This window comes from Candidatus Poribacteria bacterium (assembly GCA_026702755.1).
Taxonomy (GTDB): Bacteria; Poribacteria; WGA-4E; order WGA-4E; family WGA-3G; genus WGA-3G.
This window is the reverse complement of the sequence record JAPPBX010000017.1, coordinates 57672-115342: the sequence shown is the minus strand read 5'-3', so window position 1 is coordinate 115342 and position 57671 is coordinate 57672. Positions and strand designations below refer to the sequence as shown.

54 protein-coding genes (2 of these 54 cut by a window edge) are annotated in these 57671 nt (G+C 47.3%); 35 read left to right on the top strand and 19 right to left on the bottom strand.

Annotation, left to right across the window (positions count from 1 at the left end; translation table 11 throughout):
• The 4 genes from OXH39_03360 to OXH39_03345 all read right to left on the bottom strand — a co-directional run.
• Positions 1-613, bottom strand: partial view of a menaquinone biosynthesis decarboxylase gene (locus tag OXH39_03360; GenBank protein MCY3549474.1) — the start only. Its footprint begins 833 nt before the window's first position; only the first 613 of its 1446 coding nucleotides appear in the window; the start codon lies at positions 611-613; its stop codon lies off the left edge, out of view.
• Between the two features lie 61 nt (positions 614-674).
• Positions 675-2510 (bottom strand): tetratricopeptide repeat protein, encoded by a 1836-nt coding sequence (locus tag OXH39_03355; GenBank protein MCY3549473.1) that lies wholly within the window; start codon positions 2508-2510, stop codon positions 675-677.
• Positions 2511-2545: 35 nt separating this feature from the next.
• On the bottom strand, positions 2546-3214 hold the full coding sequence (locus tag OXH39_03350) for a DUF1080 domain-containing protein (GenBank protein MCY3549472.1): 669 nt from the start codon (positions 3212-3214) through the stop codon (positions 2546-2548).
• A 143-nt stretch (positions 3215-3357) separates the two neighbouring features.
• Complete coding sequence (locus OXH39_03345; GenBank protein MCY3549471.1) at positions 3358-4038, bottom strand: DUF1080 domain-containing protein; 681 nt, start codon at positions 4036-4038, stop codon at positions 3358-3360.
• Positions 4039-4386: 348 nt separating this feature from the next.
• Here OXH39_03345 and OXH39_03340 point away from each other — a divergent pair, with 348 nt between their 5' ends.
• The 18 genes from OXH39_03340 (at position 4387) to OXH39_03255 (ending at position 19896) form a co-directional block, all read left to right on the top strand.
• Positions 4387-5364 carry a BMP family ABC transporter substrate-binding protein gene (locus OXH39_03340; GenBank protein ID MCY3549470.1) on the top strand — a complete coding sequence of 326 codons (978 nt, stop codon included), beginning with the start codon at positions 4387-4389 and terminating at the stop codon, positions 5362-5364.
• A 2-nt stretch (positions 5365-5366) separates the two neighbouring features.
• The gene (locus OXH39_03335) at positions 5367-6896 is read left to right on the top strand and encodes an ABC transporter ATP-binding protein (GenBank protein MCY3549469.1); all 1530 of its coding nucleotides are present in this window, start codon (positions 5367-5369) and stop codon (positions 6894-6896) included.
• Positions 6897-6946: 50 nt separating this feature from the next.
• Positions 6947-7795, top strand: a complete 849-nt coding sequence (locus OXH39_03330; GenBank protein MCY3549468.1) for an amidohydrolase family protein — start codon at positions 6947-6949, stop codon at positions 7793-7795.
• 37 nt (positions 7796-7832) lie between these two features.
• Positions 7833-8267, top strand: coding sequence for a carboxypeptidase-like regulatory domain-containing protein (locus tag OXH39_03325; protein MCY3549467.1), 435 nt, complete (start codon positions 7833-7835; stop codon positions 8265-8267).
• Positions 8268-8502: 235 nt separating this feature from the next.
• On the top strand, positions 8503-9156 hold the full coding sequence (locus tag OXH39_03320) for a DUF1326 domain-containing protein (protein MCY3549466.1): 654 nt from the start codon (positions 8503-8505) through the stop codon (positions 9154-9156).
• A 177-nt stretch (positions 9157-9333) separates the two neighbouring features.
• Positions 9334-10188 carry a phytanoyl-CoA dioxygenase family protein gene (locus OXH39_03315; protein MCY3549465.1) on the top strand — a complete coding sequence of 285 codons (855 nt, stop codon included), beginning with the start codon at positions 9334-9336 and terminating at the stop codon, positions 10186-10188.
• A gap of 41 nt (positions 10189-10229) precedes the next feature.
• Positions 10230-11087 (top strand): phytanoyl-CoA dioxygenase family protein, encoded by an 858-nt coding sequence (locus tag OXH39_03310; protein MCY3549464.1) that lies wholly within the window; start codon positions 10230-10232, stop codon positions 11085-11087.
• Between the two features lie 227 nt (positions 11088-11314).
• On the top strand, positions 11315-13084 hold the full coding sequence (locus OXH39_03305) for a metallophosphoesterase (protein MCY3549463.1): 1770 nt from the start codon (positions 11315-11317) through the stop codon (positions 13082-13084).
• An 88-nt stretch (positions 13085-13172) separates the two neighbouring features.
• Entirely contained in the window at positions 13173-13964 is a 792-nt protein-coding gene (locus OXH39_03300; protein ID MCY3549462.1) for a phytanoyl-CoA dioxygenase family protein, read from the top strand.
• Entirely contained in the window at positions 13948-14547 is a 600-nt protein-coding gene (locus tag OXH39_03295) for an HD family phosphohydrolase (protein ID MCY3549461.1), read from the top strand. The genes OXH39_03300 and OXH39_03295 overlap by 17 nt, the downstream gene beginning before the upstream one ends.
• A gap of 146 nt (positions 14548-14693) precedes the next feature.
• Positions 14694-15371, top strand: coding sequence for an alpha/beta hydrolase (locus tag OXH39_03290; GenBank protein MCY3549460.1), 678 nt, complete (start codon positions 14694-14696; stop codon positions 15369-15371).
• A 151-nt stretch (positions 15372-15522) separates the two neighbouring features.
• Positions 15523-15738: a hypothetical protein gene (locus tag OXH39_03285; GenBank protein MCY3549459.1), complete on the top strand. Its 216-nt coding sequence runs from the start codon at positions 15523-15525 to the stop codon at positions 15736-15738.
• Positions 15735-16037 carry a hypothetical protein gene (locus OXH39_03280; protein MCY3549458.1) on the top strand — a complete coding sequence of 101 codons (303 nt, stop codon included), beginning with the start codon at positions 15735-15737 and terminating at the stop codon, positions 16035-16037. The genes OXH39_03285 and OXH39_03280 overlap by 4 nt, the downstream gene beginning before the upstream one ends.
• A gap of 194 nt (positions 16038-16231) precedes the next feature.
• Positions 16232-16918, top strand: a complete 687-nt coding sequence (locus tag OXH39_03275) for a hypothetical protein (protein ID MCY3549457.1) — start codon at positions 16232-16234, stop codon at positions 16916-16918.
• A gap of 8 nt (positions 16919-16926) precedes the next feature.
• Positions 16927-18069, top strand: a complete 1143-nt coding sequence (locus OXH39_03270) for a mandelate racemase/muconate lactonizing enzyme family protein (protein MCY3549456.1) — start codon at positions 16927-16929, stop codon at positions 18067-18069.
• A 193-nt stretch (positions 18070-18262) separates the two neighbouring features.
• A complete protein-coding gene (locus OXH39_03265; GenBank protein ID MCY3549455.1) occupies positions 18263-18793 on the top strand; it encodes a hypothetical protein in 531 nt (176 codons plus the stop codon).
• A complete protein-coding gene (locus tag OXH39_03260) occupies positions 18790-19035 on the top strand; it encodes a hypothetical protein (GenBank protein MCY3549454.1) in 246 nt (81 codons plus the stop codon). Before OXH39_03265 ends, OXH39_03260 begins: the two co-directional genes overlap by 4 nt.
• Before the next feature lie 66 nt (positions 19036-19101).
• Positions 19102-19896, top strand: a complete 795-nt coding sequence (locus OXH39_03255; protein ID MCY3549453.1) for a hypothetical protein — start codon at positions 19102-19104, stop codon at positions 19894-19896.
• 95 nt (positions 19897-19991) lie between these two features.
• On the opposite strand, the gene OXH39_03250 is transcribed toward OXH39_03255, so the two are convergent.
• The 6 genes from OXH39_03250 to kdsB all read right to left on the bottom strand — a co-directional run bounded on the left by OXH39_03250 (position 19992) and on the right by kdsB (position 26924).
• Positions 19992-21278, bottom strand: coding sequence for a TRAP transporter large permease (locus OXH39_03250; protein ID MCY3549452.1), 1287 nt, complete (start codon positions 21276-21278; stop codon positions 19992-19994).
• Entirely contained in the window at positions 21278-21835 is a 558-nt protein-coding gene (locus OXH39_03245) for a TRAP transporter small permease (protein ID MCY3549451.1), read from the bottom strand. Before OXH39_03245 ends, OXH39_03250 begins: the two co-directional genes overlap by 1 nt.
• Positions 21836-23095, bottom strand: coding sequence for a lactate racemase domain-containing protein (locus tag OXH39_03240; protein ID MCY3549450.1), 1260 nt, complete (start codon positions 23093-23095; stop codon positions 21836-21838).
• A gap of 197 nt (positions 23096-23292) precedes the next feature.
• Positions 23293-24543 (bottom strand): lactate racemase domain-containing protein, encoded by a 1251-nt coding sequence (locus OXH39_03235; GenBank protein MCY3549449.1) that lies wholly within the window; start codon positions 24541-24543, stop codon positions 23293-23295.
• Positions 24543-26174, bottom strand: coding sequence for a CTP synthase (locus OXH39_03230; GenBank protein ID MCY3549448.1), 1632 nt, complete (start codon positions 26172-26174; stop codon positions 24543-24545). Before OXH39_03230 ends, OXH39_03235 begins: the two co-directional genes overlap by 1 nt.
• A gap of 9 nt (positions 26175-26183) precedes the next feature.
• Positions 26184-26924 (bottom strand): 3-deoxy-manno-octulosonate cytidylyltransferase, encoded by a 741-nt coding sequence (gene kdsB, locus OXH39_03225; protein ID MCY3549447.1) that lies wholly within the window; start codon positions 26922-26924, stop codon positions 26184-26186.
• Between the two features lie 207 nt (positions 26925-27131).
• On the opposite strand from kdsB, the gene OXH39_03220 reads away from it, so the two are divergent.
• The 3 genes from OXH39_03220 to OXH39_03210 all read left to right on the top strand — a co-directional run bounded on the left by OXH39_03220 (position 27132) and on the right by OXH39_03210 (position 29895).
• Positions 27132-27941 carry a LamG domain-containing protein gene (locus tag OXH39_03220; protein ID MCY3549446.1) on the top strand — a complete coding sequence of 270 codons (810 nt, stop codon included), beginning with the start codon at positions 27132-27134 and terminating at the stop codon, positions 27939-27941.
• A 34-nt stretch (positions 27942-27975) separates the two neighbouring features.
• The gene (locus tag OXH39_03215) at positions 27976-28800 is read left to right on the top strand and encodes a LamG domain-containing protein (protein MCY3549445.1); all 825 of its coding nucleotides are present in this window, start codon (positions 27976-27978) and stop codon (positions 28798-28800) included.
• A 270-nt stretch (positions 28801-29070) separates the two neighbouring features.
• Positions 29071-29895, top strand: coding sequence for a LamG domain-containing protein (locus OXH39_03210; protein MCY3549444.1), 825 nt, complete (start codon positions 29071-29073; stop codon positions 29893-29895).
• A 99-nt stretch (positions 29896-29994) separates the two neighbouring features.
• Here OXH39_03210 and OXH39_03205 read toward each other — a convergent pair whose 3' ends face one another.
• Positions 29995-30285, bottom strand: coding sequence for a helix-turn-helix domain-containing protein (locus OXH39_03205; GenBank protein MCY3549443.1), 291 nt, complete (start codon positions 30283-30285; stop codon positions 29995-29997).
• 725 nt (positions 30286-31010) lie between these two features.
• Between OXH39_03205 and OXH39_03200 the strand changes: the two genes are divergently transcribed.
• The 5 genes from OXH39_03200 to OXH39_03180 all read left to right on the top strand — a co-directional run bounded on the left by OXH39_03200 (position 31011) and on the right by OXH39_03180 (position 35940).
• Positions 31011-31676 (top strand): phosphatase PAP2 family protein, encoded by a 666-nt coding sequence (locus OXH39_03200; protein MCY3549442.1) that lies wholly within the window; start codon positions 31011-31013, stop codon positions 31674-31676.
• A 164-nt stretch (positions 31677-31840) separates the two neighbouring features.
• A complete protein-coding gene (locus OXH39_03195; GenBank protein MCY3549441.1) occupies positions 31841-32611 on the top strand; it encodes a hypothetical protein in 771 nt (256 codons plus the stop codon).
• 84 nt (positions 32612-32695) lie between these two features.
• Positions 32696-33877: an ABC transporter substrate-binding protein gene (locus OXH39_03190; GenBank protein ID MCY3549440.1), complete on the top strand. Its 1182-nt coding sequence runs from the start codon at positions 32696-32698 to the stop codon at positions 33875-33877.
• 71 nt (positions 33878-33948) lie between these two features.
• Positions 33949-34899, top strand: coding sequence for a branched-chain amino acid ABC transporter permease (locus OXH39_03185; GenBank protein MCY3549439.1), 951 nt, complete (start codon positions 33949-33951; stop codon positions 34897-34899).
• A gap of 27 nt (positions 34900-34926) precedes the next feature.
• Positions 34927-35940 carry a branched-chain amino acid ABC transporter permease gene (locus OXH39_03180; GenBank protein MCY3549438.1) on the top strand — a complete coding sequence of 338 codons (1014 nt, stop codon included), beginning with the start codon at positions 34927-34929 and terminating at the stop codon, positions 35938-35940.
• A 93-nt stretch (positions 35941-36033) separates the two neighbouring features.
• Here the strand turns inward: OXH39_03180 and OXH39_03175 are convergent, their stop codons facing one another.
• The 4 genes from OXH39_03175 to OXH39_03160 form a co-directional block, all read right to left on the bottom strand.
• Positions 36034-37056 carry a VWA domain-containing protein gene (locus tag OXH39_03175; GenBank protein ID MCY3549437.1) on the bottom strand — a complete coding sequence of 341 codons (1023 nt, stop codon included), beginning with the start codon at positions 37054-37056 and terminating at the stop codon, positions 36034-36036.
• 131 nt (positions 37057-37187) lie between these two features.
• On the bottom strand, positions 37188-38180 hold the full coding sequence (locus OXH39_03170) for an endonuclease NucS (GenBank protein ID MCY3549436.1): 993 nt from the start codon (positions 38178-38180) through the stop codon (positions 37188-37190).
• A gap of 77 nt (positions 38181-38257) precedes the next feature.
• Positions 38258-39916: a glycerol-3-phosphate dehydrogenase/oxidase gene (locus tag OXH39_03165; protein MCY3549435.1), complete on the bottom strand. Its 1659-nt coding sequence runs from the start codon at positions 39914-39916 to the stop codon at positions 38258-38260.
• 9 nt (positions 39917-39925) lie between these two features.
• The gene (locus OXH39_03160) at positions 39926-41335 is read right to left on the bottom strand and encodes a DegT/DnrJ/EryC1/StrS family aminotransferase (protein ID MCY3549434.1); all 1410 of its coding nucleotides are present in this window, start codon (positions 41333-41335) and stop codon (positions 39926-39928) included.
• A gap of 121 nt (positions 41336-41456) precedes the next feature.
• On the opposite strand from OXH39_03160, the gene OXH39_03155 reads away from it, so the two are divergent.
• Positions 41457-42590: an ABC transporter permease gene (locus OXH39_03155; protein ID MCY3549433.1), complete on the top strand. Its 1134-nt coding sequence runs from the start codon at positions 41457-41459 to the stop codon at positions 42588-42590.
• A gap of 211 nt (positions 42591-42801) precedes the next feature.
• A complete protein-coding gene (locus OXH39_03150; protein MCY3549432.1) occupies positions 42802-43641 on the top strand; it encodes an ABC transporter permease in 840 nt (279 codons plus the stop codon).
• 74 nt (positions 43642-43715) lie between these two features.
• On the opposite strand, the gene OXH39_03145 is transcribed toward OXH39_03150, so the two are convergent.
• The 3 genes from OXH39_03145 to OXH39_03135 all read right to left on the bottom strand — a co-directional run bounded on the left by OXH39_03145 (position 43716) and on the right by OXH39_03135 (position 48167).
• Entirely contained in the window at positions 43716-46070 is a 2355-nt protein-coding gene (locus tag OXH39_03145) for an AAA family ATPase (protein MCY3549431.1), read from the bottom strand.
• A 140-nt stretch (positions 46071-46210) separates the two neighbouring features.
• Entirely contained in the window at positions 46211-47458 is a 1248-nt protein-coding gene (locus OXH39_03140; protein MCY3549430.1) for a polysaccharide biosynthesis/export family protein, read from the bottom strand.
• Positions 47459-47606: 148 nt separating this feature from the next.
• The gene (locus OXH39_03135) at positions 47607-48167 is read right to left on the bottom strand and encodes a hypothetical protein (GenBank protein MCY3549429.1); all 561 of its coding nucleotides are present in this window, start codon (positions 48165-48167) and stop codon (positions 47607-47609) included.
• A gap of 176 nt (positions 48168-48343) precedes the next feature.
• On the opposite strand from OXH39_03135, the gene OXH39_03130 reads away from it, so the two are divergent.
• The 7 genes from OXH39_03130 (at position 48344) to OXH39_03100 (ending at position 57101) form a co-directional block, all read left to right on the top strand.
• Complete coding sequence (locus tag OXH39_03130; GenBank protein ID MCY3549428.1) at positions 48344-49381, top strand: PfkB family carbohydrate kinase; 1038 nt, start codon at positions 48344-48346, stop codon at positions 49379-49381.
• 137 nt (positions 49382-49518) lie between these two features.
• Entirely contained in the window at positions 49519-50085 is a 567-nt protein-coding gene (gene gmhB, locus OXH39_03125) for a D-glycero-beta-D-manno-heptose 1,7-bisphosphate 7-phosphatase (protein MCY3549427.1), read from the top strand.
• Positions 50075-51400 carry a nucleotide sugar dehydrogenase gene (locus OXH39_03120; GenBank protein ID MCY3549426.1) on the top strand — a complete coding sequence of 442 codons (1326 nt, stop codon included), beginning with the start codon at positions 50075-50077 and terminating at the stop codon, positions 51398-51400. Before gmhB ends, OXH39_03120 begins: the two co-directional genes overlap by 11 nt.
• An 86-nt stretch (positions 51401-51486) precedes the next feature.
• A complete protein-coding gene (locus OXH39_03115; GenBank protein MCY3549425.1) occupies positions 51487-53079 on the top strand; it encodes an NYN domain-containing protein in 1593 nt (530 codons plus the stop codon).
• Positions 53003-54613, top strand: a complete 1611-nt coding sequence (locus OXH39_03110; protein ID MCY3549424.1) for a sialidase family protein — start codon at positions 53003-53005, stop codon at positions 54611-54613. The genes OXH39_03115 and OXH39_03110 overlap by 77 nt, the downstream gene beginning before the upstream one ends.
• Positions 54614-54676: 63 nt before the next feature.
• Positions 54677-54907, top strand: coding sequence for a hypothetical protein (locus OXH39_03105; protein ID MCY3549423.1), 231 nt, complete (start codon positions 54677-54679; stop codon positions 54905-54907).
• Between the two features lie 238 nt (positions 54908-55145).
• Complete coding sequence (locus OXH39_03100) at positions 55146-57101, top strand: alkaline phosphatase family protein (GenBank protein MCY3549422.1); 1956 nt, start codon at positions 55146-55148, stop codon at positions 57099-57101.
• Between the two features lie 99 nt (positions 57102-57200).
• Here OXH39_03100 and OXH39_03095 read toward each other — a convergent pair whose 3' ends face one another.
• Positions 57201-57671, bottom strand: the end of a protein-coding gene (locus OXH39_03095; protein ID MCY3549421.1) for a PHP domain-containing protein. 1428 nt of this gene lie beyond the right edge of the window; the window shows 471 of its 1899 coding nt (coding positions 1429-1899); its start codon lies off the right edge, out of view; it ends in the stop codon at positions 57201-57203.

Genomic DNA, 57671 nt, shown 5'->3' with positions numbered 1-57671 from the left:
CCCCTGCTTGCCGATATTCTCGATGATGTGAAGCACCATCATGGTGAATTTGCCAATGCATCGCTAAAGCGTGCGGGTTTATCTTCTGTAAACGATAAGTTCCAACATTTCGTTGACCCGTTTTGAGGCTATGCGTAAAAACTTGCGGTAAGGTAATATATTTATCCGCATCAAGGGGCCAGCATTTGATAAGCGGTAGGACATCTAAGGTCGCGTCCTCACCGGTCAGGACAACATCTTGACACGCGCCTTTTTTGACGGTTTTCGGTGGAAAGTTTGTGAGTTGGGACAGCATCCGCAAGATTTTCATTTTATCAAGGAGGGTATCAGGTGCGTCCAATTTAATCATACTCTCAATTTCGGACGCAACCTGTCCGAGATCATCAACACCAAGTGCCATCGCCATCCGCTGATAAGAACCGTAAGTGTTGATGAGAAGCGGCATCTCGCTGCCTTCGACCTTTTCAAAGAGAAGCGCGGGACCCTCTGCTTTACTCACCCTATCGGTGATTTCAGCGATTTCTAAGTCCGGTGAGACAGTCGTTTTAATCCGTTTGAGTTCGCCTGCACGATCCAAGGCTTTCACAAACTCCGCAAGGCTATCGTATGCCATATCAATCCCCTCTATTCTTTAACTCTTTGCTGTAGCAGGGACCTCCCGGTCGCAATATCCCTTACTCAGCAGCTAATTTACCAGAAATTTGTTTCAGTCCTTGTTGGTAGTTGCGATTTTTCGGCTCAAGTTCCAACGCTTTTCGGATCGCTTCTTCCGCTTGTGAGTAATCGCCACGCTGAAAGTCAATAAGTGCGAGTGTGTTGTAATAACTCGCCACGTTCGGATCCAATCGGACAGCCTCTTGTGCATAATGTCGAGCGGTTTCTAAATTCACACCTTGTTTGCCGTTGTCCCTATTTTTTCTCACAAACTTCGCGATTAACTGGGCAAGCGCATGGTATGCCTTCGGTAAACCGGATGCTAAGTAAGCCTTCTCTGCTGCATTAAAATCCGCTTTGCTCGCCTGAAGTTCACCGATAAGATAATAGGTCTCCGCTAAAAACGGGGGCTGTTCTGTCTCACTTAAATCACCCGTATCAGACACCGAAAGCGCAACCGCTTTTTCGAGTGTCGTCAATGCTGAGATTGTCAAATCCTCAATAGACAATTCATCACTACCGGCTTTCGCTTGATGCGCGTAGCATAATCCCAAATTATAGTAGACCTCAGGATCGTTCGGCTTAATATCAAGAATCGCCAGATACGTATCAATCGCTTCCGCATAGCGTTCCTGATTCAACAGAATTATCCCAATCTTCAGACGCGCCTCCAAAAATTCAGGATCCAGAGCGACGGCGTGCTGGTAATGTTCCAATGCGGATTCTAACACATTCTGCCTGAAATATGTCAAACCGAGTCCTGCGTATGCCTTCGCGAGATCTGGTTGAAGTTCTAATGCTTTCTGTTGGGCAATAACGGCTTCCGAATACCTCTCAAGCATCGTATAGGCAAGACCAAGACCGTTATAAGCAGATACCAGTTGTGGATTCATTCCGATTGCTTTTTGGTATTCCGAGATGGCTTGCTCATAACGTCCGTCTTTGAGATAGAACCTACCGATATTGGCGAGAATCTGTGCGCGTTCGGTTGTGTCTTGTGTCCGCTGTAGTGCCCCACGTAGTTGGTGAAGGGGGCTGAGCACTGATTTTCGTTTTTCAAAGAGTGCCATCTGCTCGCGTGCAGCAGATGTATCTCCAATCCGGAGATATGCTTGCGCCAGATTATAGAGTGCTTCAGCCAACGTCTCATCGTGTACATACGCGGCTTGATACGACGCAATCGCGTCAGTCCATCGTTTTTCTTGTGCGTAGAGGAGTCCTAACTGGTAGTGGGCAGATGCAAATTCTGGTGCAATAGCAATTGCTTGTAATTGATGGCGAACCGCTGCTGCATGTTCGCCACGCTTGCTATAGACATTCCCGAGTTGGTGATGAATCATCTCATCGTTTGGGTCTAACCCAATCGCCACTTTGTAAGCATCAAGTGCCTCAGCATAACGGTGCATGTTCGCGTAAGCACTCGCCAAAGCCGCGTGACTGTATGCCCAGTCAGGTTGATACGCGATTGAGCGTTCATAAGCGGTTATGGCATCCTCAAACCTTTCAAGCCCTGTATATGCCAACCCCAAACCGTAGTAAACTGTCGGAATATCCGAATCGGGTGGAGGTGTTGTGGTTCCCAAAACTCCGTTCGCTTCGACAATCGCTATTACCTGTTGATATTCAGTAATCGCTTTAGTGTATGCCTCAATTTGAAGGTACACCTTCGCAAGTTTCAAGCGAACTTCGGTCTGAGTACCATCGGCAGTCAACTGCGCTTTGTAAGCACGAATCTGCGCTGTGGGGTCCGCAGCATCTGCTTCCTGACAGAACGCGTCTGGAACCTGTGAGAGGGTAAGATGGCACCCGACGAGTGCCACCCAGGCAACTGTGTAATAGGAAAGTTTCCGTAACACTTGTTACTCTCCCAGCGGCGAAACGATATTATTACCTAAAAACGTTGCTTGAGGCGACCCCACGTGGTAGCCAATTTATCCATTGGTTCCACTGGTGTAAGATTGATGATAGCATCTCCAGAGACTTTGACATCATCAAAACTCGCGGCGGTTTCCCATGCCCAGACCCCGGCTTGACCAGCAGGGTATCCGGCACCGGTTTCATCAGCAAGTTCACCTTGGTCTTCACCGTTAATCCAGAGTTTCATCGACGTGCCTTCCACGACAACTCGCATGTCAAACCACTCGTCATTCGCAACAGTGATGTTCTTCCCTTGAAGTTCACCAATCTTATCGCGAGCGTCCCATGCGCCTTCCTTATGTCGCCAAAGCTCCGTTTTGTTATTTGGAACGTTGAGATAGTAGACATAGTATTCCATCTCGCTTTGCGCACGAAAGACAACGCCTGCCCAGTTCCCTTCATCAAGTCGAACTTTCGCTTCAACCGTGTAATCATCCCATTCAGCATCCCCGACGAGGGAGTGCTCGGCTCTACCGCCCTTAGCGAGTTTATAAATGCCGTCCTCAACACTCCAATCACCGTTAGCGACTTTCCAATCGTCCGCATCCGATTCAAACGACCAAGTCTGTTCGCCTGCAAAAGCGAAAGAGGCTACGAGTACGAGAAAACAGCAACTCACAACAGTTGAAAACAAATACTTCATATTTTCACTCCTTTTAATTATGCCCGGAGGCACGCTTTGAAAATATCCCAGTGCATCTACAGTCACAAATTAATTAAAGTCGCCTCAAAAGTCTTCGACAGGGTTTCACGCAGAAAACTTCTGAGGCTAAACCTTCCGCAAAATTAGTAAACCCGTTTGAGCCGTCCCCATGTTGTTGCGAGTTTGTTATTCGGTTCAATAGCGAGGGTGTCCTTGATATTATCACCACTAACGGTGAAATCATCAAAACTCGCCTCGGTTTCCCATGCCCACACACCGACTTGGCCGGTTTTGTAGACATCATCTTTATGTTCACCCTGAAGTTTACCATTGAGATAAATCTGAAATTCACTGCCCTCAACGACAACCTTCATATCAATCCATTCGCCGTTCTTTATTTGGACCTTCTCAACAGCTGGGATTTGGGCGACGTTGTCGCGGGCATTCCAAGCACCATCTTTGTGTCGCCAGAGTTCCGTTTTGTTATTTGGGACATTGAGATAGTAGACGTAATACTCCATCTCGCTTTCGGCGCGAAAAACGATACCCGCCCAATGGTGGTTGTCCAATCGAACCTTCGCCTCAATGGTGTAATCATCCCAGTCCTCTTCACCAACGAGAGAGTGTTCCGCTTGTCCACCCTTGTCAACGTGATAGACTCCTTTTGCGATTTCCCACTTTCCATTGGCAACTTTCCAGTCATCGTGCTTTTCTTCAAAGTCCCACAATTGGGTACCCGCGTACGTCGGTAGCGAAAGTACCAAACCGAAAAGCACAAGGAAACTTAACGCCGCTAACTTCGGCACTGTGATAGTTACTCTCATAACTCTCCTCCATTTTTGTCAATATAATTTAGACATTCGCCAATCTATTCCTCACTATTACAACAACAGCGGGAATTCTGTAAATAGAATAACGTTAAAAATCAAAAAAGTCAACGGCAATATTAAGAAACAAATTTCAGGTTTTCAGGAAGGTTGGAAAACAGGAAGACTGATAGAAACGCTGCGTGTGCCATCTTCTAAGGGAAACACCCAAGTAAAAACACCTCCAAACTTCTAACTTTCCAACAATAAATCTTGCATTTGAATCTACTATGATGTATCCTAAAGAGTGTTGAGACAGACTTCACTCTATCTATCAAAAAACAACAGAACTGAAAGGAAAACATTTTGCGTATAAAAATTTTGATTACACTTTTCATCGCATGTTTCGCTGTGATAGAGACAGCCCCTGCGGCACTGAAAGTTGGCCTTATTTATGACGTAACAGGGCGTGGTGATCTCTCATTTTGTGATGCCGCCTACGCGGGCGCGAAAAAAGCGATGGATGAATGGGGATTTAAACTCACAGAGGTTACGCCAAGCCTCAGTACAGATACCGAACTGACGCTTCGCAGACTCGCAAAACTGAAATATGATCTTATTATCGGTGTTGGCTTCCTCTTTCAGGAGCCGATGAAGCGTGTCGCAAGCGATTTTCCTAATGTCAAGTTCGCACTTATTGACGCAGTTATAGAACAGCCGAACGTTGCATCGCTCACCTACCGGGCACACGAAGGCACATTCCTTGCAGGGGTCATCTCAGCATTGAAAACAGAGACAAAACAGATCGGTTTCATCGGCGGGATGAAGGTGCCACTGGTTGAGGCGTTTGAAATAGGTTTCGGTGCCGGCATTAAAGCGACGAATCCAGAGATTGAATTCGTGGCGGATTACGTCGGTGTCACACCGCAAGCCTTCAACGACCCAGCGAAAGCCAAAGAACTCGCGCTCGCACAATACAACCGCGGGATAGATATTATCCTTGCCGCCGCGGGTGCCAGTGGGCTTGGCGTACTTGAAGCCGCAAAAACTACAAAGAAATCGATCATCTGGGTTGATTCTAACGGTAACCACCTTGCTCCCGGTTTAGTGCTTACGAGCGTCATCAAAGGTGTGGAAATATCGGTTTATGAGACGATAAAAAGTGTCCAAGAAGGGAATTTCTCCGGAGGCTTGAAAGATTATGGGCTTAAAGAGGGAGGTGTTGCGTATATCGTTGATGACGTTAACCGCGAACTTCTCTCGGACGAGATTTTGAAACAGGTTGAAGCATTTAAGGCGAAAATTATCGCGGGCGACATCCTTGTTCCGCACGAACGGCAGTAGAAATGACACACGCACCAATTATTGAGATGCGCGGCATCAGCAAGCGATTTGGACACGTACAAGCAAATGACGAAGTGGATTTCACGCTCCAACGCGGTCAGATACACGCCATCGTCGGTGAAAATGGTGCCGGTAAATCCACATTGATGAAGATTCTCTACGGACTGTATCAACCCGATGCAGGCGAGATCTTCGTCAATGACAATCGAGTGAATATTTCTTCTCCGCGGCGTGCGATGCATCTTGGTTTAGGAATGGTGCAGCAACACTTCACGCTTATCCCTGTTTTCACGGCTCTTCAAAACATCATCCTTGCTAAAGAACCCCGCAAATTCAGTGCCCTGCTTGACTATCAACAAGCAGAAGGAAGGATTACGGTACTTGCGACGCAGCTCGGTTTCGATGTGCCGCTGAACGTTCCTGTTGAATCTCTGCCGATTGGGGCACAGCAACACACCGAAATCCTGAAAGTCCTTTACCACGGCGCGGACATCCTCATCATGGATGAACCGACAGCGGTACTTGCTCCACAAGAAGTCGAAGGGCTTTTTAACTGTATGCGGAGTCTTAGAAATGAAGGAAGGAGTCTCATTATCATCACACACAAACTTGATGAAGTCATGGCAATAGCTGACACCGTCACAGTGATGAGACGTGGGCAGACTGTCGCCTCCTCCGCTATTGCCGATACTGATCCTGCAACGTTGGCGGAAATGATTCTCGGCGAACCTATTATCCCTGTCTCCGTGCCGCGGGAGCAGACTGAGAAGACAACACCGCGAATCTACTTAGAAAATGTCACGCTCTCTGGAGGTTCAGACACTACAAAGCGGCATAAATGGAAAAACACAATAAGGAATAAAGAGTCCAGCAAACGACACCTCGACGAAATTAATCTTGAGATTTTCCCTGGTGAAATTGTCGGCATCGCAGGTGTAGAAGGGAACGGACAAACAGAACTGATTCAAGTGCTGACAGGTTTACGACACATTGACAGCGGAACGCTTACGTCAAACAGCGAACGGATTGCGCATGTCCCTGCCGATAGACACCGACACGGAATTAGCCTCAATGACCGAATTGATGACAATTTTATCATTGGACATCATAAAAACAGACGTTTCTGTCGCCACGGCATACTTCGGCGCGAATCGATTCAGCGTTCTGCACTAAACGCACTCGATAAATACCAGATCCGTGCTGGGGACATCACACATCCGATACGGACACTCTCCGGTGGAAATCAGCAGAAAGTCGTTGTCGCTCGTGAATTAGAGGCGAACCCCGAAGTGATTATCGCTGCACACCCGACGCGAGGATTAGACATTCACGCAGCGGAATTCGTCCACACACGGCTTATTCACGCACGGAATCGCGCAAAAGCCGTTTTACTGGTTTCCTCCGAACTCGACGAGCTGCTCCACCTCAGCGACAGAATCGCGGTAATGTATAATGGAAAAATCGTTGGTATTGTGAAACCCGAAGAAACGAACAAGCAAGAATTAGGTGCCTTGATGCTGGGGCTGAATTAAGCCGGATTAGAAACTTCACCAGCAAAGAGGAAAAGATCTCAGGAGAAAAAATGATAATTGATTCCCACACGCACGCCTGGCCCCGGTGGCCCTATCAACCCCCTGTTCCCGATGATGAGAGTCGTGGCAAAGTCGAACAACTCCTCCACGAAATGGATCTGCACGATGTTGACCAAGCAGTGCTTATCTGTGCACGCATCGACAGAAATCCAGAAAACAACGATTACGTCGCAGCGTGTGTAAAGCGTTACCCTGAACGACTGATTCAGTTTGCTGATGTTGACTGTTCATGGACAGAAACATATCACACGCCGGGTGCCGCTGACCGTCTAAAGGAAGCCGCAGAGGCATATAACCTCAAAGGCTACACCCATTATCTCAAAGGCGATGACGACGGCAGCTGGTTCTTTTCAGACGAGGGACAACGCTTCTTTCAAACAACAGCCGAATTGGGACTCATTGCCAGCATCGCCATGGGAAGTCATCAGCATGAACCGCTCCGAAAACTCGCCGCACAGTTCTCCACAGTTCCATTTCTGTGTCATCACATGGGGGGCGCACGCGCCGGTGAAGCACACCCCTATCCGCAGCTAAAGCAAGTGCTTGCCTCGGCAGATCTACCAAATATTCATATCAAGATGTCAGGATTCGCTTATGTGTCGCAGGTCTCGTGGGATTATCCACAATCCGACACACATTGGATTGTACGCGCCCTCTATGAACATTTCGGTCCTGGTCGTCTCTGTTGGGGATCGGACTATCCGGTTGTTCGGAACTTTATGACATATCAACACGCACTTGAGGCATTCCGAACGCACTGTACATTTATCCCAGAAATAGACAAGGCAGAGATTTTAGGAGGAACACTTCACCGTCTGCTAATGAAAGCGGGGAAATAACACTTCCTGAATCTCCAACCCCAGGAGAAATATAACAATGACTCGTCTACGTTTAGCACTAATGTTCGTCGTCTATACGATTATATCTGTCGGGATTGTTTTCGCACAACAGGGAGGCACTGTCCGCGGACAGATTGTTGATACGACCGAAAGACAGAACCCGATTGAGGGTGTTGAAGTTATAATTGTTGCCCAAGACGGCACAGAATTTACAACAAAGACAGATGCGAATGGTGATTATGGAAAGTCGGGCATCCCCGCAGGTCGTTATCTCATCAGTATTTACAAAGACGGATACGGCGATCGGCTTGGCAAACCTGTTACAATCGTTAATGGCGGAGATCACTACGTCCCGCTCAAGATGACGAAAAAGAACACGATCATGGACTTTTTCCAAGGCTCTGTGCCTATGTTCTGGGTCCTGATCCTCTGCGTTGTTATTGTGATATTAATTCTCGTACGCACGAAATAGATAACAGAAAAACCCGCGTCCAACGAACACTGTAGGAGCGAGTTTCGACTCGTGACTTCTTCCATAGAATCAACAGAAAACCAAAAACTGAATACTGCTGCAAAAAAGTTGACATTTCCATACGAGTTACAGTATAATAACATCAAATAGTGTAGTAACATGTTCGCTACCGGTAACGCGAACTCGATTTGCAGGCTACACTTGGATTAAAGCATAGCGCAAGGAGGAATAGTTCATGAAAGGTATTCTTGTTTTAACAACACTCGCGCTGACCCTCATAGCGGGTTTCGCTTTTGCTACGGAAGCACCGACTGTGCAAGGCGAATATATTGAAGCCCGTTCCGCGAGTGTTTACGTTGGGGCGTGCCACTTTGGTTCCGAATTTGTGGAAGGTGGCAGAGAGGCAACCGCCGTTTGGAACATTCAGAGCGGAGGTTGGAACGATGTTTCGCTGGAGAACTTAACCGTTGTCGCTGTCATTAGTGCGAAAAATAACTTGGCAATTGACACCGAAACGCGCAAGAGCGTGTTGTATATGGATGCGAGCACCACGCCGGAACAGCGTGCTGCCCTCAAAGACATGTTAACAACGAAACGCGCGGACGTTTTAGGTAAAGTTGTTGCAACCCAAACCGCTTCTGTCGAATTCTCGAAAGAAGGGACTAAATATGACGTGAAAGTCGGAAAGGTCCTCGCACTGTCAGCGAACCGCTACCCGTGCGCCGGATGCACACAGCCACATCAGATCTGGTATAAACCCCTGACAACGATTCAGAACGCGATCGTCGGCAAATCTGAAGTCTATCGTTATAAAGACACTCACCTCCCGGTGACGTGGCAGCAAAGCAGCGCAGAGAACAACATCTTTGTCGGCGGCTTTTCAATGTAAAGTATTGATGTCTGTAGTTGCCTGTGGTAACTACAGACACTACTTACACGCTTCTTTAGTTTGCCTCGTTGATTTCCTCCTATTTTTTCTTACCGTTTTAGTCCAACAGAGTCCAATTTTTTACACTACGTCGTAATAAAATAATGCCATGAAAATATTAAATTAAGAGGAGAATGCGTGAACAAAAATAAAACATCCGAAGAACGGAAATTTAGCCTGACACCTAAAGAACGAGCCTCTTGGGACGAAAATGGATACTTTGTCCGGTACGACGTTTTTAGAAAAGAAGAGAATGATTTTTTAGCGCAAATCGCTGATGACATTGTTGATGGAAAACGTCCCTTTCCAGACTATCATATCTTTGAAAACGCTTTAGTCAGAGACGGTAAAGTCAAAGCACAAGGGATCTACGCAATGCACAATATCCAATATGTGAGTTGCAATTGTTCAGAATTCCTTGCGCGTACGCGCGATCCCCGTCTCACTGACCCGGCTGTTGACATCCTCGGCCCAGATCTCCTCGGTCTCAACAATCTCTATATTTGGAAGCCGCCAAAAATTGGTTTAGGGTTCCCGTGGCATCAAGATAAATGGTATTTTAACCATCAGTACAAAACCGGAACGACAGTCGCGACATGGACTGCGATTGATGCCGCTGATAAAGGAAATGGTTGTTTATACGTTATCCCCGGCAGCCATAAGCATGGTGTTCGTGAACACAAGGAACTTGAAGGCTCACAACAAGGAGAGTTTAAACAGGCAGAGGGTGCTCGTGATGAAGATGGCGTTGCAGTAGAAATCCCTGCTGGCGCGGTCATCTGGTTCAATAGTCAAACCCTCCATAAAAGCACGGATAACCACAGTAATCGTTTTCGACGTGCTAACATAGCGCATTATATCAGTGCAAAAACAGAATGGACACGTCCTGAGGCTGTAAATAAAAAACGACCGCCCATGTGGATTCGTGGTGAAACCTATCCAGGTATGGCGGATGAAGTTCAACGTGATGTTATACCAATTTTAGAAGAGTAGGTCGTGGTCGGAGAATATAAAATTTGTGAATGGGAGCATTGATGGACACAAACACAACATTCGAGAAACGGAAGTTTAGCCTGACATCTGAAGAACAATCCGCGTGGGAAGAAAACGGATACTTTGTCCGTTACAACGTTTTCACAGAAGAAGAAAACGACATACTACGGCAAATCGCTGATGATATTGTTGATGGAAAACGATCTTTCCCGACAGCCAATATTGATCAAAATGCATTGGTAATAGATGGAAAAGTTGCAGCATCGGGTATCCATGCAATGCACAAGATCCATCATGTGAGTTGTTATTGCCCAGAATTCCTTGCCCGTGTACGTGATCCGCGTCTAACGGATCCTATCGTTGACCTACTCGGTCCAAATCTGCTGAGTCAAGGCAATCTCTATATCTGGAAAGCACCAAAGATTGGGTTAGGTTTTCCGTGGCATCAAGATAAATGGTATTTTAACCATCAGTATAAAGCCGAAATGACGGTTGGAACGTGGACAGCTATTGATGAGGCGGACAAAGAAAACGGTTGCCTATACGTTATTCCGGGTAGTCACAAATACGGCATTCTTACGCATGAGGACCTTGAAGGCTCACAACAGAACGAATTTAAGATTGCACGCGATGCCCGGGACGAAGATGGTGTTGCTGTTGAAGTCCCACCTGGAGCAGTCGTTTGGTTCAACAACCAACTCCTCCATAAAAGCACCGACAACCACAGTCTCCGTTTCCGACGTTGTAATGTAGCACATTATATCAGCGGAAATGCAGAACGCGTACCTAAAAAGCAGGTAAAAAATATCCGTCCTGTCATGTGGGTTCGGGGGGATACATACTCAGAGAAGATGGAACCCGTCTATTGTGACGTTTTACCGATCCCAGAATCCGATTGAAAGCGAAGATGGAAGATTCAGGCGTTCCTATCAGCAAACAGGGTCTGCTTTAACAAATCGCCGGTGTAAATCGCGTTTGGCAAGACCTCACACTCCGCCCAACACCCCGGACATTTACATACCCAGTCTCGTTGTTGACGACCAGTGTTATTAATGCTATACTCTCATGGATGTAGAATATCTTCAAGAAACACAGTTCCACGACTCATAAGCACAAGGAGAATGACATGCCTAAGTCCGCACACTTACTGAAAATTGTGGTGTTACCTGCTTTATACCTCGCAATAATTGCTACAGTCACCGCTCAAACACCCAAATTTCCAGAACGGACACCGATTATTGAACGCCCGTTTTCAGATGATCCTGACAAATTCAGTTTCGCTATCATAGGTGATAAAACTGGTGGCGGCTTAGATAAGTGGCCAGTGTTCGATCGAGCAATAGATGAGATCAATATACTGAAACCCGACTTCGCCATTATGGTCGGTGACTTAATACAGGGAGGTACAAGAGATCTTGAACAACTCGCGGCAGAATGGAAAGAATTCTGGCAACATGAATCCGATTTAATCGTTCCATTTCTGCCATTACCCGGTAACCACGACATTACGAACCCAGTGATGTACGACTACTGGAAGGAACACCTCGGACGCACCTATTCAGCATTTACGTATAAAAATTGTCTCTTTATAATGCTGAATACTGAGGAGTGGCACAACTCAAGGCACGCGGAGTGGGACTGGGAGAAAGAAGGCTGGTTTGGAGAAGCACAGATAAAATACGTGGAAGATGAATTAGCACAACATCCAAATGTACGGCACACGTTCGTCTTGATGCACAGACCTATATGGTTGTACGAAAACTCGGGATGGGAGCACGTTGAAGCAGCACTCAATGACAGGGCGTACACCGTTTTTGCTGGACACTACCACAACTTGACCTTGCACACCCGAAATGACCGTCGCTACTTTGTGCTTAGCGCAACAGGGGGCGGCTTGACACCACAAGAAGCACCAGAGGCTGGGGCTTTCGATCATTACAGCATTGTAACCGTAGATGACGAAGAGGTTAACGTTGCGATTATAGAGCCGGGAAATGTCCATCCCGCTGACATCTCAACGGCAGCCATTAAAGAGAAGATAGCGAATCTACTCACCTTTAATTCTCATTTCAATATTGATAGAACTCAACCCTTTTCCAGTGGTAAACTCGAAATTGCGTTGGAAAACACGCTTGAAAAACAGTTAGAGGTTGAAATAGTTTTCCATCCAAATCAGAATTGGCAGATTTCACCACACCGATTATCATTTCAAGTTAAACCCGGACAGTTGACAAAAGGCACTGTTGGTCTTACAGTCGCATCTGATGCTTTAACACCGTTGCCTACCTATGATTACTCAATCGTGTATGGAGGCGAACAATTAACTGGTCGCAAGAATCTGTTCCATCCTATTGATAGATCGAATATGCATGTGCTCAAAGATTGGATGCTTCTCGGTCCCTTTGACCTTGGTGTAACAGAGGTGCCCACCAACGCGAACGATATTCCATCCGATTTCATCGCAGTGTCCCTCCCAGAGTCCGGGGTTGATAAAACTTACGAAGGACAAAGTGGAGAAGTCGTTTGGCAAAAACATCTCTCTGAAACGGAACGGATTAACTTAGACAGTGCTTTCGGAAACCCTGATTGGGCATTCGGCTATGGCACGACTCATATCAAAAGCCCCAATGCGCAGCGTGTATTCGCGCAGATCGGATGGGGATGCCACTTGGGCAGGCTATTTCTCAACGGAGTTGAGGTGCCTGAAGCGTCCGTTCCGGGTGCCCTTCTGTTTCGAGGATGGGCACACTTTGAGTTGTCGTTAAAGGCAGGTTGGAACACCCTAACAATCCAGTCTGGAGACTATACAGGCGGATGGGATTATCGGATGGAAATTGCGAACTCTACGAACACGTTGCAATTTAGTATGACACCTGTTGATCTCCAAAATCAATAGGTTGACCGGAGCCGCTCTCCAAAATTTGACAAAAAGGCCTTTGCACGCTATACTGACATCTAAGAGAATATCCACAAGGAAGAGGATTATGTCTCACCTTAATCCAAAAGACCATCGAAACTGGAAAACCAACGGGTACCTGAAAATCCCCGGCTTTTTCGGTACCGAAGAGGTAAAAAATCTACAGGCGTGGGTCTCTGATATCTCGAACTGGGAACCGACTCCCGATAAGTGGATGCATCATTACGAATCCACGCCAGATGGACCGAGACTCTCTCGCTCAGAAAATTTTGTGCCGTATCACACCGGTATGAAAGCCACCGTGACGCGTGGCAAAGTGTTAGATGTCGTTTCCGAGTTGATGGCAGAACCAGCAGTCCTCTACAAAGAAAAAATCAATTACAAGTACCCCGGCGGTGGTGGTTATGCTGCGCATCAGGACGCGCCCGCTTATGAGTTTATCGACTACCATATTACCTGTTTGATCTCGGTGGATTCCGCAACTCCTGAAAGTGGTTGTCTCTATTTCGCATCTGGAAGACACCAAGAAGGGGTCATCGCACTGGACGAAAAGGGATGTGTTGCTCCCGAAACCGCAGCGACGATGGATTGGGTCGCCGTGCCGACAAATCCTGGAGATATTCTCCTTTTCGGTTCTTACATCCCACACAAAAGCCCAACAAACCGTTCAGAACAACCGAGACGGATTGTCTATCTCACCTACAACGCCAGTTCGCAAGGCGACTGGCGTGAGCAGTACTACGCTGACAAGCGACAAGCTTTTTCAGAATACGCGAAAGACAGTTCAAACCGAGACAAACAAATTAGCAAGATCGCACATTTTCAAGGAAAAACTGTAAATCATGCAAAATTGCATTGATCAAAGCCTCGCACAAGAAATGACGGGTGCAACTGCCCAACAAAAGGTTGATACACTCTTCAACTACATGGAAAAACGTGGACAGTCATTCTACGATGAGGTCGTGACGCAGTTAGAACACGCGCTCCAATGTGCTGCCCTCGCACAGCAGAACGATGCAAGCCACACACTGATTACGGGCGCATTACTCCACGATATCGGGCATTTTATCTTAGACGAACACAATGCCGATAAAGCCTTTCTCGCCACGGATCTGAATCATGAAGAGATCGGCGCGCAGTATATGGAACCGTTTTTCTCAGAAGCGGTCACAACACCTATCCGCCTGCATGTTCCGGCAAAAAGGTATCTGTGTACGACCGATGCTTCTTATCATGATGGATTATCCGAGGCATCAAAAAGGAGTCTCAAGGTTCAAGGCGGTGTCATGTCAGATGAAGAACGGGAGGCGTTTGAACAGATCCCTCATTTTCAGGACGCACTCACCCTACGGCGGTGGGACGATCTGGCAAAGGTGAAAGGATTAAAAATTGCGGGGTTAGAGACCTACCGAGACATCGTGCAAGAGTGCGTGATCCACTAATTAAGAAAATTTGCACGTGTGCTAAAGTTGAGAAGAAATTTTGAGGCAATCAAATAGTTCTTGACAACTTCACAACTTTGCAGACTTTAGCACACTTGACAACTTTCACCAATACCTTTCACAACAAAAAATCTAAGGTGTAGAAAATGAGTTATGAAGCAATAGAGTCAAAGTTTATCGCAACGCCAGAAAAAGGTGAGGTCTCCTCAATCTTGATGCGTCCAGACGACGCGAAATGGTTGCTTGTGCTCGGACACGGGGCAAGTACAAACATGCGCTCCTCAACCCTCCAAACGATCTCAGAACGGTTAGCGGATATCGGTATCGCAACGTTCCGTTACCAGTTCCCTTACATGGAACGCGGTGGCGGTGGTAGAGAATCGGAGGCGGTGGCACTCCAAACTGTCCGATCTGCTGCAGCTGCTGCTTATGAAGCCGCAAGCGACTTATCCATCCTCGTCGGCGGACACTCCTATAGTGGACGCATGTCTTCTATGTCCGCAGCGAAAGAACCGATTGAACATGTCAAAGGACTTGTGTTTTTCGCATTTCCGTTGCATCCTTCCGGCAGAGAGGGCACAGAGCGCGCAGAACACCTTGCTGATGTCACAATCCCGATGTTATTCCTTTCTGGAACCCGCGACAAGTTAGCAGTGCTTGACCTGTTAGAACCCGTCTGCGAGAAACTCGGTGCCAAGGCAATCTTGCATCTGCTGGATACAGCGGATCACGGATTTAAGGTACTCAAACGCCGTAAAACGGAAGAAGATGTTTTTGTCGAGATGGCGCGGGTTCTCAGCGAATGGACTGAAACACTGAGTTGACAAACCCACACTAAACCACACCGCGGTTGGTCCGGTTTACCAACCGCACCGGATTCCTCAACTTCCCGCTTCTGAATTTTACTTGAAATTTCTGGGAAATTAGTGTTATACTTATGCTAAAATATCAATAAGGGAAAGGAGTCAAAACTTTATGAAACCTAAACACTCAATCAAACAGCAACCAAAGCAGAATCAGAAAACACCAACAAGAAAAAATCCTACTGCCCAGTGCCTAATCAAGTTGATGGAAAAACCACCATACCTCACTGATGAAGACATTGAAGCACTGCGTCAATCAATCAAAGAAGGGAAAATACCTATAAAGTACGATTCACCCTTTGATCTGGATGAAGATGAAAAAGAATGAATAAGTATCTCTTAGAAACATCAACATTGAGTCTGTTGATGAAAGATATTCTGGAAGTTAAAGGGCGTTTGAATTCTCTGACTGAATCGGATTATATTTTTACTTGCCCCATAGTTAAGGGCGAAATTCTGTTTGGAATTGGTCGACTCGCTGTCGGACAGAGACGAGAAGATCTGCAGCAAAAGGCAGATTTAAAGGAAAACAACACATTTATGCCCACCACCTCACCGTCTCTTACCGCCCACTTGAACCTGACAAAACCCGCTCCTGCAACCCGATCAATACAGACGATAACCTGATCATCCGCAGCGACAATCTGCACGCCCTCAAAGCATTGCTTCCGCGCTATCCCAACCGTATCAAGGGCATTTATCAAAAATCCCGACTCTAAAACTACAACTTTTAGGTTGTAGATACAGAGTCGGCAAAACCGCAATCAGTAAGAAAAGATCTCTATCAGCGATTTATCACAGAAGGCGCAACTGAGGAGGAAGTGGTCGATTTACTGCTCAAAAGGCGTTTGCTGGTTAAGGACGGTGAGCAGAACCGTGCCTCTGTCGCTGGGGTGTTAATGTGTCATGACAATCCTGATGACTACCTCTATAACAGCTTCATTCAAGCCGTTTTTTATCTCAGTAAGAAAAAGGATGCAAACCACCAACTTGATGCGCAGGACTTTAAGGGACCACTTGACCAACAGATTATACACGCTATGAGATTTGTTAAAAGATATAACGCAGTGGCAGCACGGAAGGACATTGGCAGGATAGACTACCCTGAATACAGTATGCGCGCCGTATTTGAGGCGATAGTCAATGCTGTTGTGCATAGAGATTATTCAAAAACTGGATCAAAAATACGGCTATTCATGTTTGATGACCGACTGGAACTCTATTCACCGGGGGCATTGGCAAACACGGTGACAGTGGATAATCTACGCTACAGCCAAGCCACGCGTAATGAACTACTTGCACGCTTGCTCTCGGAAATCACTTTGGATGATGACATGAGTAGACAGGTGCGGCGGCGGCATTTTTTAGAACGCCGAGGGGAAGGTGTCGGTATCATCTTGAATGAAAGCGAAACACTGAGCGGAAAGACACCTGTATATGAACTTTTTGACGAGGAATTGCGTTTGACAATTTTTGCAGCAAAACCACCGCCAATAGTAGAGGAATAGACAAAACGATGCCTACACATCCGTTCAAAATTACTGCCATTGAAAGTGAACTCTACGAATGGGATAAACCACCTATCTGGAACGGCATGCACGTCTATGATAAGGGCAGGCTCCATCTCGTAAAAGTGACCGCAAAAAATGGGACAGAAGAGGTTATCGGATACGGATTCAACGGCGGAACCGCTGCGACCCGTCCTCTTCACCTATTCCCAACGTTCGTGGATCTGTTTCGTCCAGTATTGATTGGACACGATGTAACGGATACCACCTTTGTTTCACGGTTAGCCGAGAACTATAAAATCTACGGACCCGGTGGGTATCATACACAGGTTTTGGCAGCGATAAACCAAGCCTGCTGGGATATCCGTGGGAAGATAGAAGGGAAATCGGTTCATGCCTTACTTGATGGTACACAGCGACGCATTCGCACCTATATTGCTGGTGGCTACTACGGTAGAGACAAAGGGTTCGACGAACTCCGTGAAGAGATGGCGCGCAACATCAATGAATTCAACGCCACCGCAGTCAAGATGAAAATAGGAGACCCGGATGCCGGACTTGAAACAGACATCAAACGAATTGAGGTGGTTCGGGAGACGGTTGGGCCCGGTATAACCCTAATGGTAGATGCGAATTGTGCTTTTTCGGTCGAAAAGGCGAGCGAGTGCCTTCCCGCGCTTCAGGCGAACGACATTTTTTGGTTTGAAGAACCGATTCACAGCCACGATTATAGAGGGCATAAGATATTGCGAGCGATGGCGCAAGATTATGGCATCCAAATCGCGACGGGAGAAAACGGATATGGTGCACACTATTTCCAAACGCTCATTGATTATGAAGGCGCGGATGTCTTCAATCTCGATGTCGCTATCCTTCCGGGTTATGAGCCAGCACTCCAGGTCGTAGAGGAAGCGTTGAAAGCCGAAAAATTAATTGCCCCGCACGGCGCACAAGAATTGCAGGTCCACATCGCCGCGAGCCGGGATAACGGCTTGATGTTAGAATATTATCCACCCGCTGTTGACCCATTACGCGGCGAAATGTTCCTCCCACCGATGGTTTTGAATTCTGACGGGTATGTCACAGTTCCGACTCGACCCGGTATCGGTTTCGTTCCGAATTGGGAACTGCTGAAGCATCACCGTGCGTAACCGTCTCCATCCTTCTAATCTTCCACTTCCAGCCCCGCAAGCGAATTGATTGATTTTCCGTAAGTCCTACCTAAAAAAACTGTTACCAATCCTTCAATTCTTTCGTTACTTAATACTGTAACAAATCTATGTAATCGCACACAAGGGTACCTACTATTGTAATGGAATGCATTCCGAAAAGGAGATCCTAATAATGGACAGAACAGCGGAAGACTATCAGAAAGACCTTCTCTGGCAGACCGCACTTGAAACCTTCTATCGCGTCGCTTATTCTGAAAGTCTGATGACTTCGGTACTCCAGAAATGGAAACCTATAGATGGTGCAATCAAAAGCATCATGACTATTGCTACCATCGCTTCAGTTATGGTAGGTTGGATGTCATGGGGGACACCAACAGGAAAATCAGCATGGCTCATTATAGCCGGATGTGCCGCGTTCTTAGCACTCTTGCACGTCATACTTAAAATATCGGACCGTATAACCGATTTGAGTCATAACGCTCAATATTTCAAGAGTTTACGCCTTAATCTCGAACGGTTCATCTATGATATGGAAGTCAATCCAGATTTTCCGTTGGAGCAATTCAAAGACACATTTGAACAGTACCGAGAATGGTTATTGGTCGGTTCGCAAATGTTAAAGGATGATTTCCTTTTGACGCGCCGACACCGGCAGAAGGTTCAGGAAAAACTGAACCAGCAAATGGGAGATATGATCGTATGAAAGAGCAACCCATTGAAACAAGGGAACATGTCATTGGACATTCAATAGGTCAACGTCCAATACATACGACTTACGAACCACCGGGACCGCTGCCACAGTTTCGGACACGTCCCAAACTGGGTCAGCCACAACTGGCTCCAAAGAAACGAGCACCCGCGTCGGCAACTGTCAAACTGGCGCAAAACACTTCAATAGAAGTGCCTCCTAAGTCAGAAGCTGCGGACGCGAAGAAAAGCAGTTGACTTAATTTCCAAATTCTGCTAAAATCCTCTCAAAATTCAAACATTCGATTGGGAGGATTAGAAACTATGAGGCAGGTTTATTTGGTTTTACTGATGAGTATGTTTGTCATTGCTTCTTCGTTTGCAGGAATCCCTAATGACAACGATTTGCTTTTGTGGATTGGCGAAGGTAGTGGAAACAAAGCCGTTGATGGTACAGGCAATGGAAACGATGGAACATTTGGCGGCGCAGCGAAATGGGTTGCTGGTCAAGGCAAATATGCTGCCGGTATTGCCCTCAGAGGCAAGGAAACCTATCTTGAAGTGCCCAACGTCGTCACCGAGGCAGGAAGTGTGCTCTTCTGGTTCAAACCGGATTGGGATGGCAAAGATGACAAGGACTACCGGCTTTTTGATGCCAGTTTCGGTCCCATTTACTTTTTCATAGGAAAAGGGTCAGCGCACCCAGACATCACACCCGCAGAATTTGGTTTCTATTTTGAAGCAGCGGACGACGGCGATTGGCAAGACGTTGAATTCGATCCGACAGGCATCATCAAAAAAGATGAGTGGTTCCACTGTGCTGCAACGTGGGATTTCACCGGTGAACCGCCGTTTCTTTATATTGACGGTAAAGAGCAGGCGACGAGCCGTAAAATTGGTGGTGGTTTCCCAGCACTTCACGAAAAACCGAGATTCGGATGGGAAACGATTAAGTACATCGCTTTGACCAACGGCGCAGAAGGCATTATTGACGAAATCTCGTTTTGGGAACGTGCACTCACCGCAAAAGAAATTGGTGAGATGATGGATGTCAGTTTGGATGTTGAAGCGGCGGGAAAATTGGCTGTTACGTGGGGTGAGTTGAAAGCAAAGCAGTAATAGCAGATTTGAATATCGGCTTTGTGAACCCTGTTCTCACAGCGCAACCTTAGATAAGTCTGGTAATTCTATTACCAGACTTATTTCGCGTACATTCAAAGAAGCGACTGTGGTGTTTTCCCAAAAAACTCCGGTAGCCACAGACTGAACTCTGGAACATACGTCACCAATACGAGAGCCACCAGCAATAATGCAATGAACAATAACACAGAACGGTAAAGCAGCAAGACAGACCGGTCAAACTTCATGCTTGAGATGAACAGGTTCATTCCGACCGGTGGTGTCAAATAACCGATTTCAAGGTTCGTCAAGACAATAATGCCGAGATGCGCCTTGTCAATACCAAATTCTTCAGCGATAGGGAGTAGTAACGGCACCACGATAATCACTGCTGAAAAGATATCCATCAGACACCCAACAATGAGCAGGAAAATATTGAGTCCGATAAGTGTAATGACGCGGCTTTCCGTTGTTGACTGAATCCAGTCAAGGACAGTTGTAGGTACGTCAAGTGTGATGAGATAGTTTGTCAATCCTAACGCGATACCGAGAATAATGAGGATTGCGCCGACGAGCACCGTGCTCTCTTTGACAATGCGTGGCAACGCCTTCAATGAAATAGAACGGTGAATGACCATCTCCACGATACAGGCATAGATCGCTGTTAATGCAGCCGCTTCGTCCAGCGTAACCAGCCCGGAGAGGATACCCCCCAACACAATAAAAGGTAGAAGCAGTTCCCACTTCGCTTCCCAGAACGTTTGCAGGAAAACGTCCCAATAAAACGGTGTCGTTTCCGTGCGTTTGATGAAGCTCCAGCCACAACAGTAGAAACTCAGAACACCGAGAATCAGCAGACCGGGCAAAATACCCGCAAGGAACATCGTATCAATTGGGACTTGAGCGATAATCGCGTACAGGATGAGAGGAACGCTTGGTGGAAACAAGAGACCGATACTTCCAGAAGCCGTTATCAAGCCGAGTGAAAATTTCTCATTATAAGTCTGCCGTAAAATCGGATAAACCAATCCACCGAGGGCAATAATCGTTACCCCGGATGCCCCAGTGAAAGTGGTAAAGAAAGCACAAGTAACGAGGACGACCACTGCGATGCCGCCTGGTAACCAGCCCACGCTCGCACGTGCGAACGCAACCAAGCGTTGTGGTGCCTTCCCCTCAGCGATAATATACCCCGCAAATGTGAAAAGTGGGATAATCAGAATTGTTGAATTCCGGGTGAGTCGATTGAAATCAATCAGGATCGTTGAAATTGGTTCACCCGCTGTGGCGTATCCGATAATTGAAGCACCACCGAGTAAAACAAAGAGTGCACCGCCGAGAAGCGCGAAACCGACTAATCCAATGCCGATTATTAATCCCATTACTCCGATTCTCCTTCGACGTAGGGGGTTTTTGCTTGGGTGTTTCTTCGCGGTGACCTCGTCCCTACCAAATGGATACCTATCTGAAGCGCAAAATGGATGCCGATGAGGACAAAACCGTAGGGGATAATAGCCTTTGCCCACCATAAAGGGACACTTCCAATTAATACAGCCTCACTTGACTTTTCATCTTGTAAGAAGATAAAGCCGTAATAAGCTAAAATCGCGACGACAATCAAAGCAACGCAATCGACAACAAGATTTGTCCATCGTGTAATCTTTTTGGGTAGTATCCGACTGAGTACATCAATACTGATGTGTCGTCTCTCGCAGGTAGCAAGAGCAGCACCGAAGAAGCAGAGCCATAGCGTCAAGTGCTGAAGCATCATATCGCTCCACAACAGGCTGGCATTGAATACATAACGCATAACGATTTTGAGTATCGCAAGCCCCAGCATCATTGCGACGATCAAGCAGAGGAATCCGATTTCGATTTTACCAAGGAAGGCATTAACGCTTTGTAGAAAAGAGTTTTCGGTCGGACGTTCTTTCAGCATCTACTTCTCCGGTGCTAACACCTGAATCCCGGCAGCGGGGAACACAGCAACTTTGGCGCGTGCTGGCAGTTTTTCTGCGAACAACGCGATCAATTCATCAAGGTCTCGGAAGAGTAGCGCGCTTGGATGTTTCTTGTAAAAGTCGTCTACCAAAAAGTGTTCTGACCAGACGTGCAGTTGATCTTGGGTTCCGAGTTGGGGTGCTGGCAGTTCAGACGCTGTCCTTTCTGATTGCTGCTGTCGGAAGCGAGCATAATCAATCTGTTCAAACAGACCGTGGTAGCAGATGCCATCGCTTGCTGGGTTGAGTGCCATGCTATGTGCTTTCTCAAAATAGGACAGTGCCCACAACGCTTTTCCAGTTTGAATCGGGTCGCTATCAAGCGGGTAACAGTTCAGCACAACCAGATCGGTCTCTTTTCGGCTGGTCTCCGGTATCTCTGTACCGTAGGTTTTCAAAGCGAAGTGTGCCCCTTTACGGTGCGCCTGCACAAAATCACCGACAAACAACCCGCAAATTTCACGCCGACTATTGAGCACAGTGTTGACAATCACATCGAGTCCAAGGACACCAGCGACCGCTTCAGAGAAATCGCGATGATCGGGTTCACTCCCTTTTCTTTCAATTACAGCGTGCCCACGCCCGGGTGAAAAGGTATGGAAATAGAACATCGTCGCGAAACCAGCAATACCCGGCACCACCAATTTCGCACCACCACCGAAACCGACAGAACCGTGTGGATAGATGCCACCCAGACACACTTTGAAATCTGCATCCGCAACGACACGGTCGAGATAGATAGGCATACCGTTATCAAGGTTCCCCAAGGCTTGCAGATCACCACCCATAAAGTCGTGGTTTGTTGCCTCATATTCAGCGGCAATATCCGCCCCGATTTTTTTCGCGATTTCTTCATCGGTGATAGGACGGTGTGATCCACCACCGATAACGAATCGAATCTCGGATTTTGGGACACCTGCTGACGCTAATTCGCGCAGGAGGAACGGGATGACTCTCGCAGCAGGCGTTGGGCGGCTCAGGTCATCAACGACGATGGCAGCACTCTTTTTGCCCTTCGCGAGTTCCGAAATACGAGAGGCACCAATCGGTTCAGCGAATGACCGTTCAATTTGGGCATCAGAAAGCACGGGCGCGTCTTTCGGACCCAACATTTCTACTTCCCAGCCGGTTGGAAAATTCAGTGTGAGTTCTTCATCTCCGTACCAAGCACGGGAGTAGACTGTAGTGGTATTGTTCATAATTGTCCTCCATTTGTGAATCACAGATTGGCTATCGGAGGGAATGGTTTTCAGTTATCGGTTGTTAGTTAAAGAAGTCCGCGAAGTGTTTCTAAAGTCCGTAAAATTACTCTCACTGCGAGGCATTCGCAACTTTAGCACACTTTCAAACTTTTCCAGCAGGATGGTATCTGTATACGGACCTGACTAATGAGAGTTCACGTTAGAACTTGAATTCCTCCTACGGGTAAAACAGCAACTTTTGCCTGCTCTGGCAGCTTCTCTACGAACAATTGAATTAGTCCCTCTAAGTCGCGAAAAAGAAGCGATGCTGGATATTCTTTATAGAAGTCATCTGCAAAAAAATGCTCAGACCAAACATGGAGTTGTCCACGCCGTCCGATCTGCTGCGGTGGGGCTTCGGGTGGCGTCTGTTCGGCGCGTTGTCGGAGGTAACGTGGATAATCAATTCGGTCGAACAACCCGTGGTAGCAACTGCTATCGCTCGCAGGGTAGAGTGCTATCGTGTAAGCGTTTTCAAAATAGCTTAAAGCCGCCAGTGCCTTATCCAGCTGAATTGCATCAGCATCAAGTGGATAGCAATTAATTATCACCAGATCAGTCTCTTTTCGAGTTGTTTCTGGTATCATTGTTCCGTAGGTATCCATCGCGAAATGCGCGCCTTTACGATGTGCCTTGATAAAATCACCGACAAACAGTCCGCAGATTTCACGATGGCTATTGAGCACAACGTTGGCGATCACATCAAGACCGAGAACGCCTGCTGCCAGTTCGGCACTGTCGCGACGATCCGGTTCATCACTCTGTCCCTCAATCACAGCGGGTCCGCGCCCCGGCGGAAAAGTATGGAAATAGAACATTGTGGTAAAGCCTGCAATACCGGGAACAATGAGTTTCGCACCGCCGCTAAAACCGACGGAACTATGCGGATAGATACCGCCGAGACAGATTTTAAAATCCGCGTCCGCGACGACAGGGTTGAGATACACCGGCATACCGTTCTCAAGGTTGCCAAACGCACGCAGGTCCCCACTCATAAAGTTATGATTAGTTACCTCGTACGCAGCAGCGATATCTGCGCCAACCTTTTTCACAATATCTTCGTCGGTAAGAGGTCGGTGGGCACCGACACCAGCAACAAACCGAATCTCTGATTTCGGAACACCCGCCGAGGTTAGCTCACGTAAAATGTATGGAATAATCCTTGAAGCGGGAGTCGGACGACTCAGATCATCGACGATGATGGTAGCACTCTTTTTCCCCTTCGCGAGTTCCGAAATACGAGGCGTACCGATCGGTTCAGCAAATGCTTGTTCAATTTGGGTATCAGAAAGCGTTGGTGCGTCTTTCGGATCCAACATTTCTACTTCCCAATCCGTTGGAAAATTCAGCGTCAGTTCCTTATCTCCGTACCAGGCACCGGAGCGAACTGTAGCTATGTTGTTCATTACGTATTTGCTCCTTCCATATCTTGATCCTCGCCCTGATGAGAAAGCACCGCGGCGATAAATTCCCGGAAAAGTGGATGTGGTGCAAGGGGTTTCGATTGGAATTCAGGATGAAACTGTGAACCTACCATCCATGGATGATCCGCCACTTCAGCGATCTCAACGAGACTCTCATCAGGCGACATTCCGCTGAAACGGAGACCTGCTGCCTCCAATTGCGAACGGTATTGGTTGTTTAGCTCGTAACGATGACGGTGACGCTCCAAAATAATAGGTTGTTGATAAGCATCATAACTTTTGGTATTTTCTTTGAGGACGCACGGATAATGTCCGAGTCGCATTGTTGCACCGAGGTCAGCTATCGAACGCTGTTCATGCATTAAATCTATAACCGGATAGGGTGTATTCTCGTCTACTTCTGTGGTATTTGCATTTTTTAGGTTCGCGACGTGCCGGGCAAACTCAATTACGAGACACTGCATGCCGAGACATAATCCGAAATACGGAATGTCATTTTCACGGGCGTATCGTGCAGCAACCAGCATTCCTTCAATGCCCCGATAACCGAACCCCCCTGGAACCAATATCCCGTCAGCATTTTCAAAAACACTATCAAGATCTGGATGTTCTGTGAGCGACTCCGCTTCTATCCACTCAATTTCGACAGAGACTTCGTTAGCAATTCCACCGTGTTTAAGTGCTTCCTGCACACTGATATAGGCATCATTGCCGGTTGTGTATTTTCCAACAATCGCAATTCGGGCTTCCTGCTTTGGGTTTTTTAGTTTTTCGACCATCGCGCCCCATTCAGCATCCATGGGTACGCGCGTTTCAAGTCCAAGTTTCTTTGAAACGAGATGTCCCATCCCTTGTCGTTCAAAATTAAGCGGGATTTCATCAACGCACTTTGTGTCCAATCCTTCAAAAATACATTCTTCAGCAATACCGCAAAGGAGGGCAATTTTCTGGCGGAAGGCTTCATCTAACATTTGGCTGGTGCGGCAAAGCAGCACATCTGGTTGGACACCCAATTCCTGGAGTTTGCGGATGCTATGTTGTGTCGGTTTGCTCTTGCTCTCGCCATTAGGTAAGGTGTAAATAAGCGACACATGGAGAAACATGGTATCTTCGCGTCCTACCTCAACAGCCATTTGTCGGATGGCTTCGACAAACGGTGGCATCTCAAAGTCCCCGATGGTTCCACCTATCTCCGTAATGACGATTTCGGCTTCGTTGTCCTCCCCGATCTGATAGATACGACGTTTGATTTCATCGGTAATATGTGGAATCAGCTGCACGGTTTCACCGAGATAGTCACCCCGCCGTTCCTTCGCAATCACTTCACTATAGACGGAACCCGTCGTAAAGTTAGAGTATTTGTTCAGATCTATGCCAAGAAACCTTTCATAATTTCCCAGGTCCAGATCGGTTTCCGCGCCATCATGGGTGACGAAAACCTCACCATGTTGGAATGGGTTCATCACCCCCGCGTCCACGTTGAGATATGGATCAATCTTGACAACAATCACCTTAAACCCGCGATTGATGAGCAATCTACCTAACGATGCAGTTGTGATACCTTTGCCGATCCCTGAAATAACCCCGCCCGTTACGAAAATGTATTTTGTCATGAAATTTCTTTATGAAGCCTCCAAAATTTGTTTTACCCGTTCCAAGTCGGCAGGAACATCAACCCCAATAAGTGGAATGTCGGTCTCAACAACGTGAATCGGGACACCGTGTTCTAAAAAGCGTAATTGTTCTAACCCCTCCGCGAGTTCATAAGGTGTGCTGTCCCACTTTGTGAAAGCGAGGAGCTGCTCTCGGCGGTAAGCGTATAAACCGACATGCCGATACACAGGGAATTTGTGCAGTAGGGGCGAGATCATTTCGCCTCTACTCCCGGGCATAGATGCGCGTGAAAAGTATAATGCGTCGCCCTGAAGATTTGTAACGACTTTAACCACGTTACCATCTCGATAATCCGCGTCAGTTTCAACCCGTTGCTTTAACGTGCAAACCTGCACATCCGGTTTATCAATGAAAGGCTGCAGCATCATGTCTATCTGTACCGGGTCGAGCAAGGGTTCGTCCCCTTGGATATTGGCAACAATATCACACGTCAACCGCTCTGCAACAACGGCAACCCGCTCAGTACCTGTTGCACAATCACCTGTCATCTGGACGTTCCCGCCAAATTGCTTTACAGCATCGTAAATGCGCGTGTCATCCGTAGCGACAATAACTTCATCTAACGTCTTTGCACGGCACGCGCTTTCGTAAACATGCTGTACCATCGGTTTCCCGAGAAGATTCACCAATGGCTTGCCCTCAAAACGGCTTGATGCATAGCGGGCTGGGATAATTCCTACACTTCGCAACCTTACATCCCCTCACAGAACCCTAAACCTTTTTATATTTTTCCATTCACATCCTAAATCAGTTTAACGCAAAGCGAAGTTAAAATCAAGATTTTTTCCATTTTCATTTGCACATACGAATGGAAAGATGGTACACTAAATGCAAGTGCCAAGATGTAATAAATAACAACGTAAAGAAATGGTTCATCTAAAGGAGGATTTCAAAAGATGAAACGGAACCTTATACTAACCCCTTATCTGGCGTGCTTACTTCTGATAGGTGCTCTCTGTATAGTTCAGACCGCGTCGGCTGAGGTTTTAGATCCGGATTTGGTACTATATTTTGACTATGAGGATTTCAAAGGCGATACTGTCCTTGAAAAGTCTGGACGCGGTTACGATGGTGCGATTAATGGGAAGGTTACCCAATCCAATGATGGAAAGTTTGGCAAAGCCGCCCATTTTGTAACCGGAAGTTTTCTCGACTTAGATGGTCCCAATGTCAAGCCTGAGGATATTCCTACCGAAGGCATGAGTATCGTCGCGTGGATTCACGTTGAAGCCATCGCAGATATGGCAATTTTCAATGCGCGTGCGAAGGATAATACGTGGCTTGTACATCCAGAGGCACGCGGGAGTGGCAAGTATCGTTGGCTCAACCGGAGTCCTGGCGGTGCGACTATCTTTGACATTCGCGCTGGAGATAACGAGGCGAATGAATGGCAGCATTACGCTGGCACGTTCAGCCGCGCGGATGGAAAAGCCATACTATATATAAACGGGAAAAATGTGGGTGAAGAAAAAGCCCGTGTCGGCACGCCTATTGCAGACAACTGGGGACAGGGTGCCCGCGTTGGCTATAACATTGACAACAACCGTCCTTTCGCCGGACTCATGGATGAGCTTAACGTCTGGAAACGTGGCTTGACAGAGGAAGAAGTCAATGCTATTATGAACGACGGCGTTGAGGCATTTCTTGCTGTGGAAGCGCACGGTAAATTGGCAACTACATGGGGAAAACTTAAGGCATCAAAGTAAAAGGAATAGTTCATCTAAAGGAGGACCTTAAAAGATGAAACGGAACTTTATACCAACGCCTTATCTGATGTGCTTACTTCTGATAGGCACTCTCTGTATGTTTATGGCAGAAATCCAAGACACATCCGCTGAGGCTTTAGATCCGGATTTGGTTCTGTATTTTGATTATGAGGACTTTGAAGGCAAGACCGTTCTTGAAAAGTCCGGACGCGGTTACGATGGTGAGATTAATGGGAAGATCACACAATCCGATGATGGGAAGTTTGGCAAAGCCGGTCAGTTCGCAGCCGGCAGCTTCCTCGATTTAGATGGTCCCAACGTTGATCCTGATGACATCCCCACTGAAGGGATGAGTGTTGTCGCGTGGATTAACGTTGAAGCCATATCGGATATGGCGATTTTCAACGCTCGCGCAGGCGATGGTACATGGCTTGTCCACCCCGAAGCACGTGGCGATGGCAATTATCGGTGGCTCAATCGGGGGCCTAACCCCGGTAGGACGATATTTGATATCCGAGCAGGTAAAAACGTAGCCAAAGAATGGCAGCATTACGCCGGCACGTACAGCCGCGCGGATGGAAAAGCCATTCTCTACATTAATGGTAAAAAGGTCGGTGAAGAAGCGTCTCGCCTTGACACACCTATCGCAGGCAACTGGGGGCAGGGCGCACGGGTCGGCTTTAACATCGACAATAAACGTCCTTTCACCGGACTCATGGATGAGCTTAACGTCTGGAAACGTGGCTTGACAGAGGAAGAAGTCAATGCTATTATGAACGATAGTGTTGAAACGTTTCTTGCTGTGGAAGCACACGGTAAGCTTGCAACGACTTGGGGAAGCCTTAAAGCATCAAAGTAAGGCGAAACCAGTGAAAGTGGCTATATTATATGTTACCCAAGTTGCTACTTACAGGATTTAGATATAAAGCCCTGTTTTTCAGGCAACGATGTTGATTATCTGCGGCATTTTGTAGCGTAAAATGTTCGTTTGCCGACACAGAGGCACAGACGAACAGTCTATGCTACAACACCTCCGATTATCTAACAGATTCTGATACATAGGTGGCAACTTGGGTTATATGTCGTAGAAAGGTAAAAGAATGGTTCATCTAAAGGAGGATTTCAAAAGATGAAACGCAATCTTACACGAACCCCTTATTTAGTATGTTTACTTCTGATAGGCACTCTCTGTATACTTATGACAGAAGTTCAGGATGCATCCGCTCAGATTTTAGATCCGGATTTAGTCCTGTATTTCGACTACGAAGATTTCGACGGAAACACCGTCCTTGAAAAGTCTGGACGTGGCTATGATGGCGAGATTAATGGTAATGTCACACAATCCGATGATGGAAAGTTTGGCAAAGCCGGTCAGTTCGCAGCCGGCAGCTTCCTCGATTTAGATGGCCCCAACGTTAAGTCTGAGGACGTTCCCATTGAAGGCATGAGTCTTCTTGCGTGGATTAACGTTGCATCCGTATCGGATATGGCAATTTTCAACGCCCGCGCAACGGATGGCACGTGGGTTGTACACCCCGAAGCACGTGGGGACGGAAATTATCGGTGGCTCAATCGGGGGCCTAACCCCGGTAGGACGATATTTGATATCCGAGCAGGTAAAAACGAAGCCAATAAGTGGATACATTACGGTGGCACGTACAGTCGTGCAGACGCATTAGCCGTTCTCTACATCAACGGTGAAAAGGTGGGTGAAGAAAGTTCTCGCCTTGACACACCCATCGCAGACAACTGGGGGCAGGGCGCACGTGTCGGTTTTAACATCGACAATCAACGTGCTTTCACCGGACTGATGGATGAATTTAACCTCTGGAAACGCGGTTTGACAGCGGAAGAGGTCAATGATATCATGAACAATGGCCTTGGCCCGACGCTTACCGCAGTAGAAGCACAAGGTAAGCTCGCAACGACTTGGGGCAAGCTCAAGGCGAACTAACGAAAATGGAATAGGTTCAAATCATTTTCTGGTAGGCGCGCTTCATCGGCGCGCCTATTAAATTCGCGTAGTCTCCGAAGAGGAAAATGCAAAAGCGGGTTATGGATCGGATGGCGTGGGCGGTAGATCCTCTTCCGCCGCGTCAGGCACCGTAGTAGTCTCTGAATGCGAACCCGCCTTTAGCACTTTGGCGAGATAATCGTCCTCTGAAAGCAAATCTTTATTCGCACGGAGACTTGCTTCATGGAAACGATAATCACCTTCGCCGAGTCTATAGTAACACTGAAGGTACCCAGCACTGACTGCTTGCTTGAGATCTGCCGGTGAGATATCCAACATCGCTGCTGCCTCTTCCAAGTCATACTCAACGACGGCGTGGCGTATTCGCATCTTCTCACCTCCATTTCGGTCAGGTTCCTAACCTCGCCTATCCATAAGGTATGAGTAATTATAAATTTTACTATAAAACCATACAAAATACAATATATTAGAACCAAACATTTATATCAGTCATTTGATTTTTCTTGTTATTTGCTTCCTCTCAACCCTTTATGGAGGATACTATGAATTTTTTTTCTTTCTCATTGATTTTCACGATTCTCGTTTTCTCTTTCGGGTGTTCTTCACAACCAATCTCAAATACTACTTCTAATGTAGTCATAAAACATAGTTCTGATATAGACATACTGCGAAAACACATTGCTAAAATATCAGAAAACAGCACGTTTCCTGCGTTGGTTGAATCTTTAAGGAAGTCTATGCATAACCCTGAAAGGTTTGAATTCATCAAAGCAGAGTCTGTTCTCCGTGAAAAATCTAATAAGAGACCCTCCGGAACGCATATTACATATTATTATCTGATAAGAATTCATTTTCGAGGTGAGAACGCGTTTGGGGCACTTCGTGTTTCCCATCAAGATTTCGCCCTATATCCAACAGGGAAAATCCATCCTATAAAAAAATAAAAATGTTTCTCTTATTTTCTGAAAATTTGTACATTTGCTGATAACTTTTACAACTTGCAACAGTTGTAAGTTGCTAACTTAGTGATATAAACAGAGTCAGGTTGCATGATGCAGTATTGGTGTCTGAATTACATATTAGCGAAATTTTTTATGGTAAAACCTGTGATTATCTATACACTAACGCAAGGGCGAGTTTACAAACCTCGCCAGCGACAGTGGGGCAAACTATCAAAATCTCTTAAACCGTGGCTGATATGCACACTGGTTTTCTGTGCTTTCATAACGGGGTTAGAAGCGGATGCCGAGAACTTCGTATCGCGCTGGGATCAGGAACTCTTTGATCGTATCTATGACGCACCACCACGCCAGCAACCGACATGGACACTCATGGAAACGATTTCAGATTTTGGAGATTATCGCGCAGTAATGGGGGCATCGGCTCTGCTCATGGCGTACGGGAATGATTCACACCGAGAAACCGGAAAACTTTTATTTTCCGCGTATATGGGAGCAGGGGTTATAACATACGGCATGAAAAGACTGATAGGCAGGAAGCGACCGCTCGATGCAACATTGGGGAATCCGTCCTTACCGTCGGGGCACGCCTCTATTGTGTTCAGTGCTGCGACGATCTTAGGCTATCGGTATCCGAAATTACGCATCCCACTCTATATTGGCGCGGGACTCGTCAGTTTCTCTCGTATCTATTTGGGACGGCACTACACCTCAGACGTGCTAACTGGAGCAGCAATCGGCACGGGAATGGGGATGCTCGTCTGGCATAACCGAGCAACACTGTTAAAATGGGAATTTTAGTTCTTTGTAGGTGGAACTCTGATTCCCGACTTGCTAACAACCGATAAACCTTGTAGGAGGGAACTCCGATTCCCGACTAACTCCAATTCCCGACTCAGAAAATTAAAACTCTTGACAATAAACTTCACAATGCGTAAAATATAATTATAGGGGAGGGCAAGGTGATGGGTAATACAAAAGATCGCATCCACTTCGGGCATCAGATTATGGATAGAATTGGTATACTCCTCTTAGTGGGAGCTTTATTAACGGGGTGTGCTGTTGCCCCACAACCCTCGGTTGATATATACCTTGAACCGATTGAAGGACGCTTTAATGCCCATATCGACGTAGAGACGGGCGCAGCAACTGTTTTAAAAGAGGGCGTTGCTGTCACTATTAAGCCGCTTGATGAGATAGAACTGTTCTCACTCACGGAGGAACCGAGGTTGAATCCGTATCTTCTCGTTGAGAAGAACGGTGCTGTTGAACCCATTTATACGGTATTTGAAGTTACAGTCCACAACCGAAAGCATCGCCGCGTTGTCGTTGAGGACGCAGCGATTCTCCTTGATGGGGACGGTGTGCAGTATGCTAACCTATCCACCGATTACTTCGACGCACTCTATGACAACGTAGATCGTCCACAAAGTAGTCCTTGGGCGGGTGGTTATCCTTACACACCTACTACTTACGGCTACTATCCTTACTACGGCTACCATCAGTCCTACGTAGACACTGAAGCATTGGAGTGGGGGCGAATTGCAATAGAAGACAGCATTTTTGAAGGTGGAAAGTTGTTCTCCGGTGCAAAACGGAGCGGTTTCTTAATTTTTGATCGGCTTGAGAGTAGTGCAACGGATCTTAGAATCGTTTTACCTGAAGTTTGGATAATTCAAGACGGTAAGCGGAATAAACTGGAATTTAAAATTGATTTCAGGCAGGTTTTGCCGTAAAATAGAATGACGATAACCTCAATAGCTTAATTCGTACTGATAACACACGGGATCTGCTACATAACGAAGGGAGTATATAGCAAAATGAGAGATTGGCTTGTCGGATTATTAATAATAGGGCTTGTGTCTGTTTGGGGATGTCAGCCTGCAAGTAGGGACACACAGACAACTCAGGGTGAAGTAAGAGTCGCAGTCGCTGGGCCCTTTACAGGCAACGCAGCAGCATTTGGAGAGATGATTAAACGCGGTGCTGAACTCAGAGCGAAACACATCAATGACGCAGGTGGCATCAACGGTATGAAACTAACACTCGTTCCCGGAGACGACGCTGGGACAGAAAAGGAAGCGAGAGCTGTTGCTACACGCTTTGCCACTGACCGACGCATTCTCGCGGTTGTTGGGCACTTTAACAGTGCATGTTCCTTAGCAGGTAAACCCATTTACGCAGATAATGGGATCGTTGAATTGTCTCCAGGCTCAACCAATGTAAGCGTCTGTGAAGGAAGTGATTGGACATTTCGGAATTTATATCGAGACGATTTTCAGGGAGAGTTCATCGCCAACTATATTAAGAATTACATGAAGGAGTTTCAGAGCGTCGCCATTCTGTTTGATAATGACGATTATGGGCGTGGACTTCGAGACGGTTTCAGTGCCGCTGCAGAGGAAATTGGGATTGAGATTGTTGCCTCTGAAGCCTACGACCGAGACAATACGGATTTTAAAGCGCAACTCACCAGTATTAAGGCAAAGAATCCAGATCTTATCTTCATCTCCGGTCTTTATGGTCAAGCGGGACTCATCGCGAAACAGGCGCGTGAGGCTGGGATTACAGCGCAATTTTTCGGTGCTGATGGCGTGGATTCTCCAGATTATCTCATAATCGCAGGCCCCGCCGCAGAGGGAACATATCTAACGACCCCATTTACGTTTGAATTAGGTGGCGAACAAGCAAAACAGGTCGCTTCATCATTTGAGAGTGAATATGGTGTCCCACCCGATACGTGGGCGGCACTAACTTACGATGCGGTAGGTATGATTGCGGAAGCAATCGAAAAAACCTATAATAGGGAGGCCACCCTTGCTGAAAATCGGAAAGCCATCCGCGACCACTTGGCATCACTCGATACGCCGGAAGAAGGATACAAAGGGATTACCGGGCTAACCTATTTTGACAAAAACGGTGACACTGTTAATAAACCGGCTTATGTCAAAATCGTTAAAGATGGGCAATTCGCGACTGCTCCTGACCAAGTGCTTGATTGAGAATCTCAAGATTGAAACACTGAGATTTTCGCAAATTCCTTTAAAGGATAAACAACAGGACTGTAAGAATTATGGAGCAATTTACAGAGCAGCTGATTAATGCCCTTGTGCTCGGCGGCATTTATGCACTTATTGCCGTTGGTTACACCATGGTTTATGGCATTATTGAATTGATTAACTTCGCCCACGGCGAAATTTTCATGTTCGGTGCCTACTTCGCATTCACCCTGGTCACGGTTTTTAACCTACCATTTTGGGTAGCACTCCCGATGAGTATGCTCCTCTGTGCTGGCATCGGAATGTTAATGGATCTGGTTGCTTATCGTCCGCTTCGTAACGCAGCACGCCTCTCAGCATTAATCACAGCGATCGGTGTTTCAATCGGTCTGCAAAATCTCGCGCGAATTATCTGGGGTGCAAGGCAACGTCCTTTCCCATCAGAATCTCTACCGACATTTTTAAAGCAAGGTATTCCTCCAAGCGAACCTCTACCGGCATTTTCCTTGACTGAGACGGCGATTGCCCTTCCCGGCGGTGCTTTTCTACCCTATCGGGACTTATGTATCATTCTGCTTGCCTTTGCTCTAATGATTGCCTTAAACCGGTTGGTCTCCTTAACAAAGATAGGGAAAGCAATGCGGGCTTGTGCCCAAAATCGGGTTGCTGCCAATTTGATGGGTATCAATACCAACCGAGTCATTGTTATAACATTCGCTATCGGCTCTGCTTTAGGGGCTGTTGCGGGGGTGATGGTAGGTGTGAAAGAAATTATTGAACCGACGATGGGGTACTATAAGGGTGTCGCAGCGTTTGCCGCTGCTGTCCTTGGCGGAATTGGAAACATCACCGGTGCAATGGTCGGAGGACTCCTCATCGGATTCGCTGAAGTATTTGGGGCGGGCTATATCCCCGGCGGCTACGGTTCCGGGTATCGGGTAGCCATTGCCTATATTGTCATGATTGCTGTCATTTTAATCCGTCCTTCAGGGTTGTTTGGGAAATCGACTGCAACCCGTGCCTAAACCAGTGTCCAGCGCGGAGCCACGTTTATGAACCTTGAAACCATTCGAGATCAACTAACAACCAAAAACATAATTTTTGGGCTTCTAATCTGTTTCTTTCCATTACTCATGTACGGAATAGATTACATTAACCTCTTACTGTCCTATCGGGACATCTTCCTTCCAACACCAAGCGGGGATTATATTCTTTTCATCGTTGTTCAAGTTGGTCTCTACACACTTCTTGCGGTCGGGCTAAATATCGTTTGCGGATTTACGGGGTTGTTAGACCTCGGCTACGTTGGGTTCTATCTCGTCGGAGGATACACCGCGGGACTTCTGATGGTGCGACTCGGGTTTAGTTATTGGATGGTCTTGCCATTAGCGGTCCTTAACGGCGCACTTTGGGGATTATTGCGTGGCGCGCCTACCTTACGCCTTACTGGTGATTATTTCGCAATTGTTACCTTTGGGTTTGCAGAATTGCTTTTCCGGATCGTGAAAAATGAAATATGGCTGATTGGGGACATCAATGGATTTGTCAAAAACATTCCACACGTTACGCTTTTTGGGATGAAACTCAATCAGAATTGGCACCACTATTACCATATTCTCATCTTACTCGCTTTGGTCATATTCGTTACCTACCGGTTGCAGCATTCCCGTGTAGGAAGGGCATGGGTTGCTATCCGAGAAGACGAACAAGCCGCAGCATCTATGGGAATCAACGTCAGCCGATACAAGGCGCTCGCCTTTGCTGTCAGTGCAGCTATTGGAGGCCTCGGTGGGGCTTTTTTAGCACCATTTTCGTCAAGCATTAGCGCACGAACCTTTGAATTTTGGGAGTCTATCCTCATCCTCTGTATGGTGATCCTGGGCGGCAAGGGCAGCATCAAGGGATCGGTTGTAGGCGCAGTCATCATCGCTTCCTTAAGTGAAATCCTACGCGTAATCCTGTCCGGCTTTCCTCAATTTAGCGGCGCACGCTATCTGATCTTCGGCATCATCTTAGTTTTACTGATGCGCTATCGCCCAGATGGTCTAATTTTCAAAAAAGCGTAATAACGCCGCCATAGAAATTCTCTCTTCTGTAGGAGCGATCTCCTGATCGCGACTTACACTCTGAGCACCGCTATAAACCTACCCATCTGTCTCTTAAGAACGCATTTTACGCGACCATACCGCAAAATGAAGCAATTCACAGATAAGCAGAATCAACGCACCCGCCACAAACAACTGAAAGCGTTCTTGATATTCACCACCTGAACGGATCCTGAATTTCTGCTTTTCGAGTCGCGCCAAGTCCGTCGCTAACTCGGCGACACCCATACTTGCATGATAATACTTGCCTTTTCCTGCCTCAGCAATTTCTTGTAGCTGCGTTTCATCCAACACCGTTAGTACCAACTGCCCGTTAGCATCACGTTTGTAGGGCGTAGTTTCCGCTGCGTTCCCCATCTGAAGCGGAATAGGCACAGATTGGACAGCGTTGCCAACACCCACGCAATAGATATATACACCTTTTTGGGGTGCCGCCGCTGCGGCAGCAATAACATCTTCCCCGTGGTCCTCCCCGTCTGTAAACAGAATCAGGACCTTCTGCCCATCAAAATCGGATTCTACTGCTGTTGTGTCATTTTGATCTACGTCAAGTCGGGCAGTTGCTGTCTCAATGGCGTTGCCGATACGGGTTCCACTATGGGTAAGTGTTTCAGGAGTTACCGCCGCCAAGAATTCTCTGAGGGTGGCAGTATCGCTCGTCAGGGGACACACAACGAAACTCGCTTCAGCAAAGTAGAGCAATCCAACTCGATCACCTTCGAGTTCCTCTAACAGTGAAAACATAACCTCTTTGGCGCGTGTCAGTCGCCGAATCGATGCTTCACTTTCCGCAAGCATACTGGTTGAAATATCTAATGCGAACATGACATCCAGCCTTTCCGCGACCGACTCAGGTTTAGCACCCCACTGCGGACGCGCGATTGCGAGCGTCAACAGGAGATACCCCAGCAGTAACAATCCCGCTTGTACCTTGTGTCGCTGTAGATGTGTGGGATTTACATTAGTGTAGAATCGCAGCAATGCTTTCCGTTTCTGTTGCAATCCAAAGAGAAGCAACAGTATCACAAGCGGCACTGCCCATAAAAAATGGAGAAATTCAGGGTGGGCAAAACGCATATTTTAATTTAGTGGCTTCTGGGCATTGTTCCACTTCATTTCACGATGGTTTTCCGTGAGGTCCAACGCGCTTAAGGATATGTCGCTTTTTAAGTAGGTGCATCCGCTGTGGGTGCCCTCCGGTGTTTGGACTATAAAGATAGGATAGAATTCCGAACGCGTTCAAAAATCTCAATCGCATAGTCAAGATGGGCTTTAGAAGCGATGTTAAAAGAGATTCCAAAATTTTTGACTGTGACGTTAGGTAAATTGGCTCTGCACTCAACAATATGGAGCGGTGTGAAGTCGCCGTGGACATCGACTCGGAAATGGGTTGCCCTTCTTGAGGGGTATGTATCAAGCCACCAGTGTCCTCCGAAAGTCATCCTGAGTTTCGCGATACGGGGTCGAAGTGTTGCACCGCATGCCTCAACATAAGCTAAAAATTCACGGGCAATCTGCGAAAGTTCCTCATTTTCCTGCAGCGTCTCAATGAACGATGCGAGTGTCATAAATTGCTGAGCGGTGTGCCCATAGCTCCGCTCTTCTTCCTTGACGAGCGTCCCACCCAAGACGGTTTCGGTTGCGACCAAGATTTCATCAGGGGCGTGGTAGGAAAAATAAGAGATATAGGTGAGGTCAAGTCCTAAGGCTCGCAGATATTCGGCGACCTCTAAGACGCGCGTATCCACGCCCTCCGAAACAAGCACCAGCCGCTGGCGTTGATTGAACGCAGATTGCCGAATATCGCCAGGTTCATACCCAAAAAACTCACTGTGGAGAAGCGTCAGAGAGGAAAACTCCTTACCTTGCTGTTGGCACCAACGATACGCGAGTTGTTCCAATTCAATGAAAGCGAGTTGAGAAACTCCGGCGGCGTACTCTAAAATCTGTGTGATTGCTGTCCGAGAAGGTTTTCCCCGTTTCAGCTCAATAATCACACAATTGCCCTGCCGATCAAGTGCGAGTAGGTCAATTTTCTGTTTTGATGTGCTAAGGGGCGGTTGCCTGCTGATAACACAGAGAGGTTCACCAAGGACGAGTGTTGCATCCTTTTCAAGCAGATCCTCGAAGTCGCGTTCCTCGCCAAAGCGTAAAGGTTCAAGTTTCCCAAATTTCCGGTCTTCCCAACGGTAAACTTCCATTTTACTTTTCCTTGCGGTTCGTTCAGATGGGTGTGTGAAGTGTCCTTTCCGTATATCAGCGCGCCCGTTGGTTGCGCTTACACATTAAAATTCAGCCATTCAATACGTTCGCGGTATGTCTTGACCTCTGCTGTGATTCTGGCATCACTCCAATTGTTCTTCTCCCCCAAAAACTGCGCAATTTGAGGTGCTATATCCACACCTTGACCGGGGGTCCAACCGATTCGGGTCCGTCGCCAGAGAAGATCCTCAAGAGTCATCACCATCTCGCCCCAACAGGCGTAGAGGATTTCAGCTTTTGTGAAAGGGAGAGATGATGTCATTGGCTCCGCAAGTGTTTTATCTTCGGCAATGAACTGCTGAATAATTTTATATCCTTCACCATATCGTTTGGCAAGGCGTTCTGTGTCAACGTCCGGTGTCTCCCCGATTGCATTAGGTAAAGGATACATGGCGGTTTTACAGTTACGAGGAACGTCTAAAAACTTCGCAAGCCAGTTTACAGTCTCCTCCGCCATCTGTCGGTGTGTGGTAAGTTTTCCGCCATAGAGATACATTACCCCGCTCGGACTCTCTGTGATTAAGTGCTCCCTTGAAACAAAACCTGCTCTTGTAAATCCTCGCTCATGTCTCTTCGCTGCGATGAGGGGTCGGGTTCCAGCATACGCAGCAATGATAGTATTTTTGTTGAGTGTTTTTTCTGGGAAAATTCGCTGCGTTTCCGAAAGTAGATAACTTACTTCATCCACTGACGGACGGACTGATGCGAGTTCTTCCTGCGGTGTTGTTTCAGTGGTACCGACAATAGAAGTATTATGGGCACCCGGTAAAATAAAAATAACACGCGGATTACGTTTGCGTTGTTTTTCCGAGCGTGTACAAACAATCAAACCGTACGCTTCGGAGTCATCTTCTTTTCCGCAGCGCGGTAGGACAAGATGAATACCTTTCGCGTTTTTCGTCACCAAGCGTGGTACCCCGTCGTAACTTGGATCTTTAGACCACACCTTGTCGCTCCAAGGACCTGTAGCTGCCACAATTTTCCGGGCAGTGATCTCGAAACGTTGCCCAGAAATAACATCTTCAGCAATTATTCCGGACACCCGATTTCCACCGGTATCTGATTGCCTGACAAAATCGAGGAAACGGACATAGTTTGCGATGATAGCACCGTGTCGGTGTGCATCCTGGAGTGTTGCGAGGGTCAACCTTGCGTCATCAACAGTGCTATCCCATAATAGGACGCATCCTTTTAGCGTATCCGCGGTGATAGGTCCTACCAAACGCTGCACTTTTTGCCTATCACGAATGACGACCGTTTTCTCCGCTTCATCTGCTTTAAAGAGACGATTGTAGTAATGTGCAGCGAGTTGTATCCCCGTCAACGGGTACGGATCGCCTTTGTAGCTGAGCACTGCTATTGGCATCGGTTTGACAAGATTCGGTGCAATGCGTCGCAGAATTTCACGTTCCTTGCGGGAATTCTTGACGAGGTCAATATCGCGTTTAAGTAGGTAGCGAAACCCACCGTGTACAAGTTGGGAGGTAGCACTACTTGTGCCACTCGCGAAATCGCCTTGTTCAATCAAGCCTGCTTTGATGCCCCCGTTGCGCGCAAGGTCACGGATTAAACCCGCCCCGACGATGCCGCCACCGATAACCAAAACATCCAAAGGTTCCGTCTTGAAAGTTTCTATATTCTGTGCGCGAGTTCGGGCTGAAAATTCTATCGGCATTTTGTTCGTCTAACCATTCATTAAATGGCTATGTAAAGAGACCTTACGAATAGCATCCAAAATTCCTGACACAGCACCCGCCACCGGTTCCGCCAACAGCGGCAAAAATATGAGCTGCGAACACACCTTTTCAGTCACAGGAAAGTCTCCTGCTGTATAGGGTTCAAACTCCCCACCCATATCGGTGGTACAGAGGACACCTCGACCGTCCATGTACATATCAAGCCCTTGCATGAAAAGCGGTAAAGTATGTAGGAGTGGATATGGATTGCTATTTGTCGGTAGACCCCCTGAAAACACAGGCACGCCATCACCCACAAGGAGCGGATAAGGATTATTATTTGCTAAAACGCCTTCTTGTCGAAGTGCCTCTGCAAAAATCGGCGCAGGAAGTCCGTGCATCTCTTCTTCGTGATAGTGGATGGGGAAGCCAAAAAATCCGGCTGGCTCAGCACCTTTATAGATTTCAATAGGTGAAACGCCCGGAATCTCCTGTAATCCATCGGAGATCGCTCGGATATAGGCACGGCGACCGGCATTGAGTTTATCAAGTTTCTTGAGCTGCACCGAAGCGATGCCGATAGCCAGTGGATGTGCTCGAAATTTAACGCCAAGCCCCATCGGTGGAAGATGTGCATAGCGCAATACCGCCGTTTCATCTGTAGTACCGAGCGGACGGTTAACCTGTCCAAGTAAACATGCTCGCTCAAAAACGGCTACGTCGTTCGTAGCCAACATCCCACCTTCACCACCGCTAACGGGTTTACTGCCTTGCAAACTCCACGCGCCGACCTGCCCGATACTTCCACACGGCACACCTTTGTAAGATGCCCCGTGGGCGTGAGAGCAGTCCTCTATGACCGGCACACCGGTCTCCTCGCTAAGTGCCATTAGTGCATCCATGTCACACACATTACCCCACAGATGTACTGCTATAATTGCTTTGGTTCGTGATGTAATGCGCCGCCGCACGTCAGCCACATCGATCAATAATGTCTTCGGATCAACTTCACAAAAAACCGGTTTCGCCATCAATGTCAACGCTGGCGTAATTGAACCCATCCATGTATATGTCGGACAGATGACCTCATCACCGGGACCGACACCAAGCCCAAACATTGCGCTATGTAGTGCTGCTGTCCCGTTGGTAAGGCTCAATGCATATTCGGTTTGGTGACGTTCACGCCAAGTTTTTTCAAATTCCTGAACGGTGGGAGATATACCAGAGAGTTCGTTCCGAAGGGTCATCTCATAAACAACCTGTGCCTCTTCCTCTGTCACCTGAGTCCACTGCTCCAGTTTCGGAAAAGGCACATCAGGTGTCTTTTCAAAGACTGTCGTTCCTCCTAAAAGAGCAGGAAGATTTGTTGGGGTAGCCTCATTTTTAACATGAGACAACTTTGCACTGTTTCTCTCCATCTCGATCTCCTTGCGGTTTTTCTCTCAACCGGTAAATTGTTTTAATCCGACACTTGTGCTATACTCAAGGGGTGTTCCACATAGATTCAGCACTATCCATAATAACACGTTTCGAGAACCTTTGTCAAATTTTAGTGGGAAGATTGAGAACATCTTGAATATCCGAAAAGTGTCCATCTCGCTGTTCCGGGACAGTGTTCCCCAAGTCAAACGCCTATTCGTTAATTGTATACCTACGCTGCTCGCGCTTTCTGGATTCTTTCTTCTATGTGGGTTTGTCCTCTATGTCCGTGGACAGGATCCACTGGAATTCTATAGCATCATCTTCGTCAGTGGGTTCGCAAGTTTTGACGACTTCGGCTACGTTCTATTTAACGCAACGCCGCTTGTGTTTACAGGACTCGCCGTTGCTATTGCCTATAAGAGTGGACTGTTTAACATCGGCTGCGAAGGACAACTCTACATTGCTGCGTTCACCGCTGCATGGATAGGTATACACCTGAACCTTCCCGCTTTCCTGTTGGCCCCTTTCTGTGTGGGTGGGGCAATGGTTGCCGGTGCTGGATGGGGCGCGATTCCGGGGTTTCTAAAGGCAAGATACGGCGCACATGAAGTTATCAATACGATTATGATGAACTTTATCGCCTTTGCTCTCATGAACTACCTTGTTACGTCTGTCTACCAAGAACCCAGCCAGATGATCCCACATACACGGCAAATTTACGAAGCAGCGCAATTCCCACGATTAGCATCTTTGCTCCCCGGTCTTCCACAAAGCAATCCGTTAAACATGAGTTTCTTGCTCGCCTGTGGAGGTGTGGTACTCTCCTACATTTTCTTAACCTACACGCGTTGGGGATATGAACTCCGTTTGGTAGGAAACGCGCGAGATGCTGCATCCTATGGTGGGATAAATCCTTACGCTGTAACGATATGGGTAATGGCGTTGAGCGGTGCCGTCGCAGGGTTAGCAGGTGTCGCTGACGTGATGGGATACCGCTATCGGTTTTTGGATAACTTCTCATCGGGATGGGGGTTCACCGGAATTGCAGTCGCGCTTTTGGGTAGAAACAATCCGTTCGGCATCTTTGCTGCAGCCATCCTGTTCGGATTATTGAACAAAGTCGCTTTGGACATCGAAATCTTGTTGGAGGTTCGGCGCGGTTTATTCCTTGCAGGTCAGGGCATGCTAATTATCTGGTTAGTTAGCATGGAACGCATTTCAGGAAAAATAGATGCTTTCCTCCTTCGGTAGCGGTGGGTCTTGAAATTTCCATAAGCCGCGCCGGTGTGTGATGTCCAGCTAAGAAACTTTCTTGTTAAAAAAAGAAGACTAAGCCCGAAACGAAGTGGAGGGGTTTTGCTTGGGGTTTTTGCTTGGGTGTTTCTGCGGATTTCTTCAACTCTACAGAAAGGCACGCCAAAGTCTAAACCTGCTATACCGAACCGCAAGGTAAATTAAAAATATGATTTTTGAATTGATTCCAAGCACTTTACGAATGGCAACCCCGTTAGGATTCGCTGCACTGGGCGGAATTTATTCGGAGCGCGCCGGTGTAATCAACCTTGCCTTAGAAGGTATGATGCTCATAGGGGCTTTCGGTTATGTTATCGGGACACAGGCTTCGGGGTCAGTATGGATCGGGTTACTTGTAGCGATAAGTTTCGGGTTAGCGTTGGCACTACTCCACGCGGTTGCAACGATTACCTTTCAGGCAGAACAGATCGTCACGGGGGTTGGCATTAATATTCTCGCGTTAGGGATTACAGAATACCTTTTGCCCACTTCTGAACAGGTCAGCGGTCTTCCACATTGGCAGCTACCACTTATTGGTTCCTACGGTTTTATCGTCTATTTACTACCCGTCCTGATGGTAATAAGTCATATCTTCCTGTTTAAAACACCGTGGGGCTTGCGATTGCGTGCCGCGGGTGAATCAACAGAAGCACTCGAAGCACTCAGTCTGAGTCGAGTAAAATGGCAATATTTTGGGGTTCTGTTCAGCGGCATCTTGGCGGCAACCGGCGGTTGTTTTCTGGCATCTGAAGTTCACTATTTCACAAAAGGGATGACGGCAGGGCGGGGCTATCTCGCGCTCGCAGCTGTTATCTTTGGGAATTGGCGTCCGTTGAGTGGCGTAGCAGCATGCTTCCTTTTCGGATTTGCTACTGCTTTAGAACTCGCGAACCGATGGAACATTCCGGGACAACTGTTGAATAGTTTACCATATATCTTAACAATGATCGTCCTCGCTGGATTGGTAGGCACATCGCGTCCACCCGCGAGTTTAGGGAAAATGAAATGAAAAAGGATTGAAAGGAGGAAGGCGGGAGGCAGAGTCCCAACTTTCCAATCTTCCATACATAGACTTTCCATTAATCAACTCTCACCCTCTTCATCGGCAAGATCGGCGTAATTACCATGGCGGCTGTAGTATCCATAAGATTTTGCATGTCTCGGATTGATCATATTGCAAAGCACGCCGATACCTTTCATTGGGAAAGCCTCTGTCAAATGCCGTACACCCGTAAGGATATCAAAGCGGCGGGTTTTTGTGATGTCAAATACGTAAACGATAGCATCAACGATATTCGCCAAAATCATTGGATCGGCGACAGCACGCACAGGTGGTGAGTCGATCACAATCACATTATACTCCGATTTTGCGAGTTCCAACCATTCTGTCATCATTTCTGAGTTCAGAAGTTCAATTGGATTCGGTGGCACTGTCCCACTCGGCACCAGATGTAAATTGGGGATGTCGGTCTGCTTAACTGTTTCATGGAGTACATCGACTCCGTTTTCGGAGTTTAAATGGATAAGGGCTTCACTCAAACCGGGTTTACGAGCATCAACGCGCGCAATCGGGAATTCAGAGTCAGATGTCTCTGCCGTGTTCTCTACTTGAGGCGGTTGCTCTCCCGGAAAAGTGTTGTGTTGCGAAGGACGGCGCATATCGGCATCTATCAACAAAACTCGATTTCCTCTTTCCGCAAGTGCGACAGCAAGATTAGAGGAGATCGTGCTTTTCCCTTCCCCGCGCGTCGCACTTGTGACGAGAATTGTTTGCACGGGTGCGCCTGGATTCAGAAACGGCAATTTCGCTTGTAGGACGCGAAATGCTTCGGCTGACCTCGATTTAGGAGCATCGTGAACAACCAGCGGAAGTCGGTAGGCACTACGTTTTTTAATAGATGGAAGCACACCGAGGAAACTCGGTGACTCCGGCAGCGCGCCTAATTGACGCACAGCCTCTTCTAACCGGAGATATGTATCTTTGAAGTAATTTTTGGCGACAGCAAACGTCATGGCAAGTAGCATACCCACCATAGCACCTAAAGCGAGATTGAGTTTCAGGCGTGGTTTCAATGGTTCTTCGGGTGCTCGTGCTTTATCTAAAACCTTGATACTTTCTGATCGCGCTTGGGCAAAAATTTCTGCTTCCCGCATTCTCGTTTCCAAAGCGACTACTTGGGCGTTGTTAATCTCAACATCTCGTTTGAGGCGATAGAACTGTAACTGCTCGTCTGACCAACCACCAAGCTTCGCGTGATGTTCGTCAATTTGGGCAGCGACATTCGCTTGCTGTTGCTTGAGACTCGTAATAGATGCCTGGGTCTCATTTACTTTCTCCGTGAGTGCTTGATGAAGCGGATTGTAAGAGGAAGTGGTGCTTTTTATGTCCTTCTCCTCTCTGGCGAGACGCGCTTCTGTCTCCTTAATTTTTTTATCTTTCGCCGTCACTTCAGGATGCGTTTCATCGTATTTGCCAAGCAGTTCCGCCCTCTCAATTTCATATTCGTTTAAATTATCTTGTAATTTGGAATGTGAAGGATTTCGAGCGATCGTTTCTGAGATGACCTCTTCTGACGACTTTTCTAACTCCGCTTGATAGGTTGCCAGTCTCAATTCAGCACCTGCCAAGAGATCTATCAATTCGTTTTCTTTGACCTGAAGTGCTAAAATGATTTGCGCTTGTATTGCCCCCTCCGCGTTTAAAGTTATCTCCGGGTACTCCTGTTGAAATTTAAAGAACGCCTCATCAGCCTTTGTGAGGTCATCCCTTGTCTGCGTCAGCATCATCTGTGGGAGGGGCTTTTCCCACCACTCCATTCTTTCAACGGCTTCTGCTTCAACAGCCTCTTGAAACACTGCAGCGATCCTGTTGGCTAAATTCTGTGCTCGTTCTGGAGTCGGTTGTTGCACGGTAACGGTGATTACGCTTCCATCCGGCGTTTCTTCGATTTTCAGTTGTTCGTCAATAAGGGTTTTCACAAAGAAATCTTCCCACTCCGTGAGGGTAAGATCGCCTTGCTCCGTCGCGTCGGGATCAAGTTTAATATTTAACAAGTTTGCGAGCCACACAACAGTTCGCCCACGATGTACAGGTAAGGGATCGAGCAGCCCTTCTTCTCTAAGCTCACGGACCGCAGGCGCGATCACAAGGTCGCGCGATTGTATCTGTGCAGCGTAAGCCCCCAACGATGTGCTACCCAATAATCCTGATATAGGCAACTGTGAGAGTAAAGAAGGAGTGGGTTGACCATCTAAAGTGCGAAGTGTTGTTTCAGATTGATAAACTTGTGGCGTGAGATCGGTAATGAGGAACGCAACGAAAATGGAAAGCAAAAAAATGAGAAGGACACTCCACTTATTCCGAAAGAGAATCCAAAAATAGTCTGACAATCGAATTTCTCTAACTTCCTCAAGCTGCCTATCGGCTGTCTCTGGCATTTCTAACCTCGTTTAATAGTTATCAGTCATCAGTGGTCAGTCATCAGTTAAGAGGTTTCTTGTGGCAGCCACAACACCTCTTGTCGCTGAAAACTGAAAACTGAAAACCGATAACTGATCCGCGTGCGTATATCCCGCAATTAATTCCTGTACCTAAACAGAACAGTGACAAGTAGATTCACAAATGATGTTCCGAAGGTAATGACCCGCCAATCTAAACGTGTTCGTTCACGAATTCGGAGTTGATCTTTCGGATTCAAATAAACTTCCGAGTGTACCTGGTCAAAGTTCAGTTCTTCCTCTGTCCCATCTGCGCGTGTCAGTAAGCATTTCTTTGGGTTTGCCCTTTCCTCGTTGAATCCACCCGCCATCGCAATGGCTTGCCCCAGAAGTATTGGCTCGGTGATCACATATTGTCCTGGCTTTTCTACAGCACCCGTAACACTTATTTTCGCTTCCGCCAAAGGGACATACAACGTGTCTCCCGGTCCCAACATCGCATTAACGTTCTCCGCAGCGAGATTCACTAAAATGCGTTCTTTGCTCGTGAGAATTTCTGATTTGTGCAAGTCCGCGAAATCAGTTCTCGACCCCCCTGCAATTTTCAACACTTGGGTTGCTGGTACCTGCGGTGTGGTTATGGGATAAACACCCGGAGCCACCACTGCCCCTATAACACGCACGGGGCGCTGTTGAAAGATAGACGGAACAAAGATCGTATCGTGATCTTTCAATGGAATATCCGGTCCTCCTGAACTCATGAGCTGAAGGTAATCAACCTTTTTATACAGTTTCCCATCGCGCCAGATAGAGATGTCCGTAAGATCCGCAGCTTCATAATTGATTCCAGCGGAGGCGAGTGCCTGAAGGAGATAAACCTGTCCGACTTCAAAGATATGAAAGTTTCCGCGTGGTCGCGGTTCAACCGCGCCGAACACGAGAATCGTCCGTTTTGGTTGCATGAGCGTTACAAATACGCGTGCTGTCGGAAGATGTTTTGAGAAAGCCGACTGCATCTGTGCTTCCAACTCAGAAACGGTGAGATTCGTTGCCTTGATGAGTCCAATGAGCGGATAGGAGACATAACCGTCTTGTTGAACCGGCACAGGGATCCGCTCTTTACTATATTCGGGATAGCCATCCACGGTGACAACAAAACTATCACCAACTTGCAGTCTATATGTAGAGAATTCTGGGGTCTTTGTAGTTTCTGACGTAACTTCTGTGCCAGTCGTTGGATTTTCGGCAGGGGAATCTACGGCTGAAACGGGGATGGAAAGACTGAGGAGTAATACACCCAGGAAAAATAGTAAAAAACTTTTAATAGAAAACTTTGGAAACTCGCAAACGCCGCCAAAAAATCGTTTTCGTAAAGAAAATATGCTCATGGAAATTCACTGCTAACCTTTTTTCTGAAGATTTTGTCTTTTTGTTGGTTCTCGGAAGCAAGTCCTTTAATTAATTCTTAACACCGCCGAATATTTTAACAGATATTTACCCGAAATACAAGGGAAAAATCGTACTGACATAAGGCATTTATAGGCTATTGGCGATACGAATCTCTTCTTCATTATAGGCTTCGTCATGCCACTCAGCTATGCGCCATTCATCGTTTCTTTTTTCAAAGATAAAGAGGTTGTCCCCTTCAGCATACACACCGCTAAATCCACCCTCAAGCGAGTGTCCATCCGATATAAAAAGTTGGATCCTATAGTGATTCCGAACTTCCACCTGTGTTCCGTCCTCGTTCATAGAAATCTCCGGTGGAACAGAGAGTTCTATCTCAATATCCTGATACTTCTTAAAGACTCGGATAGCGGCATCCCGTTCCTGTCGGATGTCATCAAACTCTAAATCGTCTGTCTTGTCCCCATCTGTTCCCCAATCGGAAACATAAAGGAACCCTTCTTCCCAGAAGGTCCCGATGTAAGCGTTAACATCCTCTGTCTCATACCCCTGCCGCCATTGGTCTAAGACTTTATTAATTTCAAGCAGTACTTTAGGTGGAGCCTGATCATATCTTTCAGCGTTCCCACACCCCATAAAGCCTATGAGTAAGATAAGGAAACTGATAATTTTTGCAACAACTCTGAACATAATAATTAAGTATCCTCCTATTATACTACATTTGTTGTGAATCGTTTCGGTTCTCTTCAAAAAATATCAGGGTCTACTGAAAATCAAATAAGGGTAGAACGGTATTTTCAAAAAACCGAATGTATTCCCAAGAATGTTTGTTGCCTTAACTCTCGGATTTGTGCTAATATAGTGTTGTGAATTTAAAAGCCGTTTTTAAACAACTTCAAGACCAACGGGTAATGATCATCGGCGATGTCATCGTGGACAAATATATCTGGGGCGATGTGCAGCGGATTTCGCCCGAAGCCCCTGTGCCAGTGTTTGAAACGAAGACAGAAGAGACCGGATGTGGTGGTGCTGCGAATGTCGCAAAGAACGTCGCAAGTTTAGGCGGCAACGCCATCTTGGTCGGTGTCATCGGTAAGGACACAGAAGGCGAAAAGTTGGTCCAGATGCTAACCGAAACGAATCTCGTTACCACCAAGGTCTGTATTGATGCCGACCGACCGACAAGCACGAAAACGCGTGTGATTGCCCGTGCCACGCTGCCTCTTACAGATTGCGCGTCGGATTCGGGACACCATCTGCTGCGCATTGACAGGGAATCCAAACAGGAAATCTCTTCCCGGATGCAAGAGCGTCTATTGGACACAGTCGTTTCTCAATTGCCAACGAGTGATGCAATTATCTTCGCGGACTACGACAAGGGAGTTGTGAATGCCCAACTCATCAAAGGTGTGATGAAACATGCCCAGTCGTATGGTATACCGATTATAGCCGATCCGAAGCAAAACAACTTTTGGCACTATGAAGGGATAACTGCCGTCACGCCGAATCACGAGGAAGCGGGTACCGCGGTCCATGAAGAAATCACGGATGTGCCACATCTTGTTGCTGTCGGTGAGAAGATCTTAAATCAGTTATCGCTCAAAGCATTGTTAATTACGCGCGATGCAAAGGGGATGTCCCTTTTCCAGCGCAAGTCGGATGGCGCAGTCAAAGTGGAGCATTTACCCCCGAATTCAAGTGTCGTGACGGATGTAACAGGTGCAGGGGACACTGTCGTTGCTGTTTTCACGCTTGCACTCGCGGCAGATGCAGAATTTCGGAGTGCTGCGCTATTGTCCAGCCTCGCCGGTGGAATTGCCGTCGGTAAGATGGGATGTGCGACCGTTACACCAAAGGAACTGCTAAGTGCAATTGAGACCGTGGAATCTGTTTCTGAAATGTAATGGAGAGGTTTTTGCAATGTAATACTAAGGAATGGATTTAGTCTATCCCCAGACTAAATCCGGTGTTTCTTCAGATTTAAGGAATGCGCGTCAAAGGTTCAAAGTTACGTCGTTTCTCCGCAAGGTAAAATTAAAAAATGAAAACTGTCTTTCTGGATCGGGACGGCGTTATCAATCGGAACCCCGCGAATAAAGGTTACGTCCGAAAATGGACAGAATTCACCTTTATTCCGAACGCCCGGAAAGCGATCCGAGAATTAACAGAAAGCGGTTATCGCATCATCGTGGTAACGAATCAATCAGGAATTGGAAGAGGTCTCTACTCAGAAGAGGATTTGACAGATATTCACACACGGATGCTCGCTGAAATTAACAAGGCAGGTGGAATAGTTAGTGCTGTTTATTATTGTCCACACCACCCTGAGGCGGGGTGTGAGTGCCGAAAACCGAAGCCCGGTATGCTAACACGCGCTGCACGCGAACACAATATCAAACTGTCAGATGCTTACTTGATCGGCGATACAACGACAGATATTGAAGCAGGGCAAAGCGTCGGAGCCACAACATTTCTCGTTTTAACTGGACTTGGACAGGAGAGTTATTACCACTATATTAGACGGACGGATCAGAATGGGGACCGCCCCGAAAAAATTTTCACAAATGTTTACGCAGCAACGTGCTGGCTACTAAAAAATGATTCTTGAAAAGATAGAAACCCGGACAGCTCGCGCTGGCGTTATCGGACTTGGATATGTCGGACTGCCACTTACGGTTGCTATTGCACGCGCGGGGTTCCGAGCTACAGGTATTGACATCTGTTCAGAAAAAATAGAACGATTGAAACAGGGCATCTCCGATGTGCCTGATGTCACCAATGAAGTCCTCGCGCCGCTTATTCGGTCCGGACAGATTCAGGTAACAACAGATTTCAGTGTGCTTGGGGAACTGGATACGGTCAATATCTGCGTACCGACCCCTTTGCGTGAAAACCGAACACCCGATATGCAGTTTATTACTGCAGCAGTAAAGCAGGTCGCGCTACACCTGCACCCCGAACAACTGGTCATCCTCGAAAGCACCACCTACCCCGGCACAACCGAAGAAATTATCCTACCAGAACTCAACGCCTATTTTAGTAAAGATACATCTCCTGACACCACACAAGTCGGACGCGATTTCTATCTCGCTTTCTCGCCGGAGCGTATTGAGCCGGGAAATAGTACATACTCCATGACAAACACCCCCAAAATTATAGGCGGTGTTACCCCGCAATGTACGCATGTCGCTGAAACCTTCTATGCGCAGTTCATCAATAAAACCCATACAGTATCCTCACCCCGAACGGCAGAAATGGTGAAACTCCTTGAAAACACATTCCGGAGCGTCAATATCGGCTTAATCAATGAGGTCGCGCTTATCTGCGACCGGATGAATCTGGATGTCTGGGAAATCGTTGACGCTGCTGCCACGAAGCCTTTCGGATTTATGCCGTTTTACCCAGGCCCCGGGCTTGGCGGACACTGCATCCCGATCGATCCGCACTACCTCTCTTGGAAAGCACAGATGTATCAGTACCACGCTCGATTCATCGAACTCGCCACTGAAATCAATAGCGAGATGCCAAAATATGTGGTAGACAAAATCATCCATGCGCTGAATCTTCAGCACAAACCATTGAATGGCGCACAATTATTAATCTTAGGTATCGCCTATAAAAAGGACATCGGTGACATTCGCGAATCGCCTGCCCTTGACGTAATTCGTTTAATTCTTGACAAAAAAGCGGATTTTCTATATCATGACCCGTATGTAAAAGACCTGTCTCTTGATGACAGAAACATCTATCACTCGGAGCCCTTGACAGCGGATCTGGTAGAAAATGCCGATTGCGTTGTCATCTTAACCGACCACGATGTCATAGACTACTGCTGGCTCGTGGAACATGCTCAATTAGTTGTTGACGCGCGCAACGCGACGCGTAGTGTGAAGAAAGGACAGGAAAAAATTATTAAAATTTAATTCTTATTTCGGCGTAACTCGCAACGCCGGGGTCCCTATCCTTTACTGGAAAGGGCCAACTTGCTGTAAAAAATCGGAGCATAACAATGTCAAATCCAAATCTAAAATTGCATATACAGCGGGACCAACTTACGTGGTTTTTAGACCTACTTCTGGACGAAAAGGAAATCTTCCAATTAAGTGCTTCTACCGGTATTGTCCTTGATGTGGATCGCCTGTATGCGCTATCTAGACGAGAACTACTTGTAAACCTAACTGACGTATTTTTGGGCGTCGTTGGCACAGCGGAACCTGAGATAAAAAATTCCGAAGTCTCAATTGAAGTGCAAGTCAGCCAATTCCTTACCGAAAAGGCGCAGGATGCAATCTCACGAGTCGGCTATATGGAAATTTCCGAAATCGAAACGTTCTTCAAAACGTCCGATGTCCTCATAGAGGGCGGCGACTTTGGCGAAGTCGTCTGGGCACTTCTCAGCGATGAACGTTCCGCAGTCGTTGAACACGGCTACAAACTCCTCAACACAACATACGAATCTGTAGAAGTCGTACATACCAACGGACGAGTGGACCTCTCAAGCATAGAGCAATTAGAAGAAATAGGCTCTCAGTACGCCCACAACTTAGAAGATGAACAGCAACAAAGCGAGGCACCTGACCCAGAGATCGGGCACCTTGAACAGCAGTTAGCCGACTCTAAAGCGGACTATACCTCGCTTGAGCAGAAGCATAACCGCTTAAATCAACAGCGCGCGTTTCTATTAGAGGAAAACAAAGGGCTAAAAACGAGAGCAGAAGCGCATAATGGAAACGAGAAACGGCTAAAGACGCTCGAACAAGAGAATCAAATACTCCGCGAAAAGGTAGCACAGTATATTGAAGATGCCACTGAGTTACAGCAACTTGCCAACGAACGCGACCATCTCCTTGCTGAAAAGGAACGGATGGCAGAACAACTGAAAGAGTACGAACAAATTAAGTCCGCCAAGGAAACATTCACGACAGACCTCAAGCTGGTTGAGGAGGCAATCTATAAAGGGCACCAAGAACTTGAAGACTTTCAGACCACTTTAGATAATCACTTCGACATTTTGGAAAATTGTCATCAAGGGGCGCGAAGCGCACTGAACCAAATTCGCCAAACCCTCACTTATTTAGATGATACACAGCAACTCACTGAAGGTGAGAGTCCCTACAGTCTAACGACTGAACAACCTCGCGTTGGTGTCTTCGTTGATGTCCAAAACATGTTTTACGCTGCCAAAGATCGGTACGGAAGAAGAGTCGATTACATCAAACTACTTGATCTGATCGTCGGTCCGCGCTACCTTATGGGTGCTTATGCTTATGTTGTCCAGATACCGGAAATCGACCAGGCTCCCTTTCTGTCACTTCTTCAACACAACGGATATACCATTAAGAGCAAAGATTTACGCTTACGCGGCGACGGTTCCGCAAAGGGTGATTGGGATGTCGGTATCGCAGTGGATGTCGTTTCAATGCTCAGTTCATTGGATGTCGTCATCTTAGCGAGTGGTGATGGTGATTTCTGCCCACTTGCCGAACTCATCAAACAACAGAGTAAACGGGTGGAGGTTGTCGCTTTTGAACACAACACCTCTATGGATTTACAACAGATCGCAGACCAGTTCTACCCAATTGGAGACGAACTGCTCATCTGAAATAGTTGTCGGTCATCAGTTGTCAGTCCTCCTTCAGTTTATGCGGGAGACTGTCAGCACCTGGTGCCACACCGGAAAGTCAAATCACACTTCTCTTCTACAGCCCTGGATATGCCTCGCTCTCACTATCCTTTCTGTGCTTACCTTAATAGTAGAAATCTCAAGGGCGGAATGGTCCCCTTCAGCGACACAAAACCTTGCGTTATGCACAGCACAGAACGAACAACACTTCCCTGTTCTCATCCCTGACGCACAAGGTGGGGCTATCGTGGCGTGGAGTGACGCACGACACGCGAACCGCGATATTTTCGCACAGCGGATTAGCGCGACAGGTGATATCCATTGGAACGCGAACGGCATCCCGATCTGCGACCTACCCTCATCACAAAGTTGGCCCCTGATCGTTGAAGATACAGAGGGCGGAGCGATTCTCGTTTGGGGCGACACCCGCCACGGCAATCAGGACAGTTACGCACAGCGCATCGATGCAAACGGCAACAAATTGTGGGATCCCGAAGGTATACCTGTCTGCACGCACCCAACGCTGCAAGACGATCTGAATGCTATTGCTGACGGTAAAGGTGGCGTAATTATCGCATGGGAGGATTGGCGAAACGGCAATCAGGATATCTATGCCCAAAGAATCGACAGCACTGGAAAACCGTTATGGGAAGCGAACGGTGTTCCCGTCTATAGTGGCGACGGTGACCAGTACGATCCGGTTCTAATCGCAGATGGACAAGGCGGTGCTATTTTCGCATGGTGGGACATCAGCACGCCGGATTGGAATATCTTTGCACAACGGCTGTCAGCAGACGGTAACCTGATGTGGAATTCAACCGACGACACAGAAAACGCTCCTATTCCTATCTGCACAGCAATCGGGAACCAAGGCGCGCCGGCTGCCGTTAGCGACGAGAACGGTGGTGTGTTTTTCATCTGGTCGGATTATCGTAATGATCCAAACTTTTATACAAGTGCGCAGCTATACGCACAACACATAACCCCTGAAGGGAACGCTTTATGGGAAAAAGACGGTATCCCTATCTGCAAATTGCGCGTCAATCAACAACAACCCTTCTGTATTCCCGACGGGAGTGGTGGCTTCATCGTTACATGGTGGGATGAACGTGATATTTTCGCTGACATCTACGCACAACGTATTAACAAAAACGGTGAGGCGTTGTGGAACGAAGAAAACGCACCTTTGCAAAACAGCGGGGTCCCTGTCTGTACCGGAGCCGGCGTTCAACGTCTCCCTCAACTCGTTGCCACGAGTGAGGTAGGGGGAGCCATCGTCTATTGGCTGGATTATCGCGAGGATTTCGGGGATTCAACTGAAGATGCAATCTACGCGCAACGGCTTGATGACGATGGGAAACCGCTTTGGGAAATCAATGGCATCCCTGTCTGTCACGCACCAAAAGAACAAATCACACCGCAAGCTGTATCTACGGATGGTGACGCAGCAATCATCGTCTGGAGTGATGCCCGCGGACAAGATTACGACATCTACATTCAACGTGTTCCATAACCGATAGATTTGACTTTTTCTCTTTTCTATGTCATAATAGATACAGCAAAGGAGGTGGAAAACATGTCAGATCAAGATTTCAGAGAACGGGTATTAAGTGCTATTGCAGACCTCAAGCGCACCACCGAACGCGTGGAAGACAAAATAGAACGCGTAGAAGGCAGAATAGAACAAGTGAACGAGAAACTAAATAGTAGGTTAGCAGCCGTAGAAAAAGATGTAACTAATCTTCACGGGGACGTTAGATGGATTCGGGGTAAATTAGAGGGAAGACAGGAAGCGACATCAAACTAAGACGTAAAGACTACCATCTGGATAGCATTGGGATCGGCACTTGCAGCGATCGTATCGTTGATTAAGTCGTTTTGGCCCTAAGCAACATTAAGAAATCAATATCAGGTTTTGAGGAAGGCTGGCGGCAACCCCGTATCCTCTATCTTCCAACCTTCCTATCTTCCAACTTTCCACCCCAATTGCGGACGCAAAACTTGAACTTTAATACCTAAAGTTGTTCAATATAGAAGGAGTTTTTATGACAAAACGTACGCAGCTCGCCCCAGCAAAACGCGCAATTGTTATCGGAATGGATGGGGCAAGCATGGAACTGGTTAAAAATATGATTGATTGGGGACATGCACCCTCTATGGCGAAATTGGTTCAGACAGGGGTCTATCGTCCGATGATCGGTGTATTTCCGACCTTGACACCGCCGGGGTGGACGGCACTCTCTACCGGTTCATGGCCCGGTACACATCGGGTGATGGACTTTAACATCCGCGCACTGGGAGAACGCCTTGATAAAACAACGTGGGGCATCAACACGGGTTTATGTCAATCCGAATATCTCTGGAATCTCGTGGAACGGGTAGGTGGAAAACCGATTCTGGTGAAGTGGGAAATGTCCTGGCCCCCCACCGTCAAAACCGGCATTCAGGTAGAAGGAACGGGACCGGGGGTCTCGAACCATCATCAGGTTGCTGGCTACCACCTCTTTGTCGCAGGGAAATGGGCAGCGCGTCCTATCGGTGGACAGCGCGATCCTGAGACACTTGATCCAAGCGCATTACAGAGAGTCCGCCACATTGACCCTGTCACTATTGAACCGATTGAGAGCGGTGAATGGGAAGCCGTGCCTGATTCCACAGAACCGGTGCGAGAGGTTCAGCTGACGATCCAACCTTTAGCACGCGGTAGAGAAGATGTAATGCCTTCAGTCTACGCAAAAGGTGAAGCCTCCGATGAGACACGCGTCCCAAAACCCTTTTATGGGTTGATTTATGCCTCCGGTGATAACGGTTATGACCGAGTGCGAATCTGTCGAAGTCGGTCTGGAGACGATTCCGTTGCAGACTTAGGTGTCGGTGAATGGAGCGAATGGTGGCTGGATACGTTTGAAATTGATAAGGCTGAAGTGGAAGGCTATGTCCGAATGAAACTCGTGACGCTCACGCCGACAGCGGACGCTTTTGAACTCTTTGTACCACAGATTTGGCCGAGAAAAGGATATACAGCACCAGATACAGCCGCCACCACGATTGACACAGAAATCGGTTCGTTCCTGCAAAATCCGGCGCGCGATGCACTTGGACAGATGGACGACGATACCTACTTCGAGGTGTTAGACTACCACCACCAACGCCTCGCGGATGTGGCAACACACCTCGCAACAAACAACGATTGGGACATCCTAATGGTGGAGAGCCATGCACCGGATTACGCCAGTCATTTCTTCCTGAGTCAAGCAGATGAAATCAGTGGCGCAGCTCCTGAGACGATTCACCGGTGTCGCGAGGGCTTGCGGCGGACATACAAATCTGTGGATCGGATGATTGGGAGACTGATGGAACAGGCGGATGAAGAGACCGTCGTTCTCGTCTGCTCTGATCACGGCGGCACGCCAAACCAATTTCGTGCCGTAGACATTGAAGACGTGCTGGAGGAAACAGGGTTCATCGTTAAAGATGCAAACGGAGCGATAGATTGGACGAAAACCCGCGCCGTCAATGTCGGATTGGTGCATATCTTCATTAACTTAGCCGGACGCGAACCGGATGGAATCGTCGCACCTGAGGACTACGAAGCAACACAACGTGAACTTATCGCAGCACTGCATACTTACAAGGACGAAAAAACCGGACGGCACCCCTTTACTTTAGCGGTAACGCGAGCAGATGCAGAGATGTTCAATTTACACGGCGACTTAGTCGGCGATGTCGTCTATGCGCTGCGTCCTGAGTTTGACGGTGCCCACGGCAAGCAGTTGCCCTCCGTGAGTTTCGGTATCGGTGGACAACACTCTACATTTATCCTATCGGGTGCAGGGGTTCGGCAAGGAGTTGCATTGCAGCGGCAGGTTCGTGTCGTTGATGTCGCACCGACGCTCTGTTATCTCTTGGGATTACCGATGCCTAACAATGTAGAAGGTGGAGTCGTTTATGAGGCATTAGTGGATCCGAATTGGCATTTGACCCAACTTGCAGGTATGTAGCTATCAGTTGTCAGTCAGAGCCTTGGGGCAGGTATATCAACATAACCACCACAGGATTTTCTTTACTGACCGCTGAAGACTGAAAGTCGAAAGCCACGCTTAGCCAATACCGCATTTCTCGCGCAATTCCTCTAAAGCATAAGTGTTGATGACCTCGTCTTTTGTCAACCACCCGCGACGCGCAACATTCAACCCAGATTGACGGTGTGCTAACTGTTGAATACCGTGTGCATCGGTATTGACAGCCAATAGCACGCCTGCGCTTTTCGCCATCTGAACAAATTCAGGGTTGAGATCCAATCGATTTGGTGAGCCGTTAATCTCTAAGACTGTTTTATTTTCTGCAGCTGCCGCAATAACTTCCTGAAGATTGAGTGGATACATCGGTCTACGTCCGAGCATCCTACCTGTTGGATGACCAATGATATTGACGAACGGATTCTCAATCGCACGAATGATACGCTTTGTCATCTCTGCTTCGGTGAGCGTGAAATTGCTGTGAACGCTTGCGACGACAATATCGAGCTGCGCTAAAATCTCATCTGGGAAATCAAGTTTCCCAGATCGCCT

What these genes read in the sequence shown, in the direction of transcription:
- OXH39_03350 (MCY3549472.1), bottom strand. Translation starts at nt 3,214, where the DNA reads ATGAAGTATTTGTTTTCAACTGTTGTGAGTTGCTGTTTTCTCGTACTC.
- OXH39_03345 (MCY3549471.1), bottom strand. Translation starts at nt 4,038, where the DNA reads ATGAGAGTAACTATCACAGTGCCGAAGTTAGCGGCGTTAAGTTTCCTT.
- OXH39_03335 (MCY3549469.1), top strand. Translation starts at nt 5,367, where the DNA reads ATGACACACGCACCAATTATTGAGATGCGCGGCATCAGCAAGCGATTT.
- OXH39_03330 (MCY3549468.1), top strand. Translation starts at nt 6,947, where the DNA reads ATGATAATTGATTCCCACACGCACGCCTGGCCCCGGTGGCCCTATCAA.
- OXH39_03325 (MCY3549467.1), top strand. Translation starts at nt 7,833, where the DNA reads ATGACTCGTCTACGTTTAGCACTAATGTTCGTCGTCTATACGATTATA.
- OXH39_03320 (MCY3549466.1), top strand. Translation starts at nt 8,503, where the DNA reads ATGAAAGGTATTCTTGTTTTAACAACACTCGCGCTGACCCTCATAGCG.
- OXH39_03310 (MCY3549464.1), top strand. Translation starts at nt 10,230, where the DNA reads ATGGACACAAACACAACATTCGAGAAACGGAAGTTTAGCCTGACATCT.
- OXH39_03305 (MCY3549463.1), top strand. Translation starts at nt 11,315, where the DNA reads ATGCCTAAGTCCGCACACTTACTGAAAATTGTGGTGTTACCTGCTTTA.
- OXH39_03300 (MCY3549462.1), top strand. Translation starts at nt 13,173, where the DNA reads ATGTCTCACCTTAATCCAAAAGACCATCGAAACTGGAAAACCAACGGG.
- OXH39_03295 (MCY3549461.1), top strand. Translation starts at nt 13,948, where the DNA reads ATGCAAAATTGCATTGATCAAAGCCTCGCACAAGAAATGACGGGTGCA.
- OXH39_03290 (MCY3549460.1), top strand. Translation starts at nt 14,694, where the DNA reads ATGAGTTATGAAGCAATAGAGTCAAAGTTTATCGCAACGCCAGAAAAA.
- OXH39_03285 (MCY3549459.1), top strand. Translation starts at nt 15,523, where the DNA reads ATGAAACCTAAACACTCAATCAAACAGCAACCAAAGCAGAATCAGAAA.
- OXH39_03280 (MCY3549458.1), top strand. Translation starts at nt 15,735, where the DNA reads ATGAATAAGTATCTCTTAGAAACATCAACATTGAGTCTGTTGATGAAA.
- OXH39_03270 (MCY3549456.1), top strand. Translation starts at nt 16,927, where the DNA reads ATGCCTACACATCCGTTCAAAATTACTGCCATTGAAAGTGAACTCTAC.
- OXH39_03265 (MCY3549455.1), top strand. Translation starts at nt 18,263, where the DNA reads ATGGACAGAACAGCGGAAGACTATCAGAAAGACCTTCTCTGGCAGACC.
- OXH39_03260 (MCY3549454.1), top strand. Translation starts at nt 18,790, where the DNA reads ATGAAAGAGCAACCCATTGAAACAAGGGAACATGTCATTGGACATTCA.
- OXH39_03255 (MCY3549453.1), top strand. Translation starts at nt 19,102, where the DNA reads ATGAGGCAGGTTTATTTGGTTTTACTGATGAGTATGTTTGTCATTGCT.
- OXH39_03250 (MCY3549452.1), bottom strand. Translation starts at nt 21,278, where the DNA reads ATGGGATTAATAATCGGCATTGGATTAGTCGGTTTCGCGCTTCTCGGC.
- OXH39_03245 (MCY3549451.1), bottom strand. Translation starts at nt 21,835, where the DNA reads ATGCTGAAAGAACGTCCGACCGAAAACTCTTTTCTACAAAGCGTTAAT.
- OXH39_03240 (MCY3549450.1), bottom strand. Translation starts at nt 23,095, where the DNA reads ATGAACAATACCACTACAGTCTACTCCCGTGCTTGGTACGGAGATGAA.
- OXH39_03235 (MCY3549449.1), bottom strand. Translation starts at nt 24,543, where the DNA reads ATGAACAACATAGCTACAGTTCGCTCCGGTGCCTGGTACGGAGATAAG.
- OXH39_03230 (MCY3549448.1), bottom strand. Translation starts at nt 26,174, where the DNA reads ATGACAAAATACATTTTCGTAACGGGCGGGGTTATTTCAGGGATCGGC.
- OXH39_03220 (MCY3549446.1), top strand. Translation starts at nt 27,132, where the DNA reads ATGAAACGGAACCTTATACTAACCCCTTATCTGGCGTGCTTACTTCTG.
- OXH39_03215 (MCY3549445.1), top strand. Translation starts at nt 27,976, where the DNA reads ATGAAACGGAACTTTATACCAACGCCTTATCTGATGTGCTTACTTCTG.
- OXH39_03210 (MCY3549444.1), top strand. Translation starts at nt 29,071, where the DNA reads ATGAAACGCAATCTTACACGAACCCCTTATTTAGTATGTTTACTTCTG.
- OXH39_03205 (MCY3549443.1), bottom strand. Translation starts at nt 30,285, where the DNA reads ATGCGAATACGCCACGCCGTCGTTGAGTATGACTTGGAAGAGGCAGCA.
- OXH39_03200 (MCY3549442.1), top strand. Translation starts at nt 31,011, where the DNA reads ATGGTAAAACCTGTGATTATCTATACACTAACGCAAGGGCGAGTTTAC.
- OXH39_03195 (MCY3549441.1), top strand. Translation starts at nt 31,841, where the DNA reads ATGGGTAATACAAAAGATCGCATCCACTTCGGGCATCAGATTATGGAT.
- OXH39_03190 (MCY3549440.1), top strand. Translation starts at nt 32,696, where the DNA reads ATGAGAGATTGGCTTGTCGGATTATTAATAATAGGGCTTGTGTCTGTT.
- OXH39_03185 (MCY3549439.1), top strand. Translation starts at nt 33,949, where the DNA reads ATGGAGCAATTTACAGAGCAGCTGATTAATGCCCTTGTGCTCGGCGGC.
- OXH39_03180 (MCY3549438.1), top strand. Translation starts at nt 34,927, where the DNA reads ATGAACCTTGAAACCATTCGAGATCAACTAACAACCAAAAACATAATT.
- OXH39_03175 (MCY3549437.1), bottom strand. Translation starts at nt 37,056, where the DNA reads ATGCGTTTTGCCCACCCTGAATTTCTCCATTTTTTATGGGCAGTGCCG.
- OXH39_03170 (MCY3549436.1), bottom strand. Translation starts at nt 38,180, where the DNA reads ATGGAAGTTTACCGTTGGGAAGACCGGAAATTTGGGAAACTTGAACCT.
- OXH39_03165 (MCY3549435.1), bottom strand. Translation starts at nt 39,916, where the DNA reads ATGCCGATAGAATTTTCAGCCCGAACTCGCGCACAGAATATAGAAACT.
- OXH39_03160 (MCY3549434.1), bottom strand. Translation starts at nt 41,335, where the DNA reads ATGGAGAGAAACAGTGCAAAGTTGTCTCATGTTAAAAATGAGGCTACC.
- OXH39_03150 (MCY3549432.1), top strand. Translation starts at nt 42,802, where the DNA reads ATGATTTTTGAATTGATTCCAAGCACTTTACGAATGGCAACCCCGTTA.
- OXH39_03145 (MCY3549431.1), bottom strand. Translation starts at nt 46,070, where the DNA reads ATGCCAGAGACAGCCGATAGGCAGCTTGAGGAAGTTAGAGAAATTCGA.
- OXH39_03140 (MCY3549430.1), bottom strand. Translation starts at nt 47,458, where the DNA reads ATGAGCATATTTTCTTTACGAAAACGATTTTTTGGCGGCGTTTGCGAG.
- OXH39_03135 (MCY3549429.1), bottom strand. Translation starts at nt 48,167, where the DNA reads ATGTTCAGAGTTGTTGCAAAAATTATCAGTTTCCTTATCTTACTCATA.
- gmhB (MCY3549427.1), top strand. Translation starts at nt 49,519, where the DNA reads ATGAAAACTGTCTTTCTGGATCGGGACGGCGTTATCAATCGGAACCCC.
- OXH39_03120 (MCY3549426.1), top strand. Translation starts at nt 50,075, where the DNA reads ATGATTCTTGAAAAGATAGAAACCCGGACAGCTCGCGCTGGCGTTATC.
- OXH39_03115 (MCY3549425.1), top strand. Translation starts at nt 51,487, where the DNA reads ATGTCAAATCCAAATCTAAAATTGCATATACAGCGGGACCAACTTACG.
- OXH39_03105 (MCY3549423.1), top strand. Translation starts at nt 54,677, where the DNA reads ATGTCAGATCAAGATTTCAGAGAACGGGTATTAAGTGCTATTGCAGAC.
- OXH39_03100 (MCY3549422.1), top strand. Translation starts at nt 55,146, where the DNA reads ATGACAAAACGTACGCAGCTCGCCCCAGCAAAACGCGCAATTGTTATC.